The organism is Pseudomonas sp. TWP3-2 (genome assembly GCF_049897765.1).
In the GTDB taxonomy this organism is placed as follows: Bacteria; Pseudomonadota; Gammaproteobacteria; order Pseudomonadales; family Pseudomonadaceae; genus Aquipseudomonas.
Genome location: NZ_JAFCWW010000018.1, coordinates 55,788 through 102,940, shown reverse-complemented (window position 1 = coordinate 102,940; position 47,153 = coordinate 55,788). Strand labels below are relative to the sequence as shown.

At 59.7% G+C, this 47,153-nt stretch carries 36 protein-coding genes and 8 tRNA genes (1 of these 44 only partly in view); 37 read left to right on the top strand and 7 right to left on the bottom strand.

Translation table 11 applies throughout. The features are described 5' to 3' along the window. Window positions 1-174: 174 nt before the first annotated feature. Window positions 175-1,665 carry an MDR family MFS transporter gene (locus ACP7EE_RS22035; protein WP_426236731.1) on the bottom strand — a complete coding sequence of 497 codons (1,491 nt, stop codon included), beginning with the start codon at window positions 1,663-1,665 and terminating at the stop codon, window positions 175-177. Window positions 1,666-1,714: 49 nt separating this feature from the next. Beyond that, window positions 1,715-2,764: an HlyD family secretion protein gene (locus tag ACP7EE_RS22030; protein ID WP_426236728.1), complete on the bottom strand. Its 1,050-nt coding sequence runs from the start codon at window positions 2,762-2,764 to the stop codon at window positions 1,715-1,717. A gap of 230 nt (window positions 2,765-2,994) precedes the next feature. Here ACP7EE_RS22030 and gltX point away from each other — a divergent pair, with 230 nt between their 5' ends. The 12 genes from gltX (at window position 2,995) to ACP7EE_RS21970 (ending at window position 12,468) form a co-directional block, all read left to right on the top strand. Beyond that, window positions 2,995-4,476 (top strand): glutamate--tRNA ligase, encoded by a 1,482-nt coding sequence (gltX, locus tag ACP7EE_RS22025; protein ID WP_420648715.1) that lies wholly within the window; start codon window positions 2,995-2,997, stop codon window positions 4,474-4,476. Between the two features lie 247 nt (window positions 4,477-4,723). Beyond that, window positions 4,724-4,799 (top strand) — tRNA-Ala (locus tag ACP7EE_RS22020). 79 nt (window positions 4,800-4,878) lie between these two features. Beyond that, a tRNA-Glu gene (locus ACP7EE_RS22015) sits at window positions 4,879-4,954 on the top strand. 53 nt (window positions 4,955-5,007) lie between these two features. Continuing rightward, window positions 5,008-5,083: transfer RNA gene (locus ACP7EE_RS22010), tRNA-Ala, on the top strand. A gap of 80 nt (window positions 5,084-5,163) precedes the next feature. Beyond that, window positions 5,164-5,239: transfer RNA gene (locus tag ACP7EE_RS22005), tRNA-Glu, on the top strand. A gap of 182 nt (window positions 5,240-5,421) precedes the next feature. Then, window positions 5,422-5,961 (top strand): TetR/AcrR family transcriptional regulator, encoded by a 540-nt coding sequence (locus tag ACP7EE_RS22000; RefSeq protein WP_420648714.1) that lies wholly within the window; start codon window positions 5,422-5,424, stop codon window positions 5,959-5,961. A gap of 30 nt (window positions 5,962-5,991) precedes the next feature. Beyond that, window positions 5,992-6,825, top strand: a complete 834-nt coding sequence (locus tag ACP7EE_RS21995; RefSeq protein ID WP_426206359.1) for an alpha/beta fold hydrolase — start codon at window positions 5,992-5,994, stop codon at window positions 6,823-6,825. Between the two features lie 47 nt (window positions 6,826-6,872). Beyond that, the gene (locus tag ACP7EE_RS21990) at window positions 6,873-7,334 is read left to right on the top strand and encodes an acyl-CoA thioesterase (protein WP_420648712.1); all 462 of its coding nucleotides are present in this window, start codon (window positions 6,873-6,875) and stop codon (window positions 7,332-7,334) included. A gap of 37 nt (window positions 7,335-7,371) precedes the next feature. Continuing rightward, the gene (locus tag ACP7EE_RS21985) at window positions 7,372-8,331 is read left to right on the top strand and encodes a tRNA dihydrouridine synthase (RefSeq protein ID WP_426236726.1); all 960 of its coding nucleotides are present in this window, start codon (window positions 7,372-7,374) and stop codon (window positions 8,329-8,331) included. A 120-nt stretch (window positions 8,332-8,451) separates the two neighbouring features. Then, window positions 8,452-8,898: an Hsp20 family protein gene (locus ACP7EE_RS21980; protein WP_420648710.1), complete on the top strand. Its 447-nt coding sequence runs from the start codon at window positions 8,452-8,454 to the stop codon at window positions 8,896-8,898. Window positions 8,899-9,082: 184 nt separating this feature from the next. Continuing rightward, window positions 9,083-9,778 carry a DUF1266 domain-containing protein gene (locus ACP7EE_RS21975; protein WP_426236724.1) on the top strand — a complete coding sequence of 232 codons (696 nt, stop codon included), beginning with the start codon at window positions 9,083-9,085 and terminating at the stop codon, window positions 9,776-9,778. Beyond that, entirely contained in the window at window positions 9,775-12,468 is a 2,694-nt protein-coding gene (locus ACP7EE_RS21970; RefSeq protein ID WP_426236722.1) for a DUF805 domain-containing protein, read from the top strand. Before ACP7EE_RS21975 ends, ACP7EE_RS21970 begins: the two co-directional genes overlap by 4 nt. Here the strand turns inward: ACP7EE_RS21970 and ACP7EE_RS21965 are convergent. The 3 genes from ACP7EE_RS21965 to ACP7EE_RS21955 form a co-directional block, all read right to left on the bottom strand. After that, entirely contained in the window at window positions 12,465-14,156 is a 1,692-nt protein-coding gene (locus ACP7EE_RS21965) for an Hsp70 family protein (protein WP_426206354.1), read from the bottom strand. The genes ACP7EE_RS21970 and ACP7EE_RS21965 overlap by 4 nt on opposite strands. A gap of 79 nt (window positions 14,157-14,235) precedes the next feature. Then, window positions 14,236-17,514 (bottom strand): PAS domain S-box protein, encoded by a 3,279-nt coding sequence (locus ACP7EE_RS21960; RefSeq protein WP_426236720.1) that lies wholly within the window; start codon window positions 17,512-17,514, stop codon window positions 14,236-14,238. Window positions 17,515-17,583: 69 nt separating this feature from the next. Further along, window positions 17,584-18,474, bottom strand: coding sequence for a LysR family transcriptional regulator (locus tag ACP7EE_RS21955; protein ID WP_420648705.1), 891 nt, complete (start codon window positions 18,472-18,474; stop codon window positions 17,584-17,586). Between the two features lie 146 nt (window positions 18,475-18,620). On the opposite strand from ACP7EE_RS21955, the gene leuC reads away from it, so the two are divergent. From leuC to ACP7EE_RS21840, 23 genes are all read left to right on the top strand, one after another. Continuing rightward, a complete protein-coding gene (gene leuC / locus ACP7EE_RS21950) occupies window positions 18,621-20,039 on the top strand; it encodes a 3-isopropylmalate dehydratase large subunit (RefSeq protein ID WP_426206352.1) in 1,419 nt (472 codons plus the stop codon). Between the two features lie 10 nt (window positions 20,040-20,049). Further along, window positions 20,050-20,694 (top strand): 3-isopropylmalate dehydratase small subunit, encoded by a 645-nt coding sequence (gene leuD / locus ACP7EE_RS21945; RefSeq protein WP_426236718.1) that lies wholly within the window; start codon window positions 20,050-20,052, stop codon window positions 20,692-20,694. A gap of 132 nt (window positions 20,695-20,826) precedes the next feature. Next, a complete protein-coding gene (locus ACP7EE_RS21940) occupies window positions 20,827-21,591 on the top strand; it encodes a class I SAM-dependent methyltransferase (RefSeq protein ID WP_426236716.1) in 765 nt (254 codons plus the stop codon). A gap of 58 nt (window positions 21,592-21,649) precedes the next feature. Further along, window positions 21,650-22,732 carry a 3-isopropylmalate dehydrogenase gene (gene leuB / locus ACP7EE_RS21935; protein ID WP_420648701.1) on the top strand — a complete coding sequence of 361 codons (1,083 nt, stop codon included), beginning with the start codon at window positions 21,650-21,652 and terminating at the stop codon, window positions 22,730-22,732. Window positions 22,733-22,798: 66 nt separating this feature from the next. Then, window positions 22,799-23,911 carry an aspartate-semialdehyde dehydrogenase gene (gene asd, locus ACP7EE_RS21930; RefSeq protein WP_420648700.1) on the top strand — a complete coding sequence of 371 codons (1,113 nt, stop codon included), beginning with the start codon at window positions 22,799-22,801 and terminating at the stop codon, window positions 23,909-23,911. Window positions 23,912-24,183: 272 nt separating this feature from the next. Then, a complete protein-coding gene (locus tag ACP7EE_RS21925) occupies window positions 24,184-25,194 on the top strand; it encodes an aspartate-semialdehyde dehydrogenase (protein WP_426236713.1) in 1,011 nt (336 codons plus the stop codon). 209 nt (window positions 25,195-25,403) lie between these two features. Beyond that, the gene (locus ACP7EE_RS21920; protein WP_426236711.1) at window positions 25,404-28,049 is read left to right on the top strand and encodes a FimV/HubP family polar landmark protein; all 2,646 of its coding nucleotides are present in this window, start codon (window positions 25,404-25,406) and stop codon (window positions 28,047-28,049) included. 219 nt (window positions 28,050-28,268) lie between these two features. Then, window positions 28,269-29,093 (top strand): tRNA pseudouridine(38-40) synthase TruA, encoded by an 825-nt coding sequence (gene truA / locus ACP7EE_RS21915; protein WP_420648832.1) that lies wholly within the window; start codon window positions 28,269-28,271, stop codon window positions 29,091-29,093. Between the two features lie 64 nt (window positions 29,094-29,157). Then, the gene (locus ACP7EE_RS21910; protein WP_426236709.1) at window positions 29,158-29,784 is read left to right on the top strand and encodes a phosphoribosylanthranilate isomerase; all 627 of its coding nucleotides are present in this window, start codon (window positions 29,158-29,160) and stop codon (window positions 29,782-29,784) included. 185 nt (window positions 29,785-29,969) lie between these two features. Continuing rightward, window positions 29,970-30,890 (top strand): acetyl-CoA carboxylase, carboxyltransferase subunit beta, encoded by a 921-nt coding sequence (accD, locus tag ACP7EE_RS21905; protein ID WP_420648696.1) that lies wholly within the window; start codon window positions 29,970-29,972, stop codon window positions 30,888-30,890. Then, window positions 30,887-32,194, top strand: coding sequence for a bifunctional tetrahydrofolate synthase/dihydrofolate synthase (gene folC / locus ACP7EE_RS21900; RefSeq protein WP_426236707.1), 1,308 nt, complete (start codon window positions 30,887-30,889; stop codon window positions 32,192-32,194). Before accD ends, folC begins: the two co-directional genes overlap by 4 nt. Beyond that, window positions 32,178-32,837: an SPOR domain-containing protein gene (locus tag ACP7EE_RS21895; protein WP_426236705.1), complete on the top strand. Its 660-nt coding sequence runs from the start codon at window positions 32,178-32,180 to the stop codon at window positions 32,835-32,837. The genes folC and ACP7EE_RS21895 overlap by 17 nt, the downstream gene beginning before the upstream one ends. Window positions 32,838-32,935: 98 nt before the next feature. Beyond that, window positions 32,936-33,496 (top strand): CvpA family protein, encoded by a 561-nt coding sequence (locus ACP7EE_RS21890; protein WP_420648693.1) that lies wholly within the window; start codon window positions 32,936-32,938, stop codon window positions 33,494-33,496. Between the two features lie 41 nt (window positions 33,497-33,537). Next, the gene (gene purF, locus ACP7EE_RS21885; protein ID WP_420648692.1) at window positions 33,538-35,043 is read left to right on the top strand and encodes an amidophosphoribosyltransferase; all 1,506 of its coding nucleotides are present in this window, start codon (window positions 33,538-33,540) and stop codon (window positions 35,041-35,043) included. An 81-nt stretch (window positions 35,044-35,124) separates the two neighbouring features. Then, window positions 35,125-36,336 (top strand): O-succinylhomoserine sulfhydrylase, encoded by a 1,212-nt coding sequence (locus ACP7EE_RS21880; protein WP_420648691.1) that lies wholly within the window; start codon window positions 35,125-35,127, stop codon window positions 36,334-36,336. Continuing rightward, window positions 36,333-37,109 (top strand): SDR family oxidoreductase, encoded by a 777-nt coding sequence (locus ACP7EE_RS21875; RefSeq protein WP_426236703.1) that lies wholly within the window; start codon window positions 36,333-36,335, stop codon window positions 37,107-37,109. The genes ACP7EE_RS21880 and ACP7EE_RS21875 overlap by 4 nt, the downstream gene beginning before the upstream one ends. Before the next feature lie 90 nt (window positions 37,110-37,199). Beyond that, a tRNA-Val gene (locus tag ACP7EE_RS21870) sits at window positions 37,200-37,275 on the top strand. Window positions 37,276-37,331: 56 nt separating this feature from the next. Then, a tRNA-Asp gene (locus ACP7EE_RS21865) sits at window positions 37,332-37,408 on the top strand. A gap of 93 nt (window positions 37,409-37,501) precedes the next feature. Next, window positions 37,502-37,578: transfer RNA gene (locus ACP7EE_RS21860), tRNA-Asp, on the top strand. Between the two features lie 368 nt (window positions 37,579-37,946). Next, the gene (locus ACP7EE_RS21855) at window positions 37,947-40,778 is read left to right on the top strand and encodes a xanthine dehydrogenase family protein molybdopterin-binding subunit (protein WP_426236701.1); all 2,832 of its coding nucleotides are present in this window, start codon (window positions 37,947-37,949) and stop codon (window positions 40,776-40,778) included. After that, window positions 40,771-41,310: a (2Fe-2S)-binding protein gene (locus tag ACP7EE_RS21850; protein ID WP_420648688.1), complete on the top strand. Its 540-nt coding sequence runs from the start codon at window positions 40,771-40,773 to the stop codon at window positions 41,308-41,310. Before ACP7EE_RS21855 ends, ACP7EE_RS21850 begins: the two co-directional genes overlap by 8 nt. A gap of 2 nt (window positions 41,311-41,312) precedes the next feature. Next, window positions 41,313-42,548 (top strand): c-type cytochrome, encoded by a 1,236-nt coding sequence (locus ACP7EE_RS21845; RefSeq protein WP_426236699.1) that lies wholly within the window; start codon window positions 41,313-41,315, stop codon window positions 42,546-42,548. Window position 42,549: 1 nt separating this feature from the next. Then, entirely contained in the window at window positions 42,550-43,521 is a 972-nt protein-coding gene (locus tag ACP7EE_RS21840) for an XdhC family protein (protein WP_426236697.1), read from the top strand. Window positions 43,522-43,590: 69 nt separating this feature from the next. On the opposite strand, the gene ACP7EE_RS21835 is transcribed toward ACP7EE_RS21840, so the two are convergent. Beyond that, window positions 43,591-44,874, bottom strand: coding sequence for an NAD(P)/FAD-dependent oxidoreductase (locus tag ACP7EE_RS21835; protein ID WP_426236695.1), 1,284 nt, complete (start codon window positions 44,872-44,874; stop codon window positions 43,591-43,593). A gap of 184 nt (window positions 44,875-45,058) precedes the next feature. Here ACP7EE_RS21835 and ACP7EE_RS21830 point away from each other — a divergent pair. After that, a tRNA-Val gene (locus ACP7EE_RS21830) sits at window positions 45,059-45,135 on the top strand. A gap of 393 nt (window positions 45,136-45,528) precedes the next feature. Here the strand turns inward: ACP7EE_RS21830 and ACP7EE_RS21825 are convergent. Further along, window positions 45,529-46,239: a tyrosine-type recombinase/integrase gene (locus ACP7EE_RS21825; protein WP_426236693.1), complete on the bottom strand. Its 711-nt coding sequence runs from the start codon at window positions 46,237-46,239 to the stop codon at window positions 45,529-45,531. Window positions 46,240-46,588: 349 nt separating this feature from the next. On the opposite strand from ACP7EE_RS21825, the gene ACP7EE_RS21820 reads away from it, so the two are divergent. Then, window positions 46,589-47,153 carry the 5' portion of a hypothetical protein gene (locus ACP7EE_RS21820; protein WP_426236691.1) on the top strand. It continues 317 nt past the right edge of the window, so only the first 565 of its 882 coding nucleotides appear in the window; its start codon is at window positions 46,589-46,591; the stop codon falls past the right edge of the window.

Sequence of the window (47,153 nt, the reverse complement as noted above, 5' to 3'; positions counted from 1 at the left end):
CTGCCGCCAAAGCCGGTAGTCCATTACTGTGTCCCATGACTAACTCGTCGTATCGTTTTATCAGGCGGGCATCTAGCCCAGTCATTTGATATCCATGCCGTCCCTTTATAGACCAGGATCGGGAGATGTGTAGATACCAATGCAGCGATGAGGCCAGTACAGCCACCACAAAAATCAATGTGCCTCCCCAGCCTTCAACCCCTGCGGCAATTTCTTGGTCAACAAAATCGCCAACATACTGATCCCTAGCGCAATCCCGACAAAGTGAAACGCATCGTTGTAGGCCATGATCGCCGCCTGCTGATGCACGATTTCACTCAACTTGCCCAGCGCCGCCGTGTCACTGCCAAACCGGTCGGTCATCGACGCCATGCGCTCGGCCACCTGTGGATTGGTCGGCACAATCGCCTCGCGCAAATAATCGAAGTAAGTCTTGGTGCGCGCATCCAGTAGCGTGGCGAGCAACGCAATGCCGATGGCGCCGCCGAGGTTGCGCAGGATGTTGAACAGGCTCGACGCCGATCCCGCGTCCTGCGGCAGAATGTACGCGGTGGCGATCAGCGAAATGGTGACCATGATCAGCGGCTGACCCAGCGCACGGATGATCTGGATCTGATTGAACTGCGGCCCGGCGAAATCCGGATTCAGCACCCCCGAAGAAAAACTCGCCAGCCCGAACAGCCCGAAGCCCAACGTACACAGCCACTTTGGCGAAATGTATTTCATCAGCTTCGGCACCAGCGGGATCAGAAACAGCTGCGGCACACCCATCCACATGATTACTTCGCCGATTTGCAGCGCGTTGTAGTTCTGGATCTGCGCCAGGTACAGCGGCAGCAAATAGATCGAACCGTACAAACCGACGCCCATGCCCAGACTGGAAATGCTCGACAGGCCAAAGTTGCGATTGCGCAGGATGCCGAGGTTGATCAGCGGATTCGGCTTGGAGATTTGCACAATGACGAAGGTGATCAGACTCACCAGTGCAATGCTGCCCAGCATTACGATCAGACTTGATTCGAGCCAGTCCTTGCGATGGCCTTCTTCAAGAAAAACCTGCAAACAACCGAGACCGATTCCCAACGAGAGGATGCCGGTGTAGTCGGTGCTTTTCAGCAGTTCCCAATGCGCCGCTTTCTTCTCCAGACCGTACATCAGCCCGGCGATCATGATCAGCCCCGGCGGGATGTTGATATAGAAGATGTATTCCCAGCCCCAGTTTTCCGTGAGCCAGCCGCCGAGAGTCGGACCGATGGAAGGGGCGAAAGTCGCGGTCATGGCGAACATCGCCATGCCTTTGGCGCGGTGGTGTTCGGGGAGTTTGATCAGGGTCAGGGTGAAGGCCAGCGGGATCAGCGCGCCGCCGGTGAAGCCTTGCATGGCGCGAAAGACGATCATGCTTTCCAGGCTCCAGGCCATCGAGCACAGCAGCGATGAAAACAGAAATCCTACAGACACCCATACCGCCAGCCGCCGCGCCGAGAGCAGCTGCACCAGCCACGCGGTCAGCGGAATCATGATGATTTCCGCCACCAGATAGGACGTGGAAATCCATGAGCCTTCTTCCAGCGTCGCCGATAGCGCGCCCTGAATGTCTTTCAGTGAAGAGTTGGTGATCTGGATGTCGAGCACTGCCATGAACGCACCGAGCATCACGCTCATCACCGCAATCCAGTCGCGCCGGGTCGGTTCGCCGACCGGGCGGATCAGCGAATCACCGGCCATTGTCCGGGGCGTCTTTGATGTTCACGGTCGCGGTGACGGACATGCCCGGGCGAATTTTGCCGTGCAGCGGATTGTCGGCCTTGAAGGTCAGTTTCACCGGAATGCGCTGCACGACTTTGGTGAAATTGCCGGTGGCATTGTCCGGTGGCAACAGGCTGAACTGCGCGCCCGATGCAGCGAACAGACTGTCGACCCGTGCCTCGATTGGCGTGTCGCCATAGGCATCGAAGGTCAGCTGGGCTTTTTGCCCCCCCTGCATGTGGCCGATCTGGGTTTCCTTGAAGTTGGCCTGCACCCAGATGTCTTCGTCGGGAACGATCGACAACAGATAAGCGCCGGCCTGTACCACTTGGCCATTGCGTGCGGCGCGCTGGCCGACCAGGCCGCTGATTGGCGCGTGGATTTGACTGCGAGTCAGGTTCAGTTCGGCTTGGGCGATGTCGGCGCGGGCGTTGGCGATCTGCGCGTCGAGGCGTTTGATCTCGGCGGCCAAGGCGTTGACCTGCTGACGCTGACTCTGCGCATCCGCCTGGGCCTTGGTCACCTGCGAACGGGCAATGTGGTTGTCGGCGGCGAGAGTGGTGACGCGTTCTTCGGAGACGTAGCCCGGTTTGCGCAGGGCCTCTGCGCGGGACAAATCGATCTGCGAGCGGCCGAACGTGGCTTGCGACGAGGCGACTTGCGCGTCGCTGGAGGCGATCAGGCTGGCTTGTTGGGTCAGTTTGCTCTGTGCTTGCAAGCGTTCGGCTTCGCGGGTGGCGAGGGCGGCGTTGGCGCGATCCACGGCGAGGCGGAAATCCTCACCTTCGAGGCGCACCAGCAACTGGCCCTTTTCCACGTGCTGATTGTCCTGCACCAGCACTTCGTCGATGCGCGCGCTCAATTGGCTCGACACACGGGTGATCTCGCCCTGGACATAGGCGTTGTCGGTACTTTCATAAAAGCGCCCTTTGAGAAACCAATGGGCGAAGAAGCCGCCGGCAATCAACAGGACCAGCAGCAGAAATATGAACAGGCGACGCTTGAGTTGGGCAGGCATGGGGCAGACTGTAGTCGAGAAATTGTAAGGAAAGTTATCAGCAGGCGAATCTGGCATACAGTCGACAAGCGGTAAATGCCGTCTGCTGATCTTCGGCCATTCACCACGGCGAACGGGCGTTACAGACGCAAACTTGGCTTAAATGCCCTGCCTGCTGGAGCGGGGCGGGTGTCGCCTGTTACCATTCGCCGCTTATTGATCTTTGCTTTTCATTCTTTTCGAGACATGCCATGACCACCGTCCGCACTCGCATCGCGCCATCGCCTACCGGGGACCCCCACGTAGGTACCGCTTACATCGCATTGTTCAACTACTGCTTTGCCAAGCAGCATGGCGGTGAGTTCATCCTGCGCATCGAAGACACCGACCAGTTGCGTTCGACCCGCGAGTCCGAACAGCAGATCTTCGACGCTCTGCGCTGGCTCGGCATCGAGTGGAGCGAAGGCCCGGACGTCGGTGGCCCGCACGGCCCGTATCGCCAGAGCGAGCGCGGCGATATCTACCAGAAATATTGCCAGCAACTGGTTGACCTCGGTCACGCCTTCCCATGCTTCTGCACCGCCGAAGAGCTGGATCAGATGCGCGCCGAGCAACAGGCTCGCGGCGAAACCCCGCGTTACGACGGTCGTGCGCTGCTGCTGTCCAAGGAAGAAGTGGCTGCGCGTCTGGCCGCCGGCGAACCGCACGTGATCCGTATGAAAGTGCCGAGCGAAGGCGTGTGCGTGGTGCCGGACATGCTGCGTGGCGACGTCGAGATCCCGTGGGATCGCATGGACATGCAAGTGCTGATGAAGACCGACGGCCTGCCGACCTACTTCCTGGCCAACGTGGTCGACGACTACTTGATGGGGATCACCCACGTACTGCGTGGCGAAGAGTGGCTGCCGTCCGCGCCGAAACTGATCCTGCTCTACGAATACTTCGGCTGGAAGCAACCGGAACTCTGCTACATGCCGCTGCTGCGTAACCCGGACAAGAGCAAGCTGTCCAAGCGCAAGAACCCGACTTCGGTGACGTTCTACGAGCGCATGGGCTTCATGCCGGAAGCGATGCTCAACTACCTCGGTCGCATGGGCTGGTCGATGCCGGACGAGCGTGAGAAGTTTTCGTTGCAGGAAATGGTCGACAATTTCGACCTCAAGCGTGTGTCGCTGGGCGGGCCGATTTTCGACATCGAGAAACTCTCGTGGCTCAACGGCCAGTGGCTGCGTGACCTGCCGGTGGAAGAGTTCGCCAGCCGCTTGCAAACCTGGGCACTGAACCCGGAATACATGATGAAGATCGCGCCGCACGTGCAGGGCCGGGTTGAAACCTTCAGCCAGGTTGCACCGCTGGCCGGGTTCTTCTTTGCCGGTGGCGTGAATCCGGATGCCAAGCTGTTCGAATCGAAGAAGCTTTCGGGCGATCAGGTTCGCCAGTTGATGCAGTTGATTCTGTGGAAGCTCGAAAGCCTGCGTCAGTGGGAAAAAGACAGCATTACCGCGACGATTCAGGCGGTGGTTGAATCGCTTGAGCTGAAACTGCGCGATGCGATGCCGCTGATGTTTGCTGCGATCACCGGGCAGGCGAGCTCGGTGTCGGTGCTCGATGCGATGGAAATCCTCGGGCCGGACCTGACCCGGTTCCGTCTGCGCCAGGCGCTTGACCTGCTGGGTGGCGTGTCGAAGAAAGAAAACAAAGAGTGGGAAAAGCTGCTGGGCGCAATCGCCTGATCCCCTGTAGGAGCTGCGGCACGCTGCGATCTTTTGACTTTGGTTTTTAAAAACAAGATCAAAAGATCGCAGCCTGCGGCAGCTCCTACAGTTCCATGCAGGTTGTAAACCTCCCGAATTTGCGGGGGAGGGCGGTAAGTGATTGTTATGTCGGCAAAAAACTTTGAAATATTTTAAAAATAAGTTTGACAGCCCTCCGAAGCGCCATTAAGATTCGCCCCGTCCTCAGCGATGACATCAACGATGAGGGGCTTTAGCTCAGCTGGGAGAGCGCCTGCATGGCATGCAGGAGGTCAGCGGTTCGATCCCGCTAAGCTCCACCAATTTACACTTTGAAGCCTGGCCACACCGGCTTCGAAGCGATCAACACTCAGCGTTGATCAGTTGTATAGAAGGGTTTGCGTCCCCTTCGTCTAGTGGCCTAGGACACCGCCCTTTCACGGCGGTAACAGGGGTTCGAGTCCCCTAGGGGACGCCAGTTTTACAGAAGTGATGTTGCAAGATGTCACTCCGCCGCGAGGCGAAAAATCCGGGGCTTTAGCTCAGCTGGGAGAGCGCCTGCATGGCATGCAGGAGGTCAGCGGTTCGATCCCGCTAAGCTCCACCAATTTTACAGTTCAAGGTCTGGCCACACCGGCCTTGAATCGATCAGCACTCAGCACTGATCAGTTGTATAGAAGGGTTTGTGTCCCCTTCGTCTAGTGGCCTAGGACACCGCCCTTTCACGGCGGTAACAGGGGTTCGAGTCCCCTAGGGGACGCCACGATTACCCGCTCTGCGGGATTTATAAGGGTCATTCAATTATTGAATGGCCCTTTTGTTTGTCTGGCGTTTGGCCAAATCTCCTTTTTCCCTAACACTGTGCTTCAGACCAGCGGTCATATCTTTGACTTGCAGAATATTATTATGAGAATAATATTCTAATCGTAATATTCGGAGGCGACGATGAACGACAAGAAAGCTCAAACCCGCGAACGCATTCTCAAGGCCGCCAGCTCCGCGCTGATCCAGCGTGGCCCGGCCGAACCGAGCGTGGGCGAAGTGATGGGCGCCGCCGGCCTGACCGTCGGTGGCTTCTATGCGCACTTCGAAAGCAAGGACGCGATGATGCTGGAGGCGTTCAAACAGCTGCTGGGTCGTCGCCGCGACCTGATCGCCGACATGGACAGCGAACTCACCGGCGAAGAGCGTCGCACGCTGGTCGCTGCGTTCTACCTGTCGCGCAAGCACCGCGACTCCAGTGAAGCCGCCTGCCCGATCCCGGCCTCCATCGGCGAGCTCGGCCGGCTGCCGGAGGAGTTCCGCATCGCGCTGAACGAGCACCTGGAATTGATGATCGCGCAGTTGGCATCCAGTCCTGAAGACACTGACAAAGCATTGGCCGACGTGGCCTTGATGGTAGGTGGCCTGGCACTCGCAAGAGCGCTCGGCCCGGGTGATTTATCCGATCGATTGCTGCGCGCCGCCAAGTCGGCGGTGCGTTGACCTGAAGGCGACAAGCCTGAGGAGAGAGCGATGAGCACGTTGAAGTGGGTTCGCGGCGTTAATGGCACCTTAGGCTGGTTCGCACCACAACTGGTGGCGAGCAAAATGCGCTTGGCGTTCATGACGCCGCGCGAACGTCCACTGCGTGATTGGGAATTGCCATTGCTGGCGAACTCCGAACGTATCACGTTGCGCTTCGGCCTCTCGGCACTGCGCTGGGGGCAAGGCCCGGCAGTGTTGCTGATGCACGGTTGGGAAGGGCGGCCGACGCAGTTTGCTGCGCTGATCACGGCCCTGGTCGACGCTGGTTACACGGTCGTTGCTCTCGATGGTCCGGCTCATGGGCGATCGCCCGGTCGCGAAGCCAATCTGGTGCTTTTCGCCCGAGCCATGCTCGAAGCGGCCGCCGAGTTGCCACCCCTGCAAGCCGTCATCGGCCACTCGATGGGTGGCGCCAGTGCGATGCTCGCCGTGCAACTGGGCTTGCGCACTGAAACACTCGTCAGTATTGCCGCGCCAGCGCGGATCCTCGGCGTGTTGCGCGGCTTCGCCCGCTATGTCGGCATGCCGCCCAGAGCACGTTCGGCATTCATTCGTCAGGTTGAGCTCGACGTCGGCATGCGCGCCGCCACCCTTGATGTCGCCCACTATCAACTGGATATGCCAGGCCTGATCGTGCATGCCGAAGACGATAAATTAGTCTCGGTCAAAGAATCGCAACTGATCCACGAATCGTGGTTCGACAGTCGTCTGCTGCGACTCGAAAGCGGCGGCCATCAGCGCGTGCTCGCCGATCCGCGGGTGATTGATGGCGTGTTATCACTGCTGGCCGGGCGCAGCCTGCAGGCGCGGCAATCGGCGTAGGCATCCGTTACACTGCCACGGTCGAATAATCTGACCGGGAGTGAGGCATGGGCTGGGATCGGGCAACGCCGTTTACCATTGATCTGCAAGTGGGCGCCGAGGACATCGACGGCCTCGGCCACGCGAACAACGCGGTGTACGTGACCTGGCTCGAACGCTGCGCCTGGCGCCACTCGCAACGGCTGGGTCTGGATCTGGTCGAGTATCGCCGTCTGGATCGCGCAATGGCCGTGGTGCGTCACGAAATCGATTACCTTGCTGCTGCCTATGAAGGCGACGAATTGCAATTGGCGACCTGGATCGTCGATTGGGATCAGCGCCTGAAGATGACGCGGCACTTCCAGTTGATCCGCCCCAGCGACCACACCACGCTGCTGCGCGCCCAGACCACGTTCGTGTGTATCGAGCTGTCCAGCGGCAAGCCCAAGCGTATGCCCGTCGAGTTCATCGAAGGTTACGGCCCGGCGATCCAGACGGCGGACATGGGTTTAACCGGCGAAACCCAGTAAACTGCGGCACGTTTTTTCTTTAAGTAGTGTTTTCCCCATGCAAATTGCCTTGGCGCCGATGGAAGGGTTGGTCGACGACATCCTGCGCGATGTCCTGACCCGTGTCGGCGGTATCGACTGGTGCGTGACCGAGTTCATCCGGATCAACGATCAGTTGCTCACCCCAGCCTATTTCCACAAGTTCGGCCCGGAACTGCTCAACGGTGCGCGCACCCGCTCCGGTGTGCCGCTGCGCGTGCAGTTGCTCGGGTCCGATCCGGTGTGCCTGGCGGAAAACGCTGCGCTGGCCTGTGAGCTCGGCTCCGAAGTCATCGACCTCAACTTCGGCTGCCCGGCCAAAACCGTGAACAAATCCCGTGGCGGGGCGGTGCTGCTCAAAGAACCCGAGATGCTCAACAAGATTGTCGAACACGTGCGCCGCGCCGTACCCGCGCACATTCCGGTCACCGCCAAGATGCGCTTGGGCTTCGACAGCCCCGACGGTTCGCTGGTGTGCGCCACGGCTTTGGCTGAGGGCGGCGCCGAACACATCGTCGTCCACGCCCGCACCAAGACCGATGGTTACAAGCCGCCAGCGCATTGGGAGTGGATCCCGCGCGTGCAGGAGGTGGTCAAGGTTCCGGTGTTCGCCAATGGCGATATCTGGAGCGTCGAGGATTGGCGTCGCTGCCGCGAAATCAGCGGCGTCGAAGACATCATGCTCGGTCGCGGCCTGGTCTCGCGGCCGGATCTGGCGCGACAAATCGCTGCTGCGCGCGCTGGCGAACAAGTGGTCGAGATGACCTGGGCCGAGCTGCTGCCGCTGATCCAGGACTTCTGGCTACAGGCAAAAGCGCAGATGACAGCACGTCAATCGCCGGGTCGCCTGAAGCAATGGCTGGCCATGCTCACGCGCAATTATCCGGAAGCGGTCGAGCTGTTTACCCTCCTGCGGCGTGAAACAGAACTCGATCAAGTCTCGCGTTTATTAGGCTTGCCGGTGTCAGAAGCCGCGTAAAAAAAATTGAAAATAATCTCTTGAAATCAAATCAGCGGTCCCTATCTAAGGGTTACGCGATGCCGAATTCGGGTCGCGGCGACAAAAAACCTTGCTGATTTCTTTCAGGAGATTTGAACCATGAGTACTGCATTTTCCCTCGCACCACTGTTCCGTTCCTCGGTAGGCTTCGACCGTTTCAACGATCTGTTCGAAACCGCCCTGCGCAACGAGCCAGGCAGCAGCTACCCACCTTACAACGTCGAGAAACACGGTGATGATCAATACCGTATCGTCGTCGCGGCGGCCGGTTTCCAGGAAGAAGACCTGGAACTGCAAGTCGAGAAAGGTGTGCTGACCATCAGTGGCGGCAAGCGTGACAACAACGAAGGCGTGACCTTCCTGCACCAGGGCATCGCCCAGCGTGCATTCAAGCTGTCCTTCCGGTTGGCAGATCACATCGAGATCAAGGCCGCCGATCTGAGCAACGGTCTGCTGAGCATCGACCTGTTGCGCGTGATCCCGGAAGAAGCGAAAGCCAAACGCATCCCGATCAGCGGGGCGCAGAAGCCGGCGTTGCAACACTGATTCACGTGTCGCAACACAATCGTCTGAAAAGACCATAGGCCGTTGAATGGAGGCCCCGATACGTCGGGGCCTTTTTTATGTGCGGGGAAACCACCGCAGCGTTTGCCGCTGCTGCCACGGCTCTTTACAATCCGCGCAGTTTTGCTGACCCCACTCCTTGCCGGTCAGCCTGGAGCCTTTTTTCATGGACGAGATTCAACAGCGCTGGCTGTTCGCCCTCTCTGCGCCGATGGCGGCGCTCAATCCGGGTGCGGGTTACGCAGACCCCGAGTTCTGCGACGACAAATACATCGATCTGCAATGTAGCTGGGGCATTGATGACCGGCCGCAGCTGTTGGCCATGTTCGAAAGGATGGCCGATCGCGGCCACGCCACTCACCTCGAAGATGCCTACCTCGCCTGGCAGCGCTGTTTGCCCAGTGAATGGCAGGCTTTGCTCGACACGCTCGAACCGCGTGAACGCATTCTGCATGAGTACGCCAGTCGCACTTTTGGCAATTGTGGGCCTGGTGGGATCCTGTCCTGGGACTACGGGCGCATGAGTTTTCTCTTGCGTTGCGCAGTGCGCAACAAGTGGATCGAGCCGGGCGAAAGTCTTTGGCTGCACAGTCGGCTGGCGATCAGGGCGCAATTTCACTACGGCAGTTGGCTGGCCTATTTCAATGGCTTCCTTACAGGGCGCGCATTCTGGTCATGTCTGAGCAAAAGTGACGATCAGTTGGCTTTTGAACTGGATCGACAAGGGGTGAACACCTACAACCTGCTGATTGCTCGCGGACTCGATCAAAATATCCCGGATTTTCTGGCTGACTTGCCCTGGCATATGGATCTGGACTTGCCGCAGCGTCCGGCTTCCCTGCAGGAGTTCGACTGGTCATGAGTTGCTGGATAAAACTGGGCATCGAGCCCACCACCGACGAAACACTGATCCGCACCGCGTATCGCGCACGCTTGCCGCAGCATCATCCGGAAACTGATCCCGAAGGCTTTCAAGCCCTTCGTCAGGCCTACGAAGGCGCGCTCCGTCTGGCCCGTGAAGATGGCGACGAGGCTGAGGATGAATCCGAAGATATGTCGGCGGATGAATCGGTGGTCCAGCAGATGTTCATCGACTTCGATGGGCTGCTGAAGGATCCGTCGCGACGCTTCAATCCGGATGCCTGGCAGGCTTTCATCAGCAGTCTGGATCAGTTGCCGCTCGGGGTGCTGGATGACGTGCGTTGGGGCATGCTGCGCAAACTGACCGACGCCGGCCCTGTGTCTCACCGCTGTGCAAATGCGCTGGCCAAGCGCATGAGCTGGGAACAGCAATTGCTCGAGCTGGATTTCGATCACGCCCGGCATGTGGAGCAATTCCTCAACCGGATCAAAACCGCGGATCCTTTTGATACGACGCTGATGAGTGAATGGTCGCAAGCGGCGCAGTGGGAAACGCTGTGGTATGCGCGCAGTCTCGACTTCATCTTCAATCAGCGTCCGCTGCGCGAATTCGTCGAGTTCGCCAGTCGTGCGACCTGCTTGCCATGGCCCGACGATGCGCAGTTCCTCAAGCGCCTGGCGATGCAGTTCACCCAGGCGGGCATCGCGGTTACCGGGCTGGAGCAGATATGTGCCGAGCAGCAGCGCGCAGCACCGGATGACGTCGACTGGTTGTATCTGCTGGCGTGTCAGAACAGTTTGCTCGGGCTGGACGATGCGGCACTGCCGTGCTGGATTCGGCTCTGGCAGGAGCACCGCCATCCCGACGCCGAGAGCCAGTTGCTGGCACTGTGCGCGAAGCGTCAGCCAGACTTTTTACCTCTGCTGATTCAGGCTTTCGATCGTCTGCAAGACTTCAGTGACTGGCCGGACGATCTCGGGGATGTCACTCAGGCTTTTGGCAGTCCCGCGCAACGTCCCGAGACGTTGATGCGCTGGCTGGAGATCGCCAATCTCGACCTGAAGGTGCTGGCGAAAAGCTTTGTCGACTGGCAGGTGCATGGCGACGAGTTGCCACTCCTTGCGCAGTTGCTGGGGGCGAATGCCGACACCCGGTTGCTGCGGCTTTATCGGCATGCGTGGGCGTTGCATCGTGGTGAGGCAGATCTGCTGCAACAAGTATTGGACGATCCGTCCCCGGTGGATGCGCTGGAAGGCTTGGTGCTGAGCGGGTTCAAGTTGCAGGCTGAACAGCAACTGCGCTGGTTGACTCAGGCGCCGATTCCTCTGGCGATGAAGGCCTTCGTCGACGCTGACGCTGACTCGGCGCAACTGCCCGAGGCTCTGACCAAAGATGCGCCGCACACGATTTGCCGATTGTGGCTGCGCAGAATGCGTCCTTACAGTCACGCGGCGCTGGAGCGCATCGATCAGGCGTTCAAGCTGAGCGATTCGAAGGCCGAAAGCGATCTGGCGCCGCTCAAACTGTTGCTGGAATTGAGCCAGCGCGGCGTTGTGTTGCCGGCGATCGGGCAGGGCGAGGCGGCCTGGCAATGGCATGCCCACACCGCGTTCCTGCTGGCGTTGCTTGACCAGGCGGAGCGCTGGATGCAATTGATCGATGCGCAATGTCTGGAGCGCCTGACGTTCAATTCCCTGCATCCGGTCAGCCGGTTGCAACCGCAGTTGTCCCGACTGCAACGCGAACAACTTGAACTCAGCGCAATGCTCGGCTGGTTGCAGTCGGCAGACCCGGTGCATGCCATGCTCGCCCGGCAATTGCTCGGTGTTCAGGAGGCGCTCGACAGTCCGCGACTATTAAGCAATGACCGCTTGTTCGAGTGCATGCGCAGCGACATGCAAGCCTTTGACGACGACTTGCTCGGGCGCATGGTCTTGAGTGCTGCGCTGTATCACGACCCATTGTTCGATGCGAAGCAGCGCAGATACTTGATCGACCGGATTACCGAGGTCGTCAATCCACAGGATTGGTTCGACGGCTTTCGCCACGGTTCGATCAAAGGCGAGCCGCCACGGCCACCGCGTCAGGCACTCGAGGATGATGAAATCGACTGCGAGGCCTTTTATCTGGCACTCGATGTGCTCAAGGATCTGGTGCGTTATGGCAGCGCCGGCGTGCCTCGGCAGAAAACCCTGTTGCGGATGCAGCGTGCCAAAGACAATCCGGCGAATGGGCTTGGTTTGCGTTTCGCCTTCAGCGCACTGCTGTCCCGGTGCGAATGCCTGCTCCTGGCCAAAGGCGCCAGCCGTGCGGCGCCCGCCGCAGCTTTCTGGCGTTTGAATACACGGCTGGGGCGCGGGGCGTTTTTCTGGCAGGTACTGGGCACTGTGTTGCTTACGCCTCTGGCGGCGTTGCTCAGCGGCACGCCGCTATCGGGGATCGTTGTGCTGTTGTTGGGCATCGCGCTGCTGCTTGGCATCATTCTCCGGCGCCTGCATGACATCGGACGCGGTATCCCGACGCTGCTGCTGCTTGGCTGCCTGTCGCCGTTCCTGCCATTTCTGCCGTTGATGCTGTTCGCCTTCCCGGGCGACAAATTGCTCAATCGCTATGGTGTGCCACCGGACAGTGCAGGTGAAGACTTGCTGCCCGGTGGCCTGCAGGCCGCATTACGGCAGCTCGACAACTAGAGGCGCAATTGATCCAGCGCCTTGTTCAGCTGAGTCCGCTGGCTGGCAATCTGCGCTGATTGCTGGCTGGCGAGCACGGTGGTGAAGGTCGCCAGCCAGTCAGCGATCTGCTCGCGTTCGTCGCCAAGACTCTGCATCCACGCCCGCTCCAGTCGCGCCAACAGCGTGCGATTGGGCAGCGCGTCGCGCGGATGAATCTTCAGCGTGGTCAGGCGTTCATGGCTAGCCTGGCGCGCTTGCGCGTCGAGTCCGGTGGGGCTGCGGTCGATGCTGTGGCTATGGCGTATGCCAGTGGCCAGCAGCGTGACGTCGACTTCCAGCAAACCATTGATGTCGTAACTGAAGCGTACGTCCAGATCCTGGATTTGCTCGCTGGGTGTCAGCTCTATATTGAAGGCGTCGATGAAGATGTTGTCGCGCACCCACGGCCGCTCGCCCTGATACACCTCAATGCGGATCTGCGTTTGATTGGGGTAAGAGGTGTGGAAATGCTGCACCCGGGATGTCGGGATGACGGTGTTGCGTTCGATGATCGGCGAAAAGGCGCCCTGGATGTGCTCGCCACGATTGCTGGAAATCCCCAGCGTGTACGGACAAACATCCGTCAGGATCAGCTCCTCGATAGCCCCGTCGCGCGCCTTGCACGCCGCTTGCGTCGCTGCACCCAGCGCGACAATCGTATCCGGGTCGAGATGGCGATATGGCAAGCGTCCGAACAGCGTCGCGACCATTTGCTGCACCGCGGGCATGCGCGTGGCGCCACCGACCAGCACCAGACTGTCGAGGTCACGCGGTTTCAACCGTGCATCGCGCAGGGCTTGTTCGATTGGCGCACGCAATCGCGCCAGCAGCGGTTCCCAGATTTTCAGTGCAGACGCTTCGTCCAGCGACCATTGATACGCGGTGTCGGCATGCCGCCAGCTCAGGTGCTGAATGCCTTCGGCAAGTTTGCACTTGAGCTGTTCCAGCGCATCACCGAGGCTGGCCATGGCGTGCACGTCGATATCCGCAGCGCTGAGTTGCCAGTGTTTAAGGCAGGCGTGCAGCAGCGCTTCGGTAAAGTCTTCGCCACCGAGAAAGTTGTCGCCAGTCGATGCGTGAACTTCGATCAGCGGCAGCGCATATTCCAGCACCGTCACATCAAACGTGCCGCCGCCCAGATCGAAGATCAGGGTGCGTTCGAACTTCTGTTCATGCAGCCCGTAAGCCATGGCTGCAGCGGTCGGTTCATTGATCAGGCGCGAGACTTTCAGGCCGGCCAGTTCGGCGGCGAACAACGTCCGTTTGCGTTGCTCGTCGCTGAAATACGCCGGTACGGAAATCACCGCTTCAGTCACCGGGTGGCCCAAAAAGGCTTCGGCATCCTGTTTCAGCGAACCGATGACCAGTGCGGACAATTCCTCGGGGCTGAACTGGCGGCTGCCCAATTCGATCTGTTTGTCGCTGCCCATGAAGCGCTTGAACGCTGCTGCGCTGCGTTGCGGATGAGTGGTCAGTCGAGCCCGGGCGGCTTTGCCCACCAGAATGCTCTCGTCCTCATCGAGGCTGATCACCGAAGGCGTCAGCACCTCGCCGAGGGCGTTGGGAATCAACTGTGCGCGGCCGTCCTGCCACACGGCAATCAGGCTGTTGGTGGTGCCAAGGTCGATGCCCAGCAAGGCCGGGCGGGGGAGGGTTGCATCCTGCATGTCAGATCTCGTTGGCGCGTTGCAAAAAAACGCGACCCTACAGGTTGCGGGAAAACCTGGCAATTGCTCGTCCGACCGATCAGTCGAGCAATGTTTTCAGTGTCTCCAGCGCCACCGGCCGGCTGTGCAAAAAGCCCTGATACAGATGGCAACCCAAACCCTGCAAAAACTCCAGCTGCTCGGGCGTTTCCACACCTTCGGCGATTACTTGCAGGCCCAGACTGCGCGCCATGGCGACAATGGCGCGGATGATCTCGGCATCGTTGGGATCGGTGGTCGCGTCGCGAATGAACGACTGATCGATTTTCAGGGTGTCGACCGGCAGTCGCTTGAGGTAGGTCAGCGATGAATAACCGGTGCCGAAATCGTCCATGGCGAAGCTCACGCCGAGTTTTTTCAGGCGACGCATTTTGCTGATGGTGTCTTCCAGATTCTGGATCACGATGCCTTCGGTGATTTCCAGTTTCAGCAGCGAACAAGGCAGACCGTGGCTGCTCATGCTGTGTTCGATGCGTTCGACGAAATCGTTCTGGCGGAATTGCCGAGGACTGATGTTGACGCACAGGCTGAACGCCAGCGGATCGACCAGACCTTCGTCGATCAACTGTTTGAACGCATCGCAGGCCTCATCAAGAATCCATGTACCGACTTCAAGAATCAGCCCGCTGTCTTCCAGCACCTTGATGAATTCGGTGGGCGACTGCGCGCCGAGTTCCGGGTGATTCCAGCGCACCAGCGCTTCGGCACCGATGATGCGGTTGTCGCGGGCATCGACTTGCGGCTGGTAATGCACTTTGAATTCGCCACGCGATAACGCCAGACGCAGGTCGGTTTCCATGCGCAGCCGTTCGCTGGCGGCTTTCTGCATGGTGTTGTGATACATCTGCGTGGTGTTGCGCCCGGAATCCTTGGCCCGGTACAGCGCGATGTCGGCGCGTTTGAGCAGGTCGGTCGGGGTCGAGCCGTGATCGGGAATCAGCGCCACGCCAATGCTCGGCGTGACTTGCAGGCGCTGGCCATCGAGGAACATCGGCTCCGAGAGCAATTCGCGAATGGTGTCGGCCAGTTCGCGCACCTGTGCGCTGACATCATTGCGCGAGCCTTCCAGCCCGCTGAGCAATACCACGAACTCATCGCCACCCAGACGCGCGACGGTGTCTTCCATACGTACGCTGGCTTCAAGCCTGGCGGTGACGATCTTCAACACGGTGTCGCCGACCGGATGCCCCAGCGAATCATTGATGTGCTTGAAGTGGTCGAGGTCGAGAAACAGCAGCGCACCGCGCAGGTTATGGCGTTTCAGCAGGGCGATCTGCTGGCTCAGGCGATCCATCAGCAGCGCGCGGTTGGGCAGATTGGTCAGCGGGTCGTGATAGGCCAGATGGCGGATCTGCGCTTCGGCGTTTTTCAGCAGACTGACGTCACGCGCAGTGAGCAACAGGCAGGCAGTTTCGTTGAGGGTGATCGGCTCGACCGAGACTTCCACGGTGAGCATGTCCCCGCGCTTGTTGCGCCCGAGCATCTCCTGATGATGCACGCGGCCCTTGATCTGCAATTCGGCGAGCAGTGCCGAGCGCTGTTTTTCCTCGGCCCAGATTCCGACCTGATACACGGTTTTGCCGACCACTTCGTCGGCGCGGTAACCGGTCAGACGACAGAAGCCGTCGTTGACCTCCAGATAGCGCCCGGTGTCGCGTTCGGTGATGGTGATTGCGTCGGGGCTGGAATGGAACGCCTTGGCAAACTTCTCTTCGCTGGCCTTGAGTGCCGCTTCTGAACGTTGCTGCTGGGTGATGTCGCGCAGCGTGGTGACGATGCACGGCTGATCGCCGACGCTGATCTGTCGGCTGGAAATCACGCAGGTCAGCGACTGGCCGTCCTTGTGTTGGACGATAATCGCGACGTTGCTCAGGCCCTGTTCGCGGATCACCCGTTCGATGCGTTGCAGGCTTTTTGCCGAGGCATCCCACAGACCGATTTCCTCGGCGGTGCGGCCGATGATGTCGGCGGCGCTCCAGCCGAAGGTCTGGGTAAAGCTCGAGTTGATCTCGATGAATTCGCCGCTGTCCTGACGGGTCACGCAAATCGGGTCGGGGCTGACCTGGAACAGCGTGGCGAATTTTTCTTCCGAGGCCACCAGGCGCTGCTCGCGCTCGACCTGATCGGTGATGTCGAGCAAGGTCCCGGCCATGCGCAGTGGCGCGCCGTTGTCATCGCGATACAGGCGGGCGCGGCTCTCCAGATAGCGCGAACTGCCGTCCGGCAATTGCACGCGGTAGGTCAGCTGATAATTGCCGGCCGGGCCTTCGCGCAGGCTGCGGTAGGCGTCGCGCATGCTCTCGCGTTCTTCGCCGGGCACGCCTTCGAAAAACTCCTCGAACGACTCGTGAAACGGTATCGGCTCCAGCCCGTGCAATTGCGCGGCGCGCGCCGAGCCGTAGAGCATGCCGCTGGGAATGTGCCAGTCCCAAGTGCCGAGTTGCGCCGAATCGAGTGCCAGATCGAGGCGTTCCTGACTGTCCTTGAGCGCAAGCTCGGCGGCTTTGCGTTCGGTGGTGTCAAGAAAGGTGCTGAGCAGGTACGGCTGGCCTTCAAGTTCGACTTTTTGCGCGCTGAGAATGCCGTCGAGGACTTGGCCGTTGCTGGCGCGAAATTGCACTTCCATGCTGACCAGTTCGCCCTTGGCCATGGTTGCCTTGACCAATTCCTTGCGTTGCTCGGGATGCACCCACAGGCCCAGTTCGAGGGTGGTGCGGCCGATGGCGCTCTGCACCGGCCAGCCAAACAGACTTTCAAAATACTGGTTGGCCTCGCTGATCAACCCGTCTTCCTGGCGGGTCAGCAGCACCATGTTCGGACACAGGTGAAACAGTGTGGCGAAACGTTTCTCCGAGCTGCTTAAAGCCTGTTCGCGTTGACGCTGGTGGGTGATTTCGCGAATCACCCCGATCATTCGGGGCCGGCCATGCTTGTCCGGCAGCAGACTGCCGTTGATCTCCAGCCAGTGCAGGCTGCCGTCGGGCCAGCGGATGCGGTGGTGCATCGCCTGTTCCAGCGGTGCGCCGGCAATCACCGCGTGAAAGGCGCGCACGGTCTTCGCGCGATCTTCCGGCGGCAGCAAGTCGAGGTATTCGAGGTCTTCCGGTAGCGGTTGCCGGGGATCGAAACCGAACAACGCCTGAGTGCCGCGCGACCAACTGATCTGCCCGCGCTCGATGTCCCAGTACCACGCGCCCAGCCGCGCGCCGTTGAGCGCGGCCAATAGTTGCGGCGCACTTTCCCAGCTCTGCTCGGAACGACGCGGGTCAATGGCCTGAATACGCGGCATCGGCGGAATTCGGTCAACAGATTTGGGCATTGTTCACGAGCCTTGAGCAGATTTTGGCGTTAGGCACAGGGATAAGTGGCTCTATAGGAGTAGCACAAGTTAGCCGAGAGTCCCTGGCAGATCGATTTGCGCATCCAGCAAGGCCATAAATGCCCGTGCCGCGTTCGACAGCGTCCGTTCAGTGTGCAAGATATAGCCTAGCTGGCGACTGAGCTGTATGCCCGGCAAAGCGATGCTCGCCACCTGTTCGTCGAGCATGGTGCGTGGCAATACGCTCCAGGCCAGGCCGATAGAGACCATCATCTTGATGGTTTCCAGGTAGTTAGTGCTCATGGCGATGTTTGGCGTCAGGCCCTGCGCCTCGAACAGGCGATGCACGATGTGGTGGGTAAAGGTGTTGCCGCCGGGGAACACTGCCGGATGAGCGGCGATGTCCGCCAGATTCACCGGGCCGTTGTTGATCAGCGAATGCTCCGGCGCCACCACGAAATCCAGCGGGTCGTCCCAGACCGGCGTGGCTTTGACCAATGCGTGCGGCTCCGGCGCCAGCGTAATCACCGCCAATTCCGCGCGGCCGTGGAGAATTTCTTCGTAGGCCACTTCCGAATCGAGAAACTGAATATCCAGTGCGACCTGTGGGTAACGGCGAGTGAACTCCCTTAATAAGGGTGGCAAGCGGTGCAGGCCGATATGGTGACTGGTGGCCAGCGTCAGACGGCCGCTGACCTCGCCATTGAGGTTGGTCAGCGCGCGGCGGGTGTCGTCGAGCACATTGAGAATCTGATAAGCCCTGGGCAGCAGGGCGCGGCCGGCCTCGGTCAGGCCGACCTCACGGCCAAGCCGATCGAACAAACGCACCTTCAACTGTTGTTCCAGCCCGGCGATGCGTTTGCTGATGGCGGGTTGTGTCAGGTGCAGACGTTCGCCGGCGCCGGAGAAACTTCCGGTCTCGGCAATCGCGATAAAAGCATTCAGGTTGGCCAGATCCATGTTGGTATTCCAGTTGGTTATCCAAAGCATAAAAAATATGAATTTGAGTTATTTAATCTAACCCCATAGGATCGACCTCACAAGCCAAAGGGTTATTGAATCGTCAAAGCCCGGGGCATAGAAACAAGCTGATGAGGAACCGTCTGATGGCCGGCAAAACGCTCTACGACAAGCTCTGGGATTCGCATTTGGTCAAGCAGCGCGACGATGGCTCGGCGCTGATCTACATCGATCGTCACATCATCCACGAAGTGACCTCGCCGCAAGCCTTTGAAGGTCTGCGTCTGGCCGGGCGCAAGCCGTGGCGCATCGATGCCAACATCGCGACCCCGGACCACAACGTACCGACCACCCCGGAGCGCAAGGGCGGCATCGAAGCCATTGCCGACCAGGTCTCGCGTTTGCAGGTTCAGACCCTCGACGACAACTGCGATGAATACGGCATCGTCGAATTCAAGATGAACGATGTGCGCCAGGGCATCGTCCACGTGATCAGCCCGGAGCAGGGCGCGACCTTGCCGGGCATGACCGTAGTTTGCGGCGACTCGCACACCTCGACCCACGGCGCGTTCGGCGCACTGGCGCATGGCATCGGCACTTCCGAGGTCGAGCACGTGCTCGCCACTCAGTGCCTGGTCGCGAAAAAAATGAAGAACATGCTGGTTTCCGTCGAAGGCCAATTGCCGTTCGGCGTGACCGCCAAGGACATCGTCCTCGCGGTGATCGGCAAGATCGGCACCGCTGGCGGTAACGGCCATGCCATCGAATTCGCCGGCAGCGCGATCCGCGATTTGTCGGTTGAAGGCCGCATGACCATCTGCAATATGTCTATCGAAGCTGGCGCCCGCGTGGGGCTGGTGGCCGCGGATCAGAAGACTGTCGATTACGTGAAGGGCCGTCCGTTTGCACCGAAAGGCGCCGAGTGGGATCTGGCCGTCGAGTCGTGGAAAGATCTGGTTTCCGATGCTGACGCCAAGTTCGACACCATCGTCGAACTCGACGCTACGCAGATCAAGCCGCAAGTCAGCTGGGGCACCTCGCCGGAAATGGTTTTGGCCGTTGATCAGAACGTGCCGGACCCGGCCAAAGAGATGGATCTGGTCAAACGCGACTCGATCGTCCGCGCGCTGAAATACATGGGTTTGACCGCCAATCAGGCGATCACCGACATTCAGCTCGACCGCGTATTTATCGGATCCTGCACCAACTCGCGCATCGAAGACTTGCGCGCAGCAGCGGTGATCGCCAAGGGCCGCAAAGTCGCTTCGACCATCAAGCAGGCCATCGTCGTGCCGGGCTCGGGTCTGGTGAAGGCGCAGGCTGAATCCGAAGGGCTGGACAAGATTTTCCTTGAGGCCGGTTTCGAATGGCGTGAGCCGGGTTGCTCGATGTGTCTGGCGATGAACCCGGATCGTTTGGAGTCCGGCGAGCATTGCGCTTCGACCTCCAACCGTAACTTCGAAGGCCGTCAGGGCGCCGGTGGCCGTACCCACCTCGTCAGCCCGGCCATGGCCGCTGCGGCGGCGGTGAACGGTCGTTTCATCGACGTTCGTGAATTGATTTAAGGAGCGCAGCATGAAAGCTTTTACCCAGCACACTGGACTTGTCGCGCCTCTGGATCGTGCCAACGTCGACACCGACCAAATCATCCCGAAACAATTTTTGAAATCGATTAAACGCACCGGTTTTGGCCCCAACCTGTTCGACGAGTGGCGGTATCTGGATGTCGGGCAGCCGTATCAGGACAACTCCAAGCGCCCGCTGAACAAGGAGTTCGTGCTCAACGCCGAGCGTTATCAAGGCGCCAGCGTGTTGCTGGCCCGCGAGAACTTCGGTTGCGGCTCCAGTCGTGAACACGCGCCGTGGGCACTGGAAGAGTACGGTTTCCGCAGCATCATCGCGCCGAGCTATGCCGACATCTTCTTCAACAACAGCTTCAAGAACGGCTTACTGCCGATCATTTTGAGCGACGCTGAAGTCGATGAATTGTTTAAGCAGGTTGAGGCCGAGCCGGGCTATCAATTGCAGGTCGATTTGCAGACGCAAACCGTGACCCGCCCGGATGGCAAGGTCTACAGCTTTGAAATCGAAGCGTTCCGCAAGCATTGCCTGCTCAATGGCCTGGACGATATCGGCCTGACTTTGCAGGACCACGAAGCGATTGCGACGTTTGAAAGCAAGCATCGGGCGAGCCAGCCGTGGTTGTTTCGCGACGCTTGAGATTGATGTCGTCAGAGCGGGCCCCATCGCTGGCAAGCCAGCTCCCACAGGTTTTGTGAACGCTGCACTGTGGGAGCTGGCTTGCCAGCGATGAGGCCCGAACAGGCACCAAAAAATCAAAGGAAAATCCCAATGACCAGCACCGCCCACACTCAGGTTGTCCAGAAGCAATTCGGTGAACAGGCATCCGCCTACCTGAGCAGTACTGTTCACGCTCAAGGCACCGAGTTCGCGCTGCTGCAGGCCGAATTGGCCGGGCGGGGCGAAGCCAGGGTGCTGGACTTGGGGTGCGGCGCCGGTCATGTGAGTTTTCATGTGGCATCGCTGGTGAAAGAAGTGGTGGCTTACGACCTGTCGCAGCAGATGCTCGACGTGGTCGCCGCCGCCGCTGTTGATCGCGGTCTGAGCAACGTGTCCACGGTCAACGGTGCCGCTGAGCGTCTGCCATTCGCCGATGGCGAATTCGACTTCGTCTTCAGCCGTTATTCGGCGCACCATTGGAGCGACTTGGGCCTGGCCCTGCGCGAAGTGCGCCGAGTGCTGAAGCCGGGTGGTGTTGCGGCGTTCATCGATGTGTTGTCGCCGGGTAGTCCGCTGTTCGACACCTACCTGCAAAGCGTCGAAGTGCTGCGCGACACCAGCCATGTGCGCGATTATTCCGCCGGTGAGTGGTTGCGCCAGGTCAGCGAGGCCGGTTTGCATACGCGCAGCACCACGCGGCAGCGGTTGCGGCTGGAATACAGCAGTTGGGTCGAGCGCATGCGCACTCCCGAAGTGATGCGTGCCGCGATCCGCCAATTGCAGCAGTCGATGGGCAACGAAGTACGCGAATATTTTGAGATTGAGGCCGATGGTTCGTTCAGTACAGATGTGCTGGTGCTGTGGGCCGAACGCTAAACAGTATTTTTCCGGGCGCGCCGCTTGATGGCGCACCGACTGAAGACATGAGGAAAGCATGAGCAAGCAGATTCTGATTCTCCCAGGTGACGGTATTGGCCCGGAAATCATGGCCGAGGCGGTCAAGGTGCTGGAGCTGGCGAACGACAAGTACAGCCTGGGCTTCGAATTGAGCCACGACGTGATCGGTGGCGCGGCCATCGACAAGCATGGCGTGCCACTGGCCGACGAAACCCTCGACCGTGCGCGCGCTGCCGATGCCGTGCTGTTGGGCGCGGTTGGCGGCCCGAAATGGGACACCATCGAGCGTGACATTCGCCCTGAGCGCGGCCTGCTGAAAATCCGTGCGCAACTGGGTCTGTTCGGCAACCTGCGTCCGGCGATCCTCTATCCGCAACTGGCCGAAGCATCCAGCCTGAAGCCTGAAATCGTTGCCGGTCTGGACATCCTGATCGTGCGTGAGTTGACCGGTGGCATCTACTTCGGCGCACCGCGCGGCACGCGTACGCTGGAGAACGGTGAGCGTCAGGCTTACGACACGCTGCCGTACAGCGAAAGCGAAATCCGCCGCATCGCCCGCGTCGGTTTCGACATGGCCCGCGTGCGTGGCAAGAAGCTGTGCTCGGTGGACAAGGCCAACGTGCTGGCTTCCAGCCAACTGTGGCGTGAAGTGGTCGAGCAAGTGGCCAAGGATTATCCGGACGTCGAGCTGAGCCACATGTACGTCGACAACGCGGCCATGCAACTGGTACGCGCCCCGAAGCAGTTCGACGTGATCGTCACCGACAACCTGTTCGGCGACATCCTCTCCGACGAAGCGTCGATGCTCACCGGTTCGATCGGCATGCTGCCGTCGGCCTCGCTGGATGCCAACAACAAGGGCATGTACGAGCCTTGCCACGGTTCGGCACCGGACATTGCCGGTAAAGGCATTGCCAACCCGTTGGCAACCATTCTGTCGGTATCGATGATGCTGCGTTACAGCTTCAATCTGCACGCTGCGGCCGATGCCATCGAGCAAGCCGTCAGCGTGGTGCTCGATCAAGGGCTGCGCACTGGCGACATCTTTTCGGCTGGTTGTACAAAAGTCGGTACGCAGGAAATGGGTGACGCTGTAGTCGCCGCGCTGCGGAATCTGTAATCTCTCGGGCCCGCTGCGCAATTCAATACAAAGCAGCGGCCCACTTTTCAAGAAGGTGTAGTTGCGATGAAACGTGTAGGTCTGATCGGTTGGCGCGGTATGGTCGGTTCCGTGCTCATGCAGCGGATGCTGGAAGAGCAGGATTTCGATCTTATCGAGCCGGTGTTTTTCACCACTTCCAATGTCGGTGGCCAAGGCCCGTCCGTGGGCAAGGACATTGCTCCGCTCAAGGACGCTTACAGCATTGAAGAGCTGAAGACCCTCGATGTGATCCTGACCTGCCAGGGCGGCGACTACACCAGCGAAGTCTTCCCGAAACTGCGTGAAGCAGGCTGGCAGGGTTACTGGATCGACGCGGCTTCGAGCCTGCGCATGAATGACGACGCGGTCATCATCCTTGATCCGGTCAACCGCAAGGTGATCGACCAGCAACTCGACGCAGGCACCAAAAACTACATCGGCGGCAACTGCACCGTCAGTCTGATGCTGATGGGCCTGGGCGGTCTGTTCGAAGCCGGTCTGGTCGAGTGGATGAGCGCCATGACCTATCAGGCAGCCTCTGGTGGCGGCGCGCAGCACATGCGCGAACTGATCAAGCAAATGGGCGTGACCCACGGCGCTGTTGCCGAGCAACTGGCGGATCCGGCCAGCGCGATCCTCGACATCGACCGTCGTGTGGCTGAAGCCATGCGCAGCGAAGCCTACCCGACCGAACACTTCGGCGTACCGTTGGCTGGCAGCCTGATTCCGTGGATCGACAAGGAACTGCCGAACGGCCAGAGCCGTGAAGAGTGGAAGGCGCAGGCCGAGACCAACAAGATCCTCGGCCGCTTCAAGAGCCCGATCCCGGTTGATGGCATCTGCGTGCGTGTTGGCGCCATGCGCTGCCACAGCCAGGCATTGACCATCAAATTGAACAAAGACGTGCCGATTGCCGATATCGAAGGGCTGATCAGCCAGCACAACCCTTGGGTCAAACTGGTACCGAACCAGCGCGAAATCAGCATGCAGGAGCTGAGCCCGACCAAGGTCACCGGCACTCTGAATGTTCCGGTTGGCCGTCTGCGCAAGCTGAACATGGGCACCCAGTATCTGGGCGCCTTCACTGTCGGCGACCAACTGCTGTGGGGCGCGGCCGAACCGCTGCGTCGCATGCTGCGGATTCTGCTTGAACGTTGATCGCTTGAAGCTGTGAAACAACCCGCGCCCGGAAACAGGCGCGGGTTTTTTTGTTTGGGGTTCTCGGTTGTCTGGTTTGGCCTCATCGCTGGCAAGCCAGCTCCCACAGTGATCGGTGGTGGGCACAAATCTGATGTACACCTTCGAAACCTGTGGGAGCTGGCTTGCCAGCGATGAGGCCAGAACAACCAATACAAAACCCCGGCAGAAATTGCCTGCGTAGCGGTCACCCGGTAAAGTGCCGCTCCCCCCGTTTCGCCAGAGGTAGCACCATGAGCCAGACCATTGATATTGCCGTGATCGGCGCCACCGGTACTGTCGGCGAAACCCTCGTACAGATTCTCGAAGAACGCAAATTCCCGATCGGCACGCTGCACCTGTTGGCCAGCAGCGAATCGGCGGGCAGTTCGGTGCCGTATCGCGGCAAGAACGTGCGCGTGCGTGAGGTCGACGAGTTCGATTTCGCCAAGGTCAAGCTTGTCTTCTTCGCAGCCGGCCCGGCCGTCACCCTGAGCTATGCCGCCCGTGCGCACGCTGCCGGTTGCTCGTTGATCGACCTGTCCGGCGCCTTGCCGGCCGATCAGGCGCCGCAAGTGGTACCCGAAGCCAATGCCCAAGTGATAGCCAGTCTGAAAGCGCCGTTCCAGGTCAGCAGCCCGAGCCCGTCGGCTACCACACTGGCCGTGGTGCTGGCGCCGCTGCTGGATCTGATCGATCTGCAATACGTGCATGTCACCGCTAATCTGGCCGTTTCCGCACAAGGTCGCGAAGCAGTTTCCGAACTGGCCCGCCAGACTGCCGAGCTGCTCAATCTGCGTCCGCTGGAGCCGACATTCTTCGACCGGCAGATGGCGTTCAACCTGTTGGCGCAGGTCGGTACGCCGGATGCACAGGGCCATACGCTGCTGGAAAAACGCTTGGTGCGCGAGCTGCGTCAGGTGCTGGCACAGCCTTTATTAAAGATTTCCGCAACTTGTGTTCAAGCCCCGGTGTTTTTTGGCGATAGCTTTAGCGTGACCTTGCAGTCAGCGAGCGCGGTCGACCTGCAAAAGGTCAACGCTGCGCTCGAAGATGCGCCGGGTATCGAGCTGGTCGAGGCCGGTGATTACCCGACGGCGGTCGGTGACGCGGTAGGGCAGGACGTGGTCTATGTCGGGCGGGTGCGTGGCGGGGTCGACGAGCCGGCGGAACTTAATCTGTGGCTGACGTCAGATAACGTGCGCAAAGGCGCGGCACTCAATGCTGTGCAGATCGCCGAGTTGTTGATAAAAGACCTGCTGTAAAAGATACTTGGCAACAATTTGTCGACTGATTCTAGCCGGGCGCTATGCTTGGCCGGAGCACTTGATAACGTTTCACCCTCCGGGACTTTCCGGGGCATCAAAGAAATGATCGCGCGCGACATGCTGTCGTCGTCGCGCGCAATGCCTTACGGCAGCGGCAATCAATATCTTCTCGCTGGCCGAGGAACGTTCAAACAAAGGATGAGGCTATGGTTCAAGTTCGCAAACTGGTGTTAGCAATAGCGGCCGCCTCGGCGCTGTCCTCCGGTATGGCGCATGCCCTCGGGCTCGGGGAGCTGACCCTGAAGTCGACCCTGAACCAGCCGCTGCTGGCGGAAATCGAGCTGCTCGATGTCAAGGATCTCACCGCTGCCGAAGTGGTGCCGAGCCTGGCCTCGCCGGAAGATTTCGCCAAGGCCGGCGTCGATCGCCAGGCCTTCCTCAACGACCTGACCTTTACCCCGGTGCTCAACGCCAGCGGCAAAAGCGTGCTGCGTATAACCTCGAGCAAGCCGCTGTCGGAACCGATGGTCAAATTCCTCGTGCAGGTGATGTGGCCCAACGGCCGTCTGCTGCGTGACTACAGCGTGCTGCTGGATCCGTCGAAGTTCTCGCCGCAGACCGCTGACGCCGCTGCTCAGCCTGCGCCGACTTCGACCATCACCGCACCGAGCACCGGCGCGACCCATCCGAACCAATACACCACCACGCCGCGCGATACCCTGTGGGAAATCGCGGCGAAGGCACGTACCGGCGGTTCGGTGCAGCAGACCATGCTGGCGATCCAGGCCTTGAACCCGGATGCGTTCATTGGCGGCAACATCAACCGCTTGAAAACCGGTCAGGTGCTGCGTCTGCCGGACGCCGTACAAAGTGCTGCGTTGCCGCAATCGGCGGCTATCGCTGAAGTCGCGGCGCAGAACGAAGCCTGGCGTCAGGGCCGTCGTTATGTGGCCAAGCCGGGCACCGGTCAGCAACAGCTGGATGCCACCAACCGTGGTCGCGCCAACACTGGCGCTGCACAAAACGCCAAGGACAATCTCAGTCTGGTCTCCGCCGAAAACGCCAAGGGCCGTGGCAAAGGCCCGGCCGGTGATGCCAAGGCGCTGAGCAACAAACTCGCGGTCACTCAGGAAAGCCTCGACACGACTCGTCGTGACAACGAGGAACTGAAAAGCCGAATGTCCGATCTGCAAAGTCAGCTGGACAAGCTGCAACGTCTGATCGAACTGAAGAACAATCAACTGGCCAAGATGCAGGCTGAAGGGGCGGGCGCTGCACCGGCCGTGAATTCTGCTGTTCCAGCGATCACTGCCGAGCTGGCTGCCACACCGCCAGCCACGCCAGCAGAGGCCGCAGCGGCAGCGCCTACGCCAGAGTCGGCTATTGCGCCGCCGGTTGAAACACCAGTCGAGCCGGTGGTTGGGCCGGTCGTCGAAACGACGCCTGCCGCTGACGACGAGAAAACCTTCAACGAACTGCTGACCAATCCGATCCTGCTGGGTCTGGTCGGTGGTGGTGCGGTGGTGTTGTTGCTTCTGCTGTTGCTGCTGGCGCGTCGCCGCAAGGCTCAGCAAGAAGCTGACAAACATCTGCGCATGGCGCGCGCGCTGGAGGAACAGTCGTTCTCCGCCGATGACGATCTGCCGCAAAGTAGCTTCGAAGGTCTGGAAACGCCAGCCGCCAGCGTGACTCTGGCGCCGGCGCCAGTCCCTCCGGCACCTGCTGTGGTAGTCGCGCCAATCGTGATGGCCGAGCCGATCTCCGCGCCACTGGTTGCGCCGTCGGGCGAGCGTTCCGATGACGTGCTCGACAAAGCCCAGTCGCACCTTGATGCCGGTCGCCTGAATCAGGCTGCCGCGTTGCTGGAGGAGGGCATCAGCCTGGAACCGCAGCGCAGTGATCTGCGTTTGAAACTGATGGAAGTCTACGGCCGTCAGGGCGACCGCGATGCGTTCGTGGTACAGGAGCGTCAACTGGTTGCCAATGGCGACAACTTCGCCAAGGTCGAAGAGCTGAAAACCCGCTTCCCGGCCATGGCTGTGGTTGCAGCAAGCGGTCTGGCGGCTGCCGCCATCGCCGCCGAGCTGGACGCGGAATACGTCAAGGAATTGCTGCTGGATGAGGACGAAGCGCCGGTTGCCCCGGTGGCTGTGCCTGCAGACGATCTGGACAGCACATTTGACTTGAGCCTGGATGATCTGGACAACATCACGCCAATCGAGCCAGTTGCTGCTGTCGAGCCTGAAGCACCGGTCGAGCTGGACGAATTCCCGTCCGACGATGACCTGAGCTTCGAGTCGGTGCTGCAACAGCAGACCGAGATCAAGGAAAACCTCGATGACCTGTCGGACTTTGACCTCGATCTGGACCTCGGTGCCGATCCTGCGCCGGCACCGGTAGAGCTGGCGGACGATGATTTCCTGCTGGATCTGGACGAAGGCGTGAAGGATCTGCCGCCAGTTGAAGCGCCGGTCGCGGCAGAAATGCCGGACGACCTGGAGCTGCCGGCCGATTTCGATCTGTCGCTGGCTGACGAAATGGACGCCGCCCCAGCCGAGCCGGATGCGTTCGAAAGCGAACTGAACGACGTCAATGCCGAGCTGGATAGTCTGTCGGGCAGCATTAACGAGCCGACTTTCACCGAAGCTGATGCGGCGCTGGGTGATGAGCTGGGTGAAGATGATTTCGACTTCCTCGCCGGTACCGACGAAGCCGCGACCAAACTCGATCTGGCTCAGGCCTACATCGACATGGGCGACAACGACGGCGCGCGCGATATCCTCACGGAAGTGTTGACCGAGGGTAACGAGAAGCAGCGCGGCGAAGCGAAAGAAATGCTTTCGAGCTTGTAAGTCAGGCTCGTTTGTAAAAAAACGGCAGCCCTTTGAGGTTGCCGTTTTTTTGGCAGATCAAAAGATCGCAGCCTGCGGCAGCTCCTACAGGGAAGTGCCGATTTCTGCGCAGGAGCTGCCGAAGGCTGCGATCTTTTGATCTTGAAGCCTTATAATGCCCGCCTTTGTAGATCAGCAGGCTGTCCCACCTTGGCAAACATCGATACCCCGGCCGCCGAAATGGCACCCGAAGGCTTTTTTCGCGTCGCACTCGGCGTTGAGTACAAAGGCTCGCGCTACAGCGGCTGGCAGCGCCAGTCCACCGGTGTGACCACGGTGCAGGAAACACTCGAAAAAGCCCTGTCGAAGGTCGCCAACGCGCCGATCTCGCTGCAATGCGCCGGGCGTACCGACGCGGGCGTGCACGCCTGCGGGCAAGTGGTGCATTTCGACACCACGGTCGACCGTTCGCTAAAAGCCTGGGTCATGGGCGCCAACATCAATCTGCCCCACGATGTCAGCGTCAGCTGGGCCAGAGTCATGCCGGCGCATTTTCATGCGCGGTTCAAGGCAATTGCCCGACGCTATCGCTACGTGATCTACAACGATCAGATCCGCCCGGCGCACCTCAACGAAGAAATCACCTGGAATCATCGTCCGCTGGACGTCGAGCGCATGGCCGAGGCCGCGCAATATCTGGTCGGCACCCATGATTTCAGCGCGTTCCGGGCCGGTCAGTGCCAGGCCAAGTCGCCGATCAAGAAGATGCATCACTTGCGCGTGACCCGTCACGGCAAAATGATCGTGCTCGACATCCGTGCCAACGCCTTCCTGCACCATATGGTGCGCAACATTGCCGGCGTGCTGATGACCATTGGTGCGGGCGAGCGTCCGGTGGAATGGATGAAGGAAGTGCTGGAAAGCCGCGAACGGCGTTCCGGCGGGGTCACGGCGCATCCGTACGGTCTGTATCTGGTGCAGGTCGAGTATCACGACGAGTTCCCGTTGCCTGAGCGTTTCATCGGGCCACATTTCCTTACGGGTTTCTCGGAACTTGACGGCTGACGCCCTCGAACGCATTTGTTACCATCCGGGACTTTCTCGGATTTGCCTTGGGGTTTTTATCGACATGTCAGCCGTTCGCAGCAAGATTTGCGGGATTACCCGCATAGAAGATGCGTTGGCCGCCGTCGAAGCCGGGGCCGATGCCATCGGTTTTGTGTTCTACGCTAAAAGTCCGCGCGCCGTGACCGTGCAGCAGGCAAGGGCGATCATTCAGGCGCTGCCACCGTTCGTGACCACGGTCGGCCTGTTCGTCAACGCCAGCCGCTGCGAGTTGGGGGAAACCCTCGATGCCGTGCCGCTGGATCTGTTGCAGTTCCATGGTGATGAAACCGCTGCCGAGTGCGAAGGTTGGCACCGTCCCTATATCAAAGCTTTACGGGTCAAGGCCGGCGATGACATTGCCGCCGCCTGCGACGCTTACCCGAGTGCCAGCGGCGTGTTGCTCGACACTTACGTCGAAGGCGTGCCCGGCGGAACCGGCGAAGCCTTCGACTGGTCACTGATTCCGCAAGTGCTGAGCAAACCATTGATTCTGGCCGGTGGCCTGACTCCGGATAACGTCGCTGACGCAGTCGCCCAGGTCCGGCCCTACGCCGTGGACGTGAGCGGCGGAGTAGAGGCGAGCAAGGGCATCAAGGATCACGCGAAGATTCAGGCTTTTATCAACGCAGTACGCAAAACGACGATGTGACGGCTGGCAGACTGCCGCCGTCCACAGCTTGGTAGAAAACAGGCTGAGGATTTTTTGGGTCGTACGCAGGTCAGTTTTGCTGACCCGGCCATCCATCAATCATCGCCACCCATGAATTTAGCTGAAGGGCATACGCGGGGCCGCGAACCAGAGCGTTCGGGCCGCCGGTACTGGAGATAGAAAGCATGAGCAACTGGTTGGTAGACAAACTGATCCCTTCGATCATGCGTTCCGAGGTCAAGAAGAGCTCGGTGCCTGAAGGTCTGTGGCACAAATGCCCGTCTTGCGAGGCTGTGCTGTACCGTCCGGAACTGGAAAAGACCCTGGACGTTTGCCCCAAGTGCAACCACCACATGCGCATCGGCGCACGTGCGCGCATCGACATCTTCCTTGATGCCGAAGGCCGCGCCGAACTGGGTGCAGACCTGGAGCCGGTTGACCGTCTGAAATTTCGCGACGGCAAAAAGTACAAGGATCGCCTGACCGCTGCGCAGAAGCAGACCGGCGAAAAAGACGCGCTGATCTCCATGAGCGGCACCCTGTTGGGCATGCCGGTTGTGGTTTCGGCGTTTGAATTCAGCTTCATGGGCGGTTCGATGGGCGCAATCGTCGGCGAGCGTTTCGTGCGCGCTGCCAACTACGCGCTGGAAAACCGTTGCCCGATGATCTGCTTCGCCGCTTCCGGTGGCGCGCGGATGCAGGAGGCTCTGATCTCGCTGATGCAGATGGCCAAAACCTCGGCGGTACTGGCGCGTCTGCGTGAAGAAGGCATTCCGTTCATCTCCGTACTGACCGACCCGGTCTACGGCGGTGTTTCCGCCAGTCTGGCGATGCTCGGCGACGTGATTGTCGGCGAGCCGAAAGCCCTGATCGGCTTTGCCGGTCCGCGCGTGATCGAGCAGACCGTGCGTGAAAAACTGCCGGAAGGCTTCCAGCGCAGTGAGTTCCTGCTGGAGCACGGAGCGATCGACATGATCGTGCACCGTCAGGAACTGCGTCCGCGTCTGGGTAACCTGCTGGCACAAATGATGGGCCTGCCGACGCCGAAATTCGTCGCTGCGCCAATCGAGCCGATCGTTGTTCCGCCGGTGCCTGCCAACGTATGACCGAGCGCACCCTTGGCGAGTGGCTCGCCTACCTCGAGCAGTTGCATCCGTCGGCCATCGACATGGGCTTGGAGCGTTCGCAACAGGTAGCGTCCCGCATGGGGCTGGGCCAGCCGGCGCCTCGGGTGATAACGGTCACCGGCACCAACGGCAAGGGTTCGACCTGTGCTTTCGTGGCTTCCTTGCTGCGGGCGCAGGGCCTGCTTGTTGGTGTCTATAATTCTCCGCACCTGCTGCGTTACAACGAGCGGGTGCAGCTCAATGGCGTCGAAGCCACTGATGCACAGCTGTGTGAAGCCTTTGCCGCGGTCGAGGCCGGGCGTGGCGATACGTCCCTGACTTACTTCGAAATGGGCACCCTTGCGGCGTTCTGGCTGTTTCAACAGGCCGGGCTCGACGCTGTGGTGCTGGAAGTCGGTCTGGGCGGGCGTCTGGACACGGTCAATGTGGTCGATGCCGATATCGCACTGGTCACCAGCATCGGCGTCGATCATGCCGATTATCTGGGCGACACCCGCGAATCCGTGGCCTTCGAGAAGGCCGGAATTTTCCGTCAGGGCAAACCTGCCCTGTGTGGCGATCTGAACCCGCCGCAGCCATTGCTCGACAAGGCGCGCGAGCTGGCGTGCCCGTTCTTCCTGCGTGGACGCGATTTTGATCTCGGGATCACCGATCAGCATTGGCAGTGGCGCGGCACCGATGCCCAAGGGCAATCGGTCGAACTGCGTGACTTGCCGCTGCTCGATCTGCCGATGGAAAACGCCGCGCTGGCCTTGCAGGCTTATTTACTGCTGGGCTTGCCGTGGGACGCTCAGCAGATTGTTGGCGCATTGCAGGCAACCCGCGTGGTCGGGCGTCTGGATCGTCGCTCGTTCGACTGGAACGGCAAGCGCCTGAATCTGCTGCTGGACGTGGGGCATAACCCGCACGCGGCGGAGTATCTGGCGCGGCGTCTGGCCAGTCGGCCTCCGGTCGGCAAACGTCTGGCGGTGTTCGGTCTGCTGGCGGACAAGGATCTGGATGGTGTTATCGGCGAGTTGAGTGCTAGTGTCGAGCACTGGGCCGTGGCACCGCTGGATTCGCCGCGCGCGCGTCCGGTGGGAGAGTTGCAGGCAGCACTGCAGAACCTTGGTGCGTCGGTGACGTCATACGACAGTGTCGCGGCCGCCCTCGAAGGGCAGTGTGCCGTGGCCAGCAGTGACGACGAGATTCTGTTGTTCGGATCATTTTATTGTGTTGCCGAGGCCCTTGAATGGCTGGCCCGGCGCTCCACGGAGGAAGCGGCAAATGGCTTTGCTGGATAAAGCGTACAAACAGCGCATGGTCGGTGCTCTGGTGCTGGTGGCGCTGGCGGTGATTTTCCTGCCGATGCTGTTTACCCGTCAGGATGAGCAGCGGCAAGTGACCGTCGAGGCGCCGACCGCGCCGCAAGCGCCGGCTGTGGCGCAGATTCAGATGGAGCCGGTGGCGGTGACCGATCCACGCGTCCTGCCGCAAGAGCCAGTACCAAGCGACGAAGAAGTCGCTGAGCAGACTGCGCCGTCGATGCCGATTGCCCCGGTAACGCAAGCTCCAGCGGCACCCGTTGCGCAGGCCAAACCGGCTGTCCCGGCGCCCGTCACCAAGCCTGCCGCCGCACCGGCCCAGCCAATTGCCGCTGCACCGGCCAAGCCGGATACCATGCAAAGCCGCGTCGACGCCAATGGCCTGTCGGTAAGCTGGTCGGTGCAACTGGCGAGCCTGTCGAGTCGTGCCAGTGCCGAAGCCCTGCAAAAGAACCTGCGCAGCCAGGGCTACAACGCCTACATTCGCTCTGCCGACGGCAAGAATCGGGTGTTTGTCGGGCCGCTGATCGAGCGCGCCGAAGCCGATCGCCTGCGTGATCTTCTGGGTCGCCAGCAGAACCTCAAGGGTTTTGTCGTACGCTTCCAGCCCGAGCGCGGCTGATATCTATCGATACGATAGGAATGCACTGAAAATCGCAGCTTACCGACAGCCATGCGCTCTGCTAAAATGCGCCGCCTTATCCGTCTGTAGGCTGCACTGTGCCATTTACCTGGGTTGACTGGGCGATCGTTGCAATCATCGCCATCTCCGCTTTGATCAGTTTGAGCCGCGGCTTCGTCAAGGAAGCATTATCGCTGGTGACCTGGATCATCGCAGGAGTCGTCGCCTGGATGTTCGGTGGCGCACTGTCCGAGTACCTCGCCGGATACATCGAAACCCCATCGGCTCGCGTGATCGCGGGCTGTGCCATCATGTTTGTCGCCACACTGATCGTGGGCGCAATGATCAATTATCTTATCGGCGAGTTGGTTCGCGTCACCGGGTTGTCCGGGACCGATCGATTCCTCGGCATGGCCTTCGGCGCTGCGCGTGGCGTGTTGCTGGTGGTCGTGGCGGTCGGGCTGTTGAGCCTGGGGCCGGTACAGCAGGACGGGTGGTGGAAAGAATCACAGCTCGTGCCAAAGTTTCTATTGGTCGCAGACTGGTCCAAAAACCTGATTCTCGGGTGGAGCAGTCAGTGGCTTGCCAGCGGTATCAGCGTACCCGCTGATATTCCGTTCAAGGAGCAACTCATGCCGTCGGCCAAAACGCCGCAGTGAGTGTTGCTCAGTTCAGATCCATTAAGTAGGGGTTGCGTCGCATGTGTGGCATCGTCGGTATCGTCGGTAAGTCGAACGTCAATCAGGCGCTGTATGACGCGCTAACCGTGCTCCAGCACCGCGGCCAGGACGCTGCCGGTATCGTCACAAGCCATGATGGCCGGTTGTTCCTGCGCAAAGACAATGGTCTGGTGCGTGACGTGTTCCAGCAGCGTCACATGCAACGCCTGGTCGGCCACATGGGTATCGGCCACGTCCGTTACCCGACCGCCGGCAGTTCGACCTCGGCCGAAGCTCAGCCGTTCTACGTCAACTCGCCTTACGGCATTACCTTGGCGCACAACGGCAACCTGACCAACGTTGAGCAGTTGGCCAAAGAGATTTACGAATCCGACCTGCGTCACGTCAACACCAGTTCCGACTCGGAAGTGTTGCTCAACGTGTTCGCCCACGAACTGGCCCAGCGCGGCAAGCTGCAACCGACTGAAGAAGACGTGTTTGCCGCCGTCACCGACGTGCACAACCGTTGCGTCGGTGGTTACGCAGTAGTCGCGATGGTCACCGGTTACGGCATCGTCGGTTTCCGTGACCCGCACGGCATCCGTCCAATTGTGTTCGGCCAGCGTCACACCGACGAAGGCGTCGAGTACATGATCGCCTCCGAAAGCGTTTCGCTGGACGTGCTCGGTTTCACCCTGATTCGCGATCTGGCGCCGGGTGAAGCGGTCTACATCACTGAAGACGGCAAGCTGCACACCCGTCAGTGCGCGACCAACCCATCGCTGACCCCGTGCATCTTCGAACACGTCTACCTGGCGCGTCCGGATTCGATCATCGACGGCGTATCTGTTTATAAAGCACGTCTGCGCATGGGCGAGAAACTCGCCGAGAAGATCCTGCGCGAGCGTCCAGAGCACGACATCGACGTGGTCATCCCGATCCCGGACACCAGCCGCACCGCCGCGCTGGAACTGGCCAACCATCTGGGCGTGAAATTCCGCGAAGGTTTCGTCAAGAACCGTTACATCGGCCGTACCTTCATCATGCCCGGCCAGGCCGCGCGCAAGAAATCGGTACGCCAGAAACTCAATGCCATCGAGCTGGAATTCCGCGGCAAGAACGTGATGCTGGTGGACGACTCGATCGTTCGCGGTACTACTTGCAAGCAGATCATCCAGATGGCCCGTGAAGCTGGCGCGAAGAACGTTTACTTCTGCTCCGCTGCACCGGCCGTGCGTTATCCGAACGTGTACGGCATCGATATGCCGAGCGCGCACGAACTGATCGCGCATAACCGCTCGACTCAGGACGTGGCTGATCTGATCGGCGCAGACTGGCTGATCTATCAGGACTTGCCTGACTTGATCGAAGCGGTCGGTGGCGGCAAGATCAAGATCGAGAACTTCGATTGTGCGGTGTTCGACGGCAAGTACGTCACCGGTGACGTCGACGAGGCTTACCTGAACAAGATCGAGCAGGCGCGCAACGACCTGTCGAAGGTCAAGACCCAGGCGGTCAGTGCGATCATCGATCTGTACAACAACTGAGTTTCTACCGGCCCTGAGGGGCCGGTTTTGTATCCGGCAAAAGACACTTATTTTTTCGCGAACAGGGCAAGGAGAGACAGCATGAGTCAGGAATGGGATGCCGGTCGGCTGGACAGCGACCTCGAAGGCGTAGCGTTCGATACCCTGGCCGTACGTGCCGGTCAGCACCGCACGCCGGAAGGCGAACACGGTGATCCGATGTTCTTCACTTCCAGCTACGTGTTCCGTACTGCTGCCGACGCGGCTGCGCGCTTTGCCGGCGAAGTGCCGGGCAACGTCTACTCGCGTTACACCAACCCGACCGTGCGCGCGTTCGAAGAGCGCATCGCTGCGCTGGAAAGCGCCGAGCAGGCAGTCGCCACCGCCACTGGCATGGCCGCAATCATGGCTGTGGTGATGAGCTTGTGCAGTGCTGGCGATCACGTTCTGGTGTCGCGTAGCGTGTTTGGCTCGACCATCAGCCTGTTCGAGAAGTATTTCAAACGATTCGGCATCGAAGTTGACTACGTGCCGCTGGCCGAACTGCCGGCGTGGGATGCGGCGATCAAGTCCAACACCAAATTGCTGTTTGTCGAATCGCCGTCCAATCCATTGGCCGAGTTGGTGGATATCGCCGCGCTCGCCGAAATCGCGCACGCCAAAGGCGCGATGCTGGTGGTCGACAACTGCTTCTGCACGCCTGCGTTGCAGCAGCCGCTGAAGATGGGCGCTGACATTGTCGTGCACTCGGCGACCAAGTTCATCGACGGCCAGGGCCGTTGCATGGGCGGCGTGGTTGCCGGTCGCAGCGAGCAGATGAAAGAAGTTGTCGGTTTCCTGCGCACTGCCGGGCCGACCTTGAGTCCGTTCAACGCCTGGATCTTCCTCAAAGGCCTGGAAACCCTCAGCCTGCGCATGAAAGCGCACTGCGCCAACGCGCAAGAGCTGGCCGAGTGGCTGGAGCAGCAGGACGGCATCGAGAAAGTGCACTACGCCGGTCTCAAGAGCCATCCGCAGCACGAACTGGCGCAGCGTCAGCAGAAAGGCTTCGGCGCGGTGGTGAGCTTCGAGGTCAAGGGCGGCAAAGAGGGCGCGTGGCGCTTTATTGATGCGACCCGACTGATTTCGATCACCGCCAACCTTGGCGACAGCAAAACCACCATCACTCACCCGAGCACCACCTCCCACGGTCGTCTGGCGCCGCAAGAGCGTGAAGCGGCGGGCATTCGTGACAGCCTGATTCGCATCGCGGTCGGTCTGGAAGATGTGGCTGATCTGCAAGCAGATCTGGCGCGTGGCTTGGCGGCACTGTGATCGAGTTGTCCGCGCCGAAGGCCGGGACTCATGGCCGAGTTGCGCTGGTCACGGGTGCCGCACGCGGTATCGGTCTGGGCATCGCGGCATGGCTGATCAGCGAAGGCTGGCAGGTGGTGCTGACGGATCTGGATCGGGTGCGTGGTTCGAAAGTCAGCAAGGTGCTGGGCGAGAACGCCTGGTTTATCGCCATGGATGTGTCGGACGAGAGTCAGGTTGCGTTGTGTGTGGCTGAAGTGTTGGGTCAGTTCGGTCGTCTGGATGCACTGGTGTGCAACGCAGCGATAGCCGATCCGCACAACATCACGCTGGAAAGCCTCGATCTGGCTTACTGGAATCGCGTGCTGGCGGTGAACCTCAGTGGGCCGATGTTGCTGGCCAAGCACTGTGCGCCGTATCTGCGCGCGCACAATGGGGCGATCGTCAATCTGGCCTCGACCCGCGCCGGGCAGTCCGAGCCTGATACCGAGGCCTACGCGGCGAGCAAGGGTGGTTTGCTGGCCCTGACGCACGCCCTGGCGATCAGCCTCGGGCCGGAGATTCGCGTCAACGCGGTCAGTCCGGGCTGGATCGATGCGCGGGATCCGTCTGTGAGGCGTGCCGAGCCGTTGGCTGATGCCGATCATGCGCAGCATCCGGCGGGCAGGGTAGGCACGGTCGAAGACGTCGCGGCGATGGTGGCCTGGCTGCTGTCGAAGAATGCCGGGTTCGTGACAGGGCAGGAATTCGTGGTCGACGGCGGCATGACCAAGAAGATGATTTACTCGGAATGACACGTTTTTGTCTTTTTCAGAAAAACTTCAATCCTGCTATTGACTTAGGTTCGCTACCTGCGTAAATTTCGCGGCCTCGGAGATGCAAACGGGTGATTAGCTCAGCTGGGAGAGCGTCTGCCTTACAAGCAGAATGTCGGCGGTTCGATCCCGTCATCACCCACCACTCCCCGAGAAACTTGCGCAAGCAAGAGCGTAGGCTGAAAGTGCCTGCACCGACGCGCAGCGGTAGTTCAGTCGGTTAGAATACCGGCCTGTCACGCCGGGGGTCGCGGGTTCGAGTCCCGTCCGCTGCGCCATATTTAACGAGTCAGACATTGTCTGGTTCGCGGTTGAAAAGCACCGAAGCTTTCGATCAAACGAGTTACTTGAGTGCAAGCTCAAAGCGATACGCAGCGGTAGTTCAGTCGGTTAGAATACCGGCCTGTCACGCCGGGGGTCGCGGGTTCGAGTCCCGTCCGCTGCGCCATATCTGTTTCAAGGACCACTGAACGCCTTGAAACACCGAAAGCAACCGCTGGTTGATTCGGAATCGATAGCAAAGACCCTGGTCGAAAGACCGGGGTTTTTTGTGTCTGAAATTTGACCGTCTCCTGATTATCCTTTTTTGTTTCTACCGGTTTGCTGCGGTGCAATGCCGCATTGATTTTTGATTCTTTAGTCAGATTTTTGTAACTGGTTGTTTGCGGCGAGCGCAGAAACCTTTAAAGTTAACCTTTCGGTCAGCTTTGCACTGTCATCACGGCCCTTTGCTTCGTCAAAAAGGGCTTCTGCAAGACTCGAGATCCCCAGCACATAACCACAAGGGCGGACCTATAACCGTCCAGAGGATGATCCATGTCCAACCGTGAAATATCCCGGCGCTCGTTCCTGCAGGGCGGGCTGGTAGCGGGTGTGAGCGTCACGCTTACACCGCTCAGCACTCAGGCGCTGGCTGCCTTGATGGAAAACAGCGTGACCGTGCCGTCCGAGCAGTGGCTCGGCAACAACGGCAAGGCGCGCCAGCGTAACGATGCTTTGTCCAAAGTCTGCGGCAGCAAAGTCTTCGCCCGCGACATCCGCGCCAAGGACATGCCCGGCTGGCCGCAGCAGCAAGGCCACGCCATGTTGCTGAAAACCATCAAGGCTGATCGCATCTACGACGGCTACGACCTGTCGTGGCTCGGCGACGACTTGCAGCCTGACCGCATCGTCACCGCTGCCGATCTGGACAAGGACGGCATCGTCTTCCCGGAAGAGCACGCGCCCGATCCGCTGTTGCCGCCGGGCAAAGTGCCGATGTTCATCGGCCATCCGGTGGCGATCCTGATCTGGAACGATTTCGAGCGTTTCCGTCAGGCCAAGAACAAACTCAAATTCAACGACAAAGCGATTCGTTACGGTGCGCAAGTGCCGTTCTACGAAGGCGATCCGTACGGCAGCTTCCGCTACGTGCGCGTCGGTGGCGCGACCTCGGCTGACGAAGACGAATTTGCCAGCCTCAAGGATTCGATCCTGTTCCCGATGCTGAAAAACCGTCGCCCGGTGTGGAATGCTCAGCCGAACCTGCACGGCAATCTCACCGAGCGCGGCCTGTTCTACGCCGAGCGCATGCAGAAACAGATCGACACGCCGCCAGACAATTGGCTGGTGTTCGACGAGCGCTACAAGACGCCATCGATCGAACCGGCCGCGCTGGAGCCGGACAACGGTAACGGTTGGTACGACCCCGCGACCAAGACTCTGCATTTCGTGGTCGCCACTCAGTGCCCACTGGAAGTTGCGACCGAGACCGCGAAGATGATCTCGCCGTCGCGCTTCGGCCTGGCCAACCTGAATATGCACCCGGGGTACACGGTCGGTTACGGCTCGAAAGACCACAATATTTTCGTCTACTACGCAGCCTTGGCGGCATTGTACGGCGCTGGCATGCCGATTCGCCTGGCCAACGACCGCTACGAGCAGTTCCAGAGCGGCATCAAGCGCCACCCGTTCGACATCCGCTACCAACTGGCGGTGGACAAGGACGACCACAGCTTCCAGATTTTCCGTTCGGAAATGAGCGTCGATGGCGGTGGCCGGATCAACTACAGCCCCTCAGTAGCGGCGGTTGGCGCCACGGCGGCGCAGTCGATCTACTACATGCCGCAGAACGACCTGCAAGTGACGGCCTATCATTCGCGCGCGGTTGAAGCGGGATCGATGCGCGGTTACGGCACTCTGCAAAGCATGGCAGCCACCGAGATGATGATCGACGAAATCGCCGGTCGCCTCGGTGTCGATGCCATCGACCTGCGCCGCAAAAACGCTCTGCGTTCGGGGATGAAAAACACCCAGGGCGCGATCCCGGCCGGTGCGCTGCGCCTGCACGAGATTCTCGACAAGGCCTCGCTGCACGAAGTCTGGAAAAACCGCGACGTCATCAAGAAACAGCGCGAAGCGGCCGATCCGGATAACTGGTACGGCGTCGGTTTTGCGATTTGCCAGAAAGACTTCGGCACCGGTTCCGAAGCGCCGATGGCCAGCATCGAATTCACCGCTGAGGGGCGCATTTCCCTGCGCCATATCGGTATCGAGATCGGCACCGGCATGTCCACTTCGCAAGCACTGGTTGTCGCTGATTTCCTCGGCAGCCCGGCGCACGAAGTGAAGACCGGCGAAACCGAATGGCAGGAAATGCAGCTGATCACTGGCGGCAACCCTTACACCATGAGCCAGGCCGAACAGGACAACTTCCTGCGCAACCCGCGTTGGGTCGGCAAGCTGGCGTCGGCCTCGTCGGCGACCAACTCTGCTTACTACTTCAGCCACGCCACCCGTGAAGCGGCACGCGTGTTGTTCAACCACGGTCTGTGGCCGGCGGCGCTGGAGATCTGGCGCCAAGGTCCATTCGGTGGGCAGGCCAACCCTTACGTGGTGCGTCGCGAAGATGCGCATTGGGTCGACGGCAAACTAACTGCCAACGGCATGCAGCCGCTGACGTTCGAAGAGCTGGCCAAGCGCTGCCACGAACGTGGTCTGGTGACCGGCGCGACTGTGCACGGCTTCAACCGCTGGAGTTGGGCCGAGGCCGAGTACAGCATCGACGGCGTGCGCGAGCGTTTGCCGCTCGACGGTCTGGCGGTGAAGTACGGCGACGGCGCTCCGAAAGCGAAAAAAGCGCAGATGAGCAGTAATGGTTTCCATCTGCTCGATCGGCAGAACATCGCTTATCCGGCGACTCAACTGAACAATGCGGCGGTGACTTATTACAGTCCTGTCGCGACGCTGGTCGAGTTGAAGGTCAACAAGGGTTCGGCTGAAGTCTCCGTGATTAATCACCACTCGTGGCTGGAATGCGGTCGCGTGTTGGTCGAAGAGCTGGTGCGCGGTCAGCTCGAAGGCGGGATTGCCATGGGCATCGGTCATGCCTTGATGGAAGAAATGCCGTTGTACGAAGGCGGGCCGGGGGAGGGTGACTGGAACTTCAACCGGTATCGCCTGCCGATGGCGCGCCACGTTGCGGTGTGGACGCAGACGGCGGAAATCCTGCCGCCGCTGTCACCGAGCGATCCGTCCAAAGGCATCGCCGAAGTGGTGATGATTCCGGTGGTCGGTGCCATCGGTAACGCTGTGGCTCATGCCATCGGCAAACGTGTTCGCGACCTGCCAATCACTGCTACGCGCATCAAGGAGGCCCTCAATGGCTAACCGTCCGCTTCAACTGACCCTCAACGGTCAATCCGTCGGCCCGGTGGAGATCCCTGATGACCTGCCGATGATCGACTACCTGCACGAATACAAGAACCTCACCGGTTCGCGTCTGGGCTGTGGCCAAGGCATCTGCCACGCCTGCGTGGTGATCGTCGATAACCCGGACGGCACCAGCGAAGAAGTGCGCACCTGCATCACTGGCGCACATTACTTCGAAGGTAAAAAAGTCCGCACCATCGAAGGCCACGCCACCCGTGACGAGCAGGGTCAGGTCACTGAACTGAACCCGATTCAGCAGCGTTTCGTCGACGAGTTCGCCTTCCAGTGCAGCTACTGCGCGCCGGGCTTCGTCAACGCCGCCACCGTGCTGGTGGAAAAACTGCAACGCCAGCCGATCGTCAAAAGTCAGCTGGAACAAGTCATCGAGGACAGCCTCGGCCATCACATCTGCCGTTGCACCGGGTACGTGCGTTATTACAGCGCTACTCGCAACGTGCTGACCGATCTCGGCCTGGTCAAGGAGGGTTAAGCATGAAGCAACTATTAACCCGCCTGACGCTGGCGGTCGGTTTGGCTGCGCCGATGTTTTTGGCGCATGCGGATGATCAGGTCAAGCGCGGCGAATACCTCGCTCGTGCCGCCGATTGCATGGCGTGCCACACCGCACCGGGCGGCGCGCCGTATGCTGGCGGGCTGCCGATCGTCTCGCCATTCGGCACGATCTACGGCACCAACATCACCCCGAGCAAGGAACACGGTATCGGTCTGTACAGTGATGACGAGTTCTTCGCTGCGCTGACTGAAGGCAAGCGTCGTGACGGCGCGAATCTGTACCCGGCGATGCCGTACACCTCGTATCACTTGATGCCTCGCGAAGATTCGGATGCGATTCACGCGTATCTGAAAACCGTCGAGCCGATCGAGCGTGCGGCGCCGGCCACCAGCCTGAGTTTCCCGTTCAACGTGCGTCTGGGTCTGATGGGCTGGAACATGCTCTACGGCAAAGACGTCAAGCTGGAGCCTGCCGAAGGCAAAAGCGCGGCATGGAAACGCGGCCAGTACATGGTCGACGTGCTCGGTCACTGCGGTGAATGCCACACTCCGCGCGGCTTGCCGGGTGCGATGCAGCAAGACAAGCGCATGACCGGCGGCATTCTCAATGGCTACCTGGCCCCGAGCCTGCTGGCGACTGATCTGGCGGCACGCGGCTGGAATCATCAGGATCTGAGCACGTTCCTCAAGCACGGCATGAGCGCGCAAGGCACGATGTTCAACGAGATGTTCCCGGTGTTCCACAACAGCACTCAGGGCCTGAACGATCCGGATCTGGCGGCGATGGCGACGTTCCTGCTTGGCGATCAACCGCCAGAGGCCAAGGCGCTGACCGAAGTGCCATTGGACAAGCTCAGCCCGAGCGCTCAACGTGGCCGTCTGGAATACCTCAACGTCTGCGCCGGTTGTCACGCGGCTGGCGGTGAGGGCAAGCCGCACATCGCTGTGGCCATGCGCGGCAACACTACGCTGCGTCTGGAAGACCCACGTAATTTGCTGCGAGTGATCGAGGATGGCATCGGCGAACAGAAATTCTCCGGGTTCGAACACATGCAACCGATGCCGGGTTTTGCCGACAAGCTCAGTCCTGGGCAGCTGACCGATCTGCTCAACTATCTGCGTCAGGGTTGGGGTGGTCAGACTGCTGAATTGGCGGTGAGCGACGTGCAGAAACTGCAAGCCGACGCCCCGACCGTCGAGCACAAGGCGCACTGACATGCAGCATCTCGATCTGCAGGTCATCCGCCGGGCGCTGGAGTGGTCGCTGGCCGGGCAGCGCATCTGGCTGTGCACGGTGCTGGCGACTTACGGCTCGGCACCGCGCGCGCCGGGTTCGCTGCTGGCGGTCAATGCTGGCGGGCAGTGGATGGGGTCGCTGTCCGGTGGTTGCGTCGAGGAAGACTTTCTCGAGCGCGTTGCCGAAGGTGCGTTTCTCGATGCGGTCAACGTGGTGCGTTACGGTGAGGGCGATGATCCGCGTTCGCGGGTCAGCCTGCCGTGTGGCGGCATTCTTGATGTACTGGTTGAGAAATTCGACGCCGACTGCGACGTGCAGGTGCATCTGCGTGAGCTGGAGTCGGCGTTGCTCGGTCAGCGTCGGTTGATTCGTGAGGTCGATCTGGTCTCAGGCGCGCGCAGCGTATTTGCAGATCAGGAGCAGGGCGCGCGGATCGAGCGCGAGATTGATCGCGTGCGGATCCGCATCGGTGCGGCGCAACGGTTGTTGCTCGCGGGTTATTCCAGCGTGGCGCAGGCCTGTGCCGAGTTTGCGGTCGGTCTCGGCTTCGAGGTGATTCTCTGCGATCCGCGTGATGAAGTACTGGAGGGTGTAGTGCTGAATGGCGTGGAAATTCGTCGGCAATTGCCGTCGGTGTTCATTGCTGACGGCGGCTGCCATCGCGACACGGCGGTGGTGGCGTTGACCCATGATCCACGCATCGACGACCTGGCGATGATGGAAGCGGTGCGCACCGAAGCGTTTTACATCGGCGTGATGGGTTCGCTGAAGACATCGCAGAAACGCTTCGAGCGTTTGCGCCGGATAGGTGGGTTGGGTGAGGTTGAACTGGCGCGGATTCATGCGCCAATCGGGCTTAACCTTGGCAGCAAGACGCCAGCGGAGATTGCCTTGGCGGTACTCGCGGATATCTTGCGGATTCGTAGCGGGATTGCTCGCGATCGACTCTGACACAACCAATACTTGTGGCGAGGGAGCAAGCTCCCTCGCCACAAGTGTTTTTGCGGTCAGAAAATCTGATCAGAAACCGAGCTTGTCTCGCAGCCCGTAGTACCAGGCACCCATTGCCGCGAACGGCGTACGCAGCAATTGCCCGCCCGGGAACGGGTAGTGCGGCAGATCGGCAAACGCATCGAATCGTTCAGCCTGACCACGCAGCGCTTCGGCCAGCACCTTGCCGGCGAGATGCGTATAAGTCACGCCGTGGCCACTGCAACCCTGCGAATAATAGATGTTGTCGCCCAGGCGCCCGACCTGCGGCAAGCGCGACAGGGTCAGCAGGAAATTTCCGGTCCACGCGTAATCAATCTTCACGTCTTTAAGCTGCGGAAAGGCCTTGAGCATTTTCGGGCGGATGATCGCTTCGATGTTCGCCGGATCGCGCGCGCCGTACACCACGCCGCCGCCGAAGATCAAGCGCTTGTCGCCCGTCAGGCGGTAGTAGTCGAGCAGGTAGTTGCAGTCTTCGACGCAGTAGTCTTGCGGCAACAAAGTCTTCGCCAATTCATCACTCAACGGCTCGGTGGCAATCACCTGGGTGCCGCACGGCATGGACTTGGCCGCCAGTTCCGGCACCAGATTGCCCAGGTACGCGTTGCCGGCAACGATGATGAACTTGGCCCTCACCTTGCCTTGCGGCGTGTGCACCACCGGGTTGGCACCGCGCTCGATGCGCACGGCGGGGGATTGTTCATAGATAGTGCCACCGAGCGATTCCACCGCTGCAGCTTCGCCGAGCGCCAGATTCAGTGGGTGGATGTGCCCGCCGCTCATGTCGAGCATGCCGCCGACGTATTGATCGCACGCCACCACTTCACGGATGCGTCGTTGATCGAGCAACTCAAGCTGAGTGTGGCCGAAGCGCTCCCACAGGCGCTTCTGCGATTCCAGATGCCCCATCTGCCGCGCCGAGACGGCGGCGAATACGCCGCCATCCTTCAGATCGCACTGGATGTTGTACTTGGCAACACGCTCGCGAATGATCCGTCCGCCCTCGAACGCCATATGCCCGAGCAACTGCGCCTGCTTCGGGCCGACGCTGCGTTCGATCACGTCGATATCGCGGCTGTAACTGTTAACGATCTGCCCGCCATTGCGCCCGGAAGCGCCGAAGCCGACTTTGGCAGCCTCAAGCACAGTCACGCGAAAACCGTTCTCCAGCAGGAACAGGGCAGAGGACAGTCCCGTATACCCGGCGCCGATCACACAGACATCCGTCTCTACCTCATCCTGCAAGGCCGGACGTGGCGGTACGGCATTCGCCGACGCAGCGTAATAAGACTCTGGGTAAGGAGTGTTCGCCATCCTGCAGCCTCTGTTTAATATATTTTACGAGTGCACCGATCCTACCCGAGTTGAAAATCCTCCGCCAGCCTGGGCAAAAACCAGTGCCCATGGCGCGAAATTAAATATTTTGCATATTCATAGGGTTAGGTGAAAAAAAGGTGTTGACACCCCTCCGGAATTCCGTAGAATGCCGCCTCACAGCAGGCACGTAGCTCAGTTGGTTAGAGCACCACCTTGACATGGTGGGGGTCGTTGGTTCGAGTCCAATCGCGCCTACCAAACAAAATCCGCTCTGCTGGGCGGTCTAGAAGGGCTCACCGAAAGGTGGGCCCTTTTTTGTTGTCTGGCGTTTGGGCAAACTTTGAGAGTATTTTGGGAAAGCCTTTCCGCAGTGTCGATAAGGATTTTCGAATGCAGCATTCTCCTGCGCCAAAAATTGAACTCGATAAGTCAGCATCATTCATCGCTGAGATGGAATCAGCAAAAGGTCTTGATGAGTTCGAGGAAGCTTGGAAGTCCTTTCTATCTAGGCTGGAGCGTTGCTTTAACAAAGCCCAAGCACACTACAAGAAAAGCCCAAAATGGGATTCGTGGTGGGGTAAATACAAGCGGCTGAGAAGTGACGATGAGCTACTGTCGTATCTGATCAATGCTCGAGGTGCGGAAGAGCACTCAGTTGACCAAATAGTCGAGAAGCACCCCGGTAGCATTGGAATAAATCCCGCCGAAGGAAAATTGCTCTTCATCAAAGACATGAGGATTGATGAATTTGGCCGTCTTTCGATCGATTCTCCCCAGGATATTTCGATAACCTTCACTCCAGAAAAAATGGCGCTTCTCCCAATCAAAAATAGAGGGCGCGACTATCCTGTCCCGAAATTCCATTTGGGGCTCGCAATTGACCCTCATGACGTTTGTTGTATCGCAAAGCTGGTTCAAAATTTTTACGCGGAGTTTCTTGCAGCAGCCGACAAGTACTTTGTGAAGTAGTAAAGCTTTCAGCTCGGCGCTCACCTTCATGTAAACCACGGCGTCATCGCCATGGCCTCCTCGGTAGTGTTCAGTCATTTTAATGTCCGCGTGACCCAGCAGCTCTTGGATGTATTCCTGCGGGAAACCTTGCTGTTCGTACTGCCACGCACCAAGTGCGCGGATTTCGTGCAAGGTTGGTCGCACGCCGGGCGGCACTTCTTTGTAGGCCTCAGAATCATCCCGAGCCTGGGCGAATGACTTCGTCAGGTAGTCGGGTGTCACCGCGCTCCAGTAGGGCGTGGAGTCGAGTTGCGATCGCTTGCGGGCCTTCGGCGAATAGTGGGTCAGGTAAGGGCACGCAACCGGCGATCGCATGCACTCGGCAACGAACTCGCGCAACGCTGGCGCCATGGCAATCTCCAAGTGCGCCGGCTTCCCATAGTTCTGCGTCTTCCCGTGCGACACCTTGATGGTGTTCTGCTCGAGGTCAAAAGGCCGACTTCGGCCACATCACGATATTCTTCTGCCGATGAAGGCAGAGCAACCTAGGTCGGATGGCGCGGTTCAGATGGCCGCGTAATTCAAAATCACGTTCAAGCCCTCGACGGTATGGTGCTGAAGCTTTTTCTCCGCCTCTTTTTTGACCAGTGTCACCTCGGTCGAGTTGCTTTCGCACTGGTCTCCACGCTTACATGGAGTAAATGCCGGCCGTGTGCCATCATGCGATCTGAGCGCAATTCACCCGGTAAAGGATCAAATGATGGCAAAAAAAAATAGTGATGAACTAGTTGCCGAAGCAGACGTTAAGAAAAAATGCTTTATTGTTACTCCGATTGGTGCCGATAACACTTCTACTCGGAGAGCTGCGGATGGGCTCATTAACGCTGTTATGAGACCTGTGCTGACCAGCTTGGGTTTTGAAGTCTATGTAGCTCACGAAATTGCGGCGCCGGGTTCAATTACAAAGCAAGTAATTGAGCACGTTGTTTATGACGATTTGGTAGTGGCTAATTTATCTGAGCTAAACCCGAATGTTATGTATGAGCTAGCAGTGCGACATTGCGTAGGATTGCCAATAATCGTTTTGGCTGAGAATGGTACTAGATTGCCATTTGATATCTCTGATGAAAGAACATTGTTTTTTGAGAATGATATGGCTGGAGTGGTTGATTTAGGTCCTAGATTAGCCACCGCCGTTGAAGCGGCAATGTCACTGGAAGAGGCGGACAACCCAGTTCTGCGGGTCACAAGCAGTAAAGCCTTGCGCGAATCCGTAGAAATTGACGATGCGCAGAGTTTTCTTATTAAAAAGCTAGATTATATAG

Excerpts from the sequence above, each read along its gene's own strand:
- ACP7EE_RS22030 (WP_426236728.1), bottom strand. The coding sequence starts at position 2,764 with ATGCCTGCCCAACTCAAGCGTCGCCTGTTCATATTTCTGCTGCTGGTC.
- gltX (WP_420648715.1), top strand. The coding sequence starts at position 2,995 with ATGACCACCGTCCGCACTCGCATCGCGCCATCGCCTACCGGGGACCCC.
- ACP7EE_RS22000 (WP_420648714.1), top strand. The coding sequence starts at position 5,422 with ATGAACGACAAGAAAGCTCAAACCCGCGAACGCATTCTCAAGGCCGCC.
- ACP7EE_RS21995 (WP_426206359.1), top strand. The coding sequence starts at position 5,992 with ATGAGCACGTTGAAGTGGGTTCGCGGCGTTAATGGCACCTTAGGCTGG.
- ACP7EE_RS21990 (WP_420648712.1), top strand. The coding sequence starts at position 6,873 with ATGGGCTGGGATCGGGCAACGCCGTTTACCATTGATCTGCAAGTGGGC.
- ACP7EE_RS21985 (WP_426236726.1), top strand. The coding sequence starts at position 7,372 with ATGCAAATTGCCTTGGCGCCGATGGAAGGGTTGGTCGACGACATCCTG.
- ACP7EE_RS21980 (WP_420648710.1), top strand. The coding sequence starts at position 8,452 with ATGAGTACTGCATTTTCCCTCGCACCACTGTTCCGTTCCTCGGTAGGC.
- ACP7EE_RS21975 (WP_426236724.1), top strand. The coding sequence starts at position 9,083 with ATGGACGAGATTCAACAGCGCTGGCTGTTCGCCCTCTCTGCGCCGATG.
- ACP7EE_RS21970 (WP_426236722.1), top strand. The coding sequence starts at position 9,775 with ATGAGTTGCTGGATAAAACTGGGCATCGAGCCCACCACCGACGAAACA.
- ACP7EE_RS21965 (WP_426206354.1), bottom strand. The coding sequence starts at position 14,156 with ATGCAGGATGCAACCCTCCCCCGCCCGGCCTTGCTGGGCATCGACCTT.
- ACP7EE_RS21960 (WP_426236720.1), bottom strand. The coding sequence starts at position 17,514 with ATGCCCAAATCTGTTGACCGAATTCCGCCGATGCCGCGTATTCAGGCC.
- ACP7EE_RS21955 (WP_420648705.1), bottom strand. The coding sequence starts at position 18,474 with ATGGATCTGGCCAACCTGAATGCTTTTATCGCGATTGCCGAGACCGGA.
- leuC (WP_426206352.1), top strand. The coding sequence starts at position 18,621 with ATGGCCGGCAAAACGCTCTACGACAAGCTCTGGGATTCGCATTTGGTC.
- leuD (WP_426236718.1), top strand. The coding sequence starts at position 20,050 with ATGAAAGCTTTTACCCAGCACACTGGACTTGTCGCGCCTCTGGATCGT.
- ACP7EE_RS21940 (WP_426236716.1), top strand. The coding sequence starts at position 20,827 with ATGACCAGCACCGCCCACACTCAGGTTGTCCAGAAGCAATTCGGTGAA.
- leuB (WP_420648701.1), top strand. The coding sequence starts at position 21,650 with ATGAGCAAGCAGATTCTGATTCTCCCAGGTGACGGTATTGGCCCGGAA.
- asd (WP_420648700.1), top strand. The coding sequence starts at position 22,799 with ATGAAACGTGTAGGTCTGATCGGTTGGCGCGGTATGGTCGGTTCCGTG.
- ACP7EE_RS21925 (WP_426236713.1), top strand. The coding sequence starts at position 24,184 with ATGAGCCAGACCATTGATATTGCCGTGATCGGCGCCACCGGTACTGTC.
- ACP7EE_RS21920 (WP_426236711.1), top strand. The coding sequence starts at position 25,404 with ATGGTTCAAGTTCGCAAACTGGTGTTAGCAATAGCGGCCGCCTCGGCG.
- truA (WP_420648832.1), top strand. The coding sequence starts at position 28,269 with ATGGCACCCGAAGGCTTTTTTCGCGTCGCACTCGGCGTTGAGTACAAA.
- ACP7EE_RS21910 (WP_426236709.1), top strand. The coding sequence starts at position 29,158 with ATGTCAGCCGTTCGCAGCAAGATTTGCGGGATTACCCGCATAGAAGAT.
- accD (WP_420648696.1), top strand. The coding sequence starts at position 29,970 with ATGAGCAACTGGTTGGTAGACAAACTGATCCCTTCGATCATGCGTTCC.
- folC (WP_426236707.1), top strand. The coding sequence starts at position 30,887 with ATGACCGAGCGCACCCTTGGCGAGTGGCTCGCCTACCTCGAGCAGTTG.
- ACP7EE_RS21895 (WP_426236705.1), top strand. The coding sequence starts at position 32,178 with ATGGCTTTGCTGGATAAAGCGTACAAACAGCGCATGGTCGGTGCTCTG.
- purF (WP_420648692.1), top strand. The coding sequence starts at position 33,538 with ATGTGTGGCATCGTCGGTATCGTCGGTAAGTCGAACGTCAATCAGGCG.
- ACP7EE_RS21880 (WP_420648691.1), top strand. The coding sequence starts at position 35,125 with ATGAGTCAGGAATGGGATGCCGGTCGGCTGGACAGCGACCTCGAAGGC.
- ACP7EE_RS21855 (WP_426236701.1), top strand. The coding sequence starts at position 37,947 with ATGTCCAACCGTGAAATATCCCGGCGCTCGTTCCTGCAGGGCGGGCTG.
- ACP7EE_RS21850 (WP_420648688.1), top strand. The coding sequence starts at position 40,771 with ATGGCTAACCGTCCGCTTCAACTGACCCTCAACGGTCAATCCGTCGGC.
- ACP7EE_RS21845 (WP_426236699.1), top strand. The coding sequence starts at position 41,313 with ATGAAGCAACTATTAACCCGCCTGACGCTGGCGGTCGGTTTGGCTGCG.
- ACP7EE_RS21840 (WP_426236697.1), top strand. The coding sequence starts at position 42,550 with ATGCAGCATCTCGATCTGCAGGTCATCCGCCGGGCGCTGGAGTGGTCG.
- ACP7EE_RS21835 (WP_426236695.1), bottom strand. The coding sequence starts at position 44,874 with ATGGCGAACACTCCTTACCCAGAGTCTTATTACGCTGCGTCGGCGAAT.
- ACP7EE_RS21825 (WP_426236693.1), bottom strand. The coding sequence starts at position 46,239 with ATGGCGCCAGCGTTGCGCGAGTTCGTTGCCGAGTGCATGCGATCGCCG.